Source organism: Geodermatophilus sp. CPCC 206100, assembly GCF_048569675.1.
Classification (GTDB): Bacteria; Actinomycetota; Actinomycetes; order Mycobacteriales; family Geodermatophilaceae; genus Geodermatophilus.
Genome location: NZ_JAQISV010000014.1, coordinates 1 through 57,671 on the forward strand (window position 1 = coordinate 1; position 57,671 = coordinate 57,671).

The window sequence follows — 57,671 nt, forward strand, 5'->3', positions numbered from 1 at the left end:
CGGGTGCGTCGCCGGCCCCCGGCGACCCGGCGGCTGCGGCGCGGCCCGCGGCGCCCGCGAGCACCCGAGGGGCGCCGGCGGCCTGGGGCTGCGGGGGCACCGGCGCCGCGGGGGCCGTCGTGGTGACGGTGACCGTCGCGCCCGCCCCGGTGACCTCCGCGACGGTGACCACGAGGTCCCCGCCGGCGAGGACCACCGGGACCCCGGCCGGCAGGGCGGCCTGCAGGTCGCGGTCCCACGCCCCGGCGGCCGCGGGGCTGCCGTCGAGCAGCACCGAGGTGTCGGGCATCGCGCCGGTGCGGTGCAGCAGGACGCCGGTCTGCAGCCGGAAGCGGTTGTCCGCGGTGCCGAGCCAGGAGTCCCGGCCCGCGGCGGCCCGGAGCTCGAGCCAGTAGGTGCCACCGGTGGTGTCGGCCAGCCGGACGGCGCGGGTGCCGGTGCGGCCGGACAGCGGAGCCAGGGCGAGGGTGGTGGTCGCGCCGTCGGCGGGCAGCGCCACCTGGGCCGACGGGGGCAGCACGCCCAGCGCGGCCGCCTGCGGGGCGTTGAGCGCGCCGACCTGCCGCCAGGAGGCACCCATGACGTCGTAGTAGTCCCGGTAGGGGGCGGTGCGGCAGTTGCCGCCCTCGACCGCGCCGTCGCACTGGGAGCCCGAGGAGTGCCCCAGACCGAAGTTGTGGCCGAGCTCGTGGGCGATCACCGAGGGCAGGGCGTCGCGGACGTACACCCGGCCACCGGCGCCGGGACCGGCGCCCACCTCGCCCATCGCGTACGCGCAGTCGGTCCCCGGCGCGCCGACGACGTACAGCAGCAGGTGGCGACCCGGCCCGTCCTCGAAGTGGACGGCGGCACCGACCTGGTTCCACAGCAGCGTCGGGTCGGAGCAGTCGACGGTCGCCTGCACCCAGTCGGTGGCGGTGGCGGTGACGCCGAGCCGGATGGCTCCGTCGGTCTCGCCGGCCCAGAACGGGGCGACCTCGGTGTCGACGGCCTCGACCAGCGCCGCCACGGAGGTGCCGTCGTCGGTGGCGCCGGGGAGCAGCACGCGGGCCACGGTGACCTGGTTGGTGAGCGGCGCGCCGCCGCTCGGGGCGGTGCGGAGGACGTCGGCGTCGGGCAGCTCCGGCGCGGGCGGCTGGTCGGCAGCCCCGGCGGTCTCCTCGCCGACGGGGACCTCGACGGTCGCGCCGAGGGGCAGGTCCGCGGCGGCCGCGCCGGGGACCGGCACCGACGCGCCCGCCGCGTTCTCGACCAGGGTCACGGGCGCACCGGCGGCTGCCTCGGCCGCGGCGTCCCCGTGCGGGCCGGCGTCGGTCCAGACGCGCACGACCTCGCCCACGTGGGTCTGCCCGGGGGCCTCCTCGGCCTGCGCGGCGACCGCGGGCAGGCCGACGGCGAGGGCGGCGGCCGTCGCCGCCACGGCCAGCGCCCGGAGCGGGCGGCGGCGGGTGGCGGGGGACGTCCGGGAGGGGTGCATCCCCCCTGGCATCGGCGGGCCCCGCCCCCGTCGGCACCGGATCCGGGGAGTCCAGCCGAACCCGCTGTCACACCCGGCTCAGTCGCCCCGGCGCTCGCACGGGCCCCGGCCGCCCCGGCTACGCGAGCTCGTCGGTGCCCATCAGCCGGCGACCGGCCTCGGTGATCGAGCCCGACAGCGACGGGTAGATCGCGAAGGTCTGGGCCATGTCGCTCACCGTCAGTCCCTTGGTCACCGCCAGGGCGATCGGCAGGATGAGCTCGGAGGCACCGGGGGCGACGACGACCCCGCCGACGACGACGCCGGTGGCCCGGCGGGCGAACAGCTTCACGAAGCCGTCCCGGAGGTCGGCCATCTTGGCCCGCGCGTTGGTGGCCAGCGACAGCCGGACGACGTCGACGTCGGCGTCCTCGGCGAGGGTCTTCTCCTGCACCCCGACCGTGGCGATCTCCGGGTGGGTGAAGACGTTGGCCGAGACGGTCTTCAGCCGGATCGGGTTGACCGCCTCACCGAGCGCGTGCCACATGGCGATCCGGCCCTGCATGGCCGCGACCGAGGCCAGCTGGAAGACGCCGGTGACGTCGCCGGCGGCGTAGACCCCCGGGACGTTGGTGCGGGACACCCGGTCTACGACCACGTGGCCCGACTCCGCCAGCTCCACCCCGCACCGCTCCAGGTTGAGCCCGTCGGTGTTGGGGACCGTCCCGACCGTCATGAGCGCGTGGGAGCCCTCGACGGTGCGGCCGTCGGTCAGCTCGACCGAGACCCCCTTCTCGGTGCGTCGCACGCCGGCCGCGCGGCCGCGCTCGAGCCGTCCGCCGCGGGACTGGAAGACCTCCTCGAGCACCTCGGCGGCGTCGGAGTCCTCGCCGGGGAGCACGCGGTCGCGGGAGGAGACGAGGGTGACCGGGACGCCGCCCTCCAGGTAGCCGGAGGCGAACTCCGCACCGGTGACGCCGGAGCCGACGACGACCAGGTGCTCGGGCATCTCGTGCAGGTCGTAGACGTCGCGCCAGTCGAGGATCCGCTCGTGGTCGGGCTCGGCGCCGGGCAGCACCCGCGGGTCGGCGCCGGTGGCGATGAGCACGACGTCGCACTCGAGCGTCTCGCCCACCGCGCCGTCGGCGTCGAGCACCTGGACCCGGTGCTCGGCCAGCCGGCGGTCCTCGTCGGCCATGCGGCCCTGCCCGGCCAGCACGCGCACGCCCTCGCCGACCAGGCGGGCCTTGATGTCGGAGGACTGGGCGACCGCGAGGCCCTTCACCCGCTGGTTGACCGCGGCCAGGTCGATGCCGACAGCGGCCAGCTCGGCCCCCTGCACGCCGAGGGAGACCGAGTCGCGGACGTTGGTCATCGCGCCGGCCGAGGCGATGAAGGTCTTGGACGGGACGCAGTCGGTGAGGACGCTCGCCCCACCGATGCCGTCCCGCTCGACGACGGTGACCTCCGCACCGAGGGAGGAGGCGACCAGCGCGGCCTCGTAGCCGGCGGGTCCGCCGCCGATGATCACGATGCGGGTCATGGGGGTCCTTTGTCGGTGCGCGGTGGACACGGTGCTGCGGCCATTCTCCCCGGCGGCCGCGGCCCCCGTCGTCCCTCCCCCGGGAGCGATCGCGCCACACGCCCGTAGGCTCGGCGGCGATGGGCCTCTACGCCGCGTACGGGTCGAACATGGACCCCGCACAGATGCTGCGGCGCTGCCCCGCCTCCCCGCACACCGGCACCGGCTGGATCCGGGGCTGGCGGCTGACCTTCGGCGCGGAGGAACTCGGCTGGGAGGGGGCCCTGGCCACGCTCGTGCCCGACGACACCACGCCGGGCGAGTCCCTCTCCCCCGGCGTCTTCGTCGCCCTCTACGACCTCACCGACGCCGACGAGCGGGCGCTCGACGCGTGGGAGGGCGCCGACCTCGGCCTCTACCGGAAGCTGCACCTGCGGGTGAACACGCTGGCCGACGACCAGGTGGCCTACGTCTACGTGCTCGACGCGTTCGAGGGCGGGCTGCCCTCGGCCCGCTACCTCGGCGCGCTGGCCGACGCCGCCCAGGCCGCCGGGGCGCCCGACGACTACGTGGCCGAGCTCCGCGCGCGGGAGTGCCGCTCGACCGGCGTGTGAGCCGCGCTCACGCGCAGGTGTCGAACCACCAGTCGGTGAGCTCGTCCTGCGCGGCGGTGATGTCGTCGCCCGGGTCGAACAGGACGGGGTCGGTCACCGAGCCGCCGGCCGGCAGTGCCTCGGCCGCCGCGCAGGTCTCGTCCGAGCCGCACCCGGCGAGCAGCAGCGCTCAGCGCGGTACCGACGGCGACCAGCGGACGTGACAGGGAGTGAGGGGTGCGCACGCTGCGAGGTTGGTCAGCGCCCGGCGTCGTCCCCGAGGAAGGTCTCCAGCAGCTGCCGGGCGGCCAGGGCGGGGGTGAGCTCCCCGGCGAGCACCGCCTTCTCCAGCTCCGGCGCGGCCGCCCGGACGCCGGGGTGCGCGCGCAGCCGGTGCTCGAGCTCGCCGCGCACCAGCTGCCAGGTCCAGCGCACCTGCTGGTCGCGCCGCCGGTCCTCCAGGGCGCCCGAGGCTCGCCGGCGCTCCTGGTGCTCGACCAGCGCCGCCCACACCGCGTCCAACCCCTGACCGGTCAGCCCGGCGCAGGTGAGCACCGGGACCTCCCAGTCCTCCCCGTGCCCCCGCAGCATCCGGATCGCCCCGGCCAGCTCCCGCGCCGCCTTCCGCGCGTCGGCCGCCCCCGGCCCGTCGGCCTTGTTCACGGCGATGACGTCGGCGATCTCCAGGATGCCGCGCTTGATGCCCTGCAGCTGGTCGCCGGTGCGGGCCAGCGTCAGGAACAGGAAGGAGTCGACCATCTCCGCGACGGCGATCTCCGACTGCCCGACCCCGACGGTCTCGACGAGGACGACGTCGTGGCCGGCCGCCTCGACGACGACGATCGACTCGCGGGTCGCCTGGGCCACCCCACCGAGGGTCCCGGACGTCGGCGAGGGCCGGATGAACGCCGCCGGGTCCACCGACAGCCGGGCCATCCGCGTCTTGTCCCCGAGGATCGAGCCGCCGGACCGGGCGGACGACGGGTCGACGGCGAGCACCGCCACCTTCGACCCCGCGGCGGTGAGCGTGACCCCGAGCTCGTCGATGAACGTGGACTTCCCGACGCCGGGCACGCCGCTGATCCCCACCCGCCGGGCTCCGCCGGCGTGCGGCTGCAGCCCGACCAGCAGCTCCTGGGCACGCTCGCGGTGGTCGGCGCGCTGCGACTCGACGAGGGTGATCGCCCGCGCCACCGAGCGGCGGTCCCCGGCCAGCACCCCCTCGACCAGTGCCGGCACGTCGACCGTCCGGCTCACCCCGCCCTCCCGACGGCCGTCGGGCTCATGCGTGGCCGAGGCGGCCCGAGAGCGTGCGCAGCAGGTCCTGCGCGGCCTCGGCGATCACCGTGCCGGGGAGGAAGACCGCGGCGGCGCCCATCTCCTGCAGCGTCGGCACGTCGTCGGGCGGGATGACACCGCCGACCACGACGACCACGTCGTCGGCCCCGAGCGCCGCCAGCGCGTCCCGCAGCGCCGGCACCAGCGTGAGGTGCCCGGCCGCCAGCGAGGAGACGCCCACGACGTGGACGTCGGCCTCGACCGCCTGCCGCGCGACCTCCTCCGGGGTCTGGAACAGCGGGCCGACGTCGACGTCGAAGCCCAGGTCGGCGAAGGCGGTGGCGATGACCTTCTGGCCGCGGTCGTGCCCGTCCTGGCCCATCTTGGCGACCAGGATGCGCGGCCGCCGTCCCTCGGCCTCCTCGAACGCCTCGGCCAGCCGGCGGGTCTCCTCCACCGGCCCGGATGTCCCTGCCTCGTCGCGGTACACACCCGAGATGGTGCGCACCTGCCCCGAGTGCCGCCCCCAGACCTCCTCGAGCGCGTCGGAGATCTCCCCGACGGTCGCCTGGGCCCGGGCCGCGGCGACGGCGAGCTCGAGCAGGTTGGGCCGGTCCCGGCGGCCCTCGGCCGCGGCGCGGGCCGCGTCGGTGAGCCGGCGCAGCGTCTCCTCCACCGCCGAGCCGTCCCGGGACGCGCGCAGCTCCGCGAGCTTCGCCTTCTGCTGGGCCAGCACGTCGGCGTTGTCGACCCGCAGCACCTCGATCTGCTCGTCGGCCTCGACCCGGTACTTGTTGATGCCGATCACCGGCTGCCGGCCCGAGTCGATGCGGGCCTGGGTGCGCGCGGCGGCCTCCTCGATGCGCAGCTTCGGGATGCCGTCGTCGATCGCCTGCGCCATGCCGCCGTGCTCGGCGACCTCCTCGATGTGCGCCCAGGCGCGGCGGGCCAGGTCGTAGGTCAGCTTCTCCACGTACGCCGAGCCGCCCCACGGGTCGATCACCCGCGTGGTGCCCGACTCCTGCTGCAGCAGCAGCTGGGTGTTGCGGGCGATCCGGGCGGAGAAGTCGGTGGGCAGCGCGAGCGCCTCGTCGAGGGCGTTGGTGTGCAGCGACTGGGTGTGCCCCTGCGTGGCGGCCATCGCCTCCAGGCAGGTCCGGACGACGTTGTTGTAGACGTCCTGCGCGGTCAGCGACCAGCCCGAGGTCTGCGAGTGCGTGCGCAGCGACATCGACTTCGGGTTCTGCGCCCCGGCGTCGCGCACCAGCCGCGCCCACAGCAGCCGCGCGGCCCGCAGCTTGGCGACCTCCATGAAGAAGTTCATGCCGATGGCCCAGAAGAAGGACAGCCGCGGCGCGAACGCGTCGACGTCCAGCCCGGCGTCCCGGCCCGCCGCCAGGTACTCCACGCCGTCGGCCAGCGTGTAGGCCAGCTCCAGGTCGGCCGTCGCCCCGGCCTCCTGGATGTGGTAGCCGGAGATCGAGATCGAGTTGAACCGGGGCATCTCCTGCGAGGTGAACGCGAAGATGTCGCTGATGATCCGCATCGACGGCTTCGGCGGGTAGATGTAGGTGTTGCGGACCATGAACTCCTTGAGGATGTCGTTCTGGATGGTCCCGGTCAGCTGCGCGTGCGCCACCCCCTGCTCCTCGGCGGCGACGATGTAGAGCGCCAGCACCGGCAGCACCGCGCCGTTCATGGTCATCGAGACGCTCATCCGGTCCAGCGGGATGCCGTCGAACAGCTGCCGCATGTCCAGGATCGAGTCGATCGCCACGCCGGCCATCCCGACGTCGCCGACGACCCGCGGGTGGTCGGAGTCGTAGCCGCGGTGGGTGGGCAGGTCGAACGCGACCGACAGGCCCTTCTGCCCGGCGGCCAGGTTGCGCCGGTAGAACGCGTTGGACGCCGCGGCGGTGGAGAAGCCGGCGTACTGGCGGACGGTCCAGGGCTGGGTGGTGTACATCGTCGGGTAGGGCCCGCGGAGGTACGGCGGGGCGCCCGGGTAGGTGGCCAGGAAGTCCAGCCCGGTGAGGTCGGCGGGGGTGTACAGCGGGGGGACGGCGATGCCCTCGGGCGTCTCCCACGCGGCCTCGGCGACGCTGCGCCCGGTGGTCTCCTCGAACCGCTTGGCCCAGTCGTCGATCGAGACGCCACCGGCCGCCGCCGGGCGGCCCAGCTCGACGCCGCTGAAGTCGGGGATCAGGCTCATGCCGGCACTCCCAGCTGCTCGTGGACTCGCTGCAACACGTCGAGCGCGTCGCACCCGGCGTACACGTACCCGTCGACGCCGTCCACGGCGAGCGACGGCTTGCCGGCCAGCCACACCGAGGTGGCTCCGGCGGCGCGCAGCTCTGCGGCGAGCGCCGCCGCGGACTCCGCGTAGTCCTTGTCGGTGCCGCAGATGCAGGCCACCGTCGTGCCCGCGCCGGGGAGGCCGCCGGCGCCGTCGCCGGCCGGCGTGTCGAGCCCGCCGGCCTGGAAGAGGTTGGCCGCGAAGGTGGCCCGGGCGGTGTGCCGGGCGATCGGGCCGATGGTGGCCAGGTAGACCCGCGCCTGGCCGGGTGCGGCCTCGGCGCGGTCCCGCAGCGCCTCGTACTCCTGCGCCGCGCGCACCCGCGGCAGCCCCCCGCGCGGCAGCACCTCGGCGGCCGGCTGCCGCTCCGGCAGCCGCTCGGTCAGGTTGGGGAACTCGCTGACCCCGGTGATCGCCTCCGTGCGGGAGGCCAGCCGCAGGGACCGGGTCGACCACGCGGTGCCGATGCGGTCGGCGACCAGGCCCGAGTCGAGGGCGGCGGCCAGCCCGCCGGCGGCCTCGATCTCGGTGAACCACGCCCAGGCGGCGCGCGCCAGCGACTCGGTCAGCGACTCCACGTACCAGGAGCCGCCGGCCGGGTCGAGGACCCGCGCCAGGTGCCCCTCCTCGACCAGCAGGCTCTGGGTGTTGCGCGCGATCCGGCGGGAGAACGCGTCGGGCAGGCCGAGCGCGGCGTCGAAGGGCTGCACCGTCACGGCGTCGGCCCCGCCCACGCCGGCCGCGAAGCAGGCGACCGTGGTGCGCAGCATGTTCACCCACGGGTCGCGGCGGGTGGTCATGACCGAGGAGGTGACGGCGTGCTGCCGCTGCCCCCGCACGTCGGCCGACGCCCCGCTGACCTCGCCGACGCGGTCCCACAGCCGCCGGGCGGCACGCAGGCCGGCGATGGTCGTGAACTGGTCGGCGCTGGCGGCGAACCGGAACTCCAGCTGGCCGAACGCCTCGTCGACGGAGAGGCCCTGACCCCCGTCCGCGGAGTCGGTCAACGCGCGCAGGTAGGCCACCCCGGCGGCCAGCGCGCAGCCGAGCTCCTCGACCGCGGACGCCCCGGCGTCGGCGTACACCGTGGCGTCGACGACGACGGTGCGCAGACCCGGATGGGCCGCGGCGCGGCGGGCGAACCCGGCCAGGCCGGAGAGGTCCTGCCCCTGGCCGGAGGCGGCGTGCAGGCCGAGCGGGTCCAGGCCCAGCGAGCCGCCGGGTGCGAGGTCGCCGCGCCCCTCGACGAGGCCCAGGAACGCCTCCGCTGCCGGCTCGCCGCCCTGCACGGTCACCGGCGCGAGGTCCAGGAGGACGTCGGTGAGCACCTCGCCCAGCGAGCCGACGGGGATCGCGCCTTCGCCGAGGACCAGCCACAGCGAGGTGACGCCGTTCTCGAGGTCGGCGGCGATCGCCTCCCGGGTGACCGCGACGTCGGGGTGGGCGTGCCGCTGCCGGATGTCCCAGCTCCCGGGCGCGTTCCCGTCCGCGGCACCCGCTCGGGCCCCGCGGACGAACGGCGGGAGACCGGGGACGCCGACCGTGGCGGGCAGCTCCCCGGCGTCCTCGGCGGTGTACAGCGGGCCGACGCTCACCCCGGTCGCGACGGGCCGGCGCAGCGCGTCCTCGACCGGGTCGGGCAGCTGCTCGCGGCCGGCCTTGCGCAGCACGCCGGCGACCAGGTCGCGCCACTGCTCGCGGGAGACCGCGGGGAACTCCCCCGCGAGCCGGAGGTCCTCGGGGACCTCGTGCTCGGCCGGCACCTCGGCGTCGCCGGGATGGGCCGGCTGCTGATCGGCGGAACGCATCGTCGGGCTCCCCTCGTGGGTCTGCGGAGTGTCTACCGCCGTTCGCCGGGACGTGCCCGGCCAGGGTGCGGCGAGTGGCCGGACGGCGCCGCCCCGGCGTCGGCCGCCAGCGCGTGCAGGGCGGTGCGGGCCAGCAGCCGCACCCCGACCCCGATGGCGCGCTCGTCGACGTCGAAGGTGCCCCGGTGCAGGTCCAGGGGCGCGCCTCCGGGGTGGGTGCCCAGCCGGGCCAGGGCGATGGGCAGCACCTCGGCGAACCAGCCGAAGTCCTCCCCGCCCATGCTCTGCGGCGAGAGCCGCAGGCCGTCGTTGCCCACGGTCTCCAGCGCCGCCGAGCGCAGCAGCGCCACCGCGCGCGGGTCGTTGACCACCGGCGGCACGCCGCGCACGTAGTCGACCTCCACCCCGGCGCCGGTCGTGGCCGCCACCCGCTCGACCAGCGAGCGCAGGACCGTCTCGGCCTCCTGCCACATGTCCCGGTCCAGCACGCGGACGGTGCCGCGCAGGGAGCCGCGCTGCGGGATGGCGTTGGCCGCCACCCCGGCGTTGACCGCGCCCCACACCAGCGACATGCCCGCCCGCGGGTCCACCTGCCGCGAGAGCAGCGAGGGCAGGTCGGTGATCAGCCGGCCGAGGGCGTCGACCAGGTCGACGGTGAGCTGGGGGCGGGCGGTGTGCCCGCCGGGGCCGGTGAGGGTGACGTCCATCCGGTCGCAGGCGGCGGTGATGGCGCCGGTGCGCAGGCCCACCGTCCCGGCCGGCAGCGAGGGGTCGCAGTGCAGGGCGAACGCCCGCGAGGCGCCGTCCAGGACCCCGGCCGCGACCACCTCGGTGGCCCCGCCGGGCACCGACTCCTCGGCGGGCTGGAAGACGCAGCGCACGGTGCCGGGCACGTCGTCGAGGGTGGCCAGCGCCATGGCCACCCCCAGGACGACGGTGGTGTGCACGTCGTGCCCGCAGGCGTGGCACAGGCCCTCGCGGGTCGAGGCGTACGGGACGTCCTTGAGGTCGGCCAGCGGCAGCGCGTCGATGTCGGCCCGCAGCACCACGGTGGGATGCCCCGAGCCCACCTCGACGACCAGGCCGGTGCCGGTCGGCAGCCGCCGCGGGTCCAGACCGGTGTTGCGCAGCCGCTGCTCGAGGAAGGACGTCGTCTCGAACTCCGCGAAGGCCAGCTCCGGGTGCGCGTGCAGGTGGCGGCGGACGGCCACCAGCTGCGGCTGCCGCTCGGCGGCCCACTCGTCCACCGCGGTTCCCAGCTTCTCCGGGAACTCGGTCATGCGCCGCGAGCCCCCGCGGGGTCGGGGGCCGGCAGCCCGTTCCGCAGCTCGGCGAGGAGGCTGTCGACCACGGCACACAGGTCGCCGTCGTGGGCGGCCGCGACCGCCCGCTGCCGCTGGTAGGACGCGCCCACGGCGAGGACCCGCTCGACGTCGGCCAGCTCGGCCTCGCAGCCCAGCCGGCGGGCGGTGGGCTCGAGGTCCTCGACCAGGTCGGTGATCGCCTGGCGCACCGGCCGGACGGTGCCCTTCTCGTCGACCACGATGTCGGCGTCCATGCCGTAGCGGGCCGCCCGCCACTTGTTCTCGCGCAGGATCCAGCCGGCCGGGACCGGCAGGGTGTAGCCGCGGTCGAGCTCGCGGTCGAACTGCTCGACCAGGCACTGGGACAGCGCGGCGACCGCGCCGATCTCGTCGAGCGTGGGCAGCCCGTCGCAGATGCGCAGCTCGACGGTGCCGAAGTCGGGGTGCGGGCGAATGTCCCACCACACCTCGCGCACGCTCTCGATGGCGTGGGTGGAGATCAGCGTCTCCATGTAGTCCTCGAACCGGTCCCAGCCCGACAGCTGGTAGGGCAGCCCCGCGGTCGGCATGCCCTCGAAGACCTTCGACCGGGCGCTGGCCAGGCCGGTGTCGGCGCCGACCCAGTACGGGGAGGACGCCGACAGCGCGAGGAAGTGCGGCACGTACTGGGTGAGCGCGTTGACGATCGGGATCGCCTTCTCCGGCGCCCGGACGCCGACGTGCACGTGGACGCCGAAGATCTGCAGCCGGCGGGCCAGCCACTGCATCTTCTCGACCAGCTGGAGGTAACGCTCCTTCGGCGAGATCTGCTGGGTCTGCCAGTCGGTGAACGGGTGGGTGCCGGCGCACATCAGGCCCAGCCCGCGGCGCTCCGCGGCGGCCTGCACCTCGGCGAGCGTGCCGGCGAGGTCCGCCTTCGCCTCGCCGACGGTCGTGCAGATGCCGGTGATGATCTCGATCGTCGACTGCAGCAGCTCGTGCTTGGCCTTGGGGTGCTCGTCGGCGCCCTCGGGTCTGATCTCGTCGAGGATCTCGATGGCGCCGGCGGTCAGCTGCCGCGTCCCGAGGTCGACGAGCTGCAGCTCCCACTCGACTCCCAGGCTGGCTCGCTCGGAGGAGCGGAACGGGATCTGCACGCCCGGAGTCTAGGGACGATCACCGCTCCCGGCTGCCGGAACGGCCCCCGCGACCGGTCAGGACGCGCGGACGAGGGCCTCCTGCCGCCGCGCCGGCCGGGCCACCCAGCGGTCGGCGGGCACCCGCGCGCGCACGGCGGCCACCGCGCGCCGGCCGAAGACGTCCTCGTGCACGGGGACGGTGCAGAGGTTGCGGCCCACGACGAGCAGGCCGCGGCCGTCCTCGGTGGGGACGGCGCACTCCAGCAGCTCCCACGGGATGCGGTGGACGTCGCCGTCGGCGGCCCGGTGCGCCAGCGCGGTGGTGCCGACGACGAGGGTGCGCCCCTGCGCCCGGCCGAGGACGCGGGCGGCCAGGGGCGGGCGGAACGTCTCGCCGTCCGGCAGCACCGGCTCGACCCAGCACAGCGTGCGCCGTTCCACCGGGGCGCCCGGTCCCGCGTAGGACACCCCCTCGGGCACCGCGAGCACCACCGTCCCCCGCGCCGCCCGCAGCGCGGCGGCGACGTCCTCGGCGGTGGTGGTCCGCCAGGCCCGCACCACGTCCTGGACCGGCCGGAACGGCAGGCCGCTGACCGCGCAGTAGGCGGCGTCGACCAGCTCGGCCTCGACGACGGCCTGCTCGTCGGCGTCGAGCTCCTCCTCGAAACCGGCGACCGCGTGCGCCAGCTCCGCCGCCGTCGGGCCGGCCTCGCCCAGGGCGACGAACTGCTCCCACACCAGGTCGGCGACCGCGGACTCCTGGCCCTGCCGGGCGTCCACGACCACGGCGACCTCCCGGTGGCCGGCGTGCAGGTCCAGGCCCACCGAGTCGACCGAGTAGCTGATGCCGCGCCGGTGCCGGGCGGTGTCGCGCAGCCGGTCGAGGAGCACCTCGACGCCCAGGCGCAGCGCCGGGTCCCACGGGCCGGTGGCGCCCAGCAGCAGGCCGACCCCGCTGCCGGGGACGACGGTCCAGACCGGCCCGGTCTGCGGGCGCGACTCCGGGGTGGTGCGCTCCGGGCGCGGGCCGTCGGGCAGGGGCAGCCGCAGGCCCTCCGGCAGCGGGCCGCGGCACCACAGCGCGGCGTTGGCCCGCACGAACCAGCGGCGGGCGTGCGCGCGCACGACGTCCTCGGTCAGGAACTCCCGGCCGGGGCCGTCGGCGACCACCAGCCCCGGACCGGCCAGGCCGAACCGGGCGGCCCACAGCGCGCCGAGGGTCGAGTCGGCGGTGGAGCAGTTCTCCGCGTCCAGCACCCCGATCTCGACGTCGATGCGGTCGGTCGGCAGGTCGGCCAGGGCGCGGCAGACCCCCTCGAGGAACGCGCCGACCGCCGCCGGGCGGCCGGTCGCGACGAAGGTGGTGGTGTCCACGTCGGTGACCGCGTTGCAGCGCAGGTGCGACTTGGGCAGCGCGCTCATCGCCAGGTGCTCGACGAGGTGGGTCACCTCGATGCCGGCGAAGGTCTCGTCCCGGAGGCCCACCCCGAACACGAGTGCGGCGGTGGTCCGGTCCGGGCCGGGGGCGGTGAGGACCGGGACGCCGTCGATGTCGATGCGCTGCACCCGCCCATGCTCCGGGTCCGGGCCCCCGGCGCCGGTGGACACGCCCGGTGCGGGATGGGTGGGGCAGATGTGTCGTCCCGGACCGCCGCGGTGCTGGGTTAGCGTCGCCCGGTGAGCCAACCCCCCGCCGGGACCGACCCCGCGACCCTCGCCCGCTCCGCGGCCGACGACCTCACCACCGCCCTCGGCGCCGGCCACGACGTCGCCGTCGTCATGGGGTCGGGCTGGGCGCCGGCCGCGGACGCCTTCGGCGCCGCCGAGGCCTCCGTGCCCATCGGCGAGCTGCCGGGGTTCGCCGCGCCGACCGCGGTCGGCCACGGCGGCGAGGTGCGCTCGGTCCGGGTGGGCCAGCGCCGCGTGCTCCTGTTCCTGGGCCGCACGCACCTGTACGAGGGCCGCGGCGTGGAGCCGGTGGTGCACGGCGTCCGGGCGGCGGCCGCCGCGGGCGTGCGCACCGTCGTCCTCACCAACGCGGCCGGCGGGCTGGCGCCGGAGCACCGGGTCGGGCAGGCGGTGCTGATCAGCGACCACCTCAACCTGACCGCGCGCTCACCGCTGGTCGGCGCCACGTTCGTCGACCTCACCGACCTCTACTCGGCGCGGCTGCGGGCGCTGGCCCGCGAGCTGGACCCCGCCCTGACCGAGGGCGTGTACGCCGCGCTGCCCGGCCCGCACTACGAGACGCCGGCCGAGATCCGCATGCTGCGCACGCTCGGCGCCGACCTGGTGGGCATGTCCACGGCGCTGGAGGCGATCGCCGCCCGCGCCGCCGGCCTGGAGGTCATGGGCCTGTCGATGGTCACCAACGCGGCGGCCGGCATCACCGGCGAGAAGCTGGACCACGAGGAGGTGCTCGCCGCGGGGCGCGCCGCCGCCGGGCGCCTCGGCGAGTTCCTGGTGCAGCTGATCGGGCGGCTGCCGTGAGTGGCCCGGTGCTGGTCACCGGCGCGGCCGGTCGGATCGGGACGGCGCTGCGCGGCGGGCTGCCCGAGCGCGGCTGGGCGGTCCGCTGCCTCGACGTCGTCCCGATCGTCGACACCCGCCCCGGCGAGGAGCAGGTGGTCGCCGACGCCACCGACCTCGCCGCGATGGAGGACGCCGTCGCGGGCGCCTCCGCCGTCGTCCACCTGGCCGGGATCTCCGGGGAGTCGACCTGGCCGGCGATCTCGCACGCCAACATCGAGGGCACCTACTGCGCGCTGGAGGCCGCACGCCGGGCCGGGGTCTCCCGCGTCGTGCTGGCCAGCAGCAACCACGCCACCGGCTACACCCCGCGGCCGGACGGCGGCCTGCTGCGGGAGGTCGACGCCCCGCCGCGGCCGGACACGTACTACGGCGTCGCCAAGGTGGCGATGGAGGCGCTGGGCTCCCTCTACGTGGACCGGTACGGCCTCGACGTCGTCTGCCTGCGGATCGGCAGCGCCTTCCCCGAGCCGACGACGGTGCGGCAGCTGTCGACGTGGCTGTCCCCGCGCGACCAGGTGGCCCTCGTCGACGCCGCGCTGCGGGCGCCGGCCCCCGGCTTCGCCGTCGTCTGGGGCGTCTCGGCCAACACCCGCAACTGGTGGGACCTCACTGCCGCACGGGCGCTGGGCTACGAGCCGTCCGACGACGCCGAGGTCTTCGCGTCGGCGCTGGTCGAGGTGCACGGCGAGCCGGACCTGACCGACCCGGTGCACGCGCGGGTGGGCGGCGAGTACACGACCGCGGAGTTCGACGCCGAGCGCTTCGAGCCGCCGCTCCCCCGCGGCGACATCGCGCCGGGCAGCGGAGCCGATCGATGAGCGTCCTCGACGCGGCCCGCGACTGGGCCGACGCCGATCCGCACGCCGGCGACCGCGCGGAGATCGAGGCGCTGGTCGAGGCGGCCGACCTCGCCGAGCTGGAGCGCCGCTTCGCCGGCCCGCTGGCGTTCGGCACCGCCGGGCTGCGCGGCCCGCTGCGGGCCGGGCCGGCCGGGATGAACGCGGCCGTCGTGACCCGCGCCGCGGCCGGGCTGGGCCGGTACCTGTCCGACGCGGGGCACGCCGGCGCCGGGGTGGTCATCGGCTTCGACGCCCGCCGCCGCTCCGACGAGTTCGCCCGGGTCTCCGCGGCGGTGCTGGCCGGGGCGGGGTTCGCCGTCTCGGCGCTGCCGCGGCCGCTGCCCACGCCGGTGCTCGCCTTCGCCGTCCGGCACCTGGGCTGCGCCGCCGGGGTGATGGTGACCGCCAGCCACAACCCGCCCGACGACAACGGCTACAAGGTCTACCTGGACGACGGCGCCCAGCTCGTGCCCCCTGCCGACCGGTTGATCGAGGCGGCGATCGCCGCGGTGGGCCCGGCGCGGGAGGTGCCGCGCTCCGACGACTGGGGCACGCTCGGGGACGACGTCGCCTCGGACTACGTCGCCGCGGTCGTCGCCGCGCTCGACCCCGGCCGCGTGCCGGCGGCCGACCGGGCGGCGCTCACGGTGGCGTACACCGCGATGCACGGCGTCGGGGCCGAGACCACCCGCGCGGTGTTCGCCGCCGCCGGGTTCGCGCCGCCGGTGAGCGTCGACGCGCAGGACTCCCCCGACCCGGCGTTCCCGACCGTCACCTTCCCGAACCCGGAGGAGCCGGGCGCGGTCGACCTGCTGCAGGCACTCGCCGCCCGCGTCGACGCGGACGTCGCCATCGCCGAGGACCCCGACGCCGACCGCTGCTCGGTCGTGTGCGGCGGCCGCCAGCTGACCGGCGACGAGGTCGGCGCGCTGCTGGCCGACTGGCTGCTGCGCCGCGGGGTGCGGGGCACGTACGCGGCGTCGCTGGTGAGCGGCTCGCTGCTGGCCGCGCTGGCCGCGGCCTCCGGGGTGCGGTTCGCCGAGACGCCGACCGGGTTCAAGTGGATCGTCCGCGCCGGCACGCCGGAGGTGCCACTGGTCTTCGGTTACGAGGAGGCGCTGGGGTACGCCGTCGCGCCGGAGGTGGTGCGCGACAAGGACGGCATCTCCGCCGCCCTGGCCGTCGCGCTGCTGGCCGCGGAGCTCAAGGCGTCTGGGCGCACCCTCCTGGACCGGCTGGACGAGCTGGCCGGCGAGCACGGGCTGTTCGTGACCGGGCAGCTGTCGGCGCGCGTCGAGGACCTCGGGCGGATCGCGGACACGATGGCCCGGCTGCGCGCCGCGCCGCCGTCCCGGCTGCTCGGGCGGGAGGTGACGTGCACCGACCTGGCGCACGAGGAGCCGCCGGTGGACGCCGTCCGCCTGCTCGGGGACGGCGTCCGGGTGGTCGTCCGGCCCAGCGGCACCGAGCCCAAGCTCAAGGCGTACCTGGAGACGGTGGTCCCGGTGCACGACGACGCCGGGCTGATCGCCGCGCGGGGCCGCGGCGCCGACGAGCTGGACGAGCTGCGCGCGGAGATGTCCGCCGCGCTGGGGCTGTAGCCGCGTGGAGGTGCGGGCGCTGGTCTTCGACGTGTTCGGCACGGTCGTCGACTGGCGCGGCGGGGTCGCGCGCGAGGTGCGCCGGCTGCTGGGCCCGTCGGTCGACGCCGCGGCCCTGGCCGACGACTGGCGGGGCCGGTACGCGCCGTCGATGGAGCGGGTGCGCTCGGGCGACCTGCCGTGGACGCCGCTGGACGCGCTGCACCGCGCCTCGCTGGACGACGTCCTCGCCGACGCGGGGCTGGCCTCGGTGCCGCCCGGGGTTCGGGACGAGTTGACGCTCGCCTGGCACCGGCTGGACCCGTGGCCCGACGTCCTCCCCGGGCTCACCCGGCTGGCGCGCTCGCACGTGCTGGCGCCGCTGTCCAACGGCAACGTGGCGCTGATCGTGGAGATGGCCAGGCGGGCGGGCCTGCCCTGGGACTGCGTGCTCGGTGCGGAGATCGTGCAGCACTACAAGCCCGACCCCGAGGTGTACGACGCCGCACCGCGGCTGCTGGCCCTGCCGGCGTCGGAGGTGCTGATGGTCGCCGCGCACGTCGAGGACCTGGTGGCGGCGCGCGCCCGCGGGCTGCGGACGGCCTACGTCCACCGGCCCGACGAGCACGGCGGCCGGCGGGTGCCGCCGCGGACCGATCCGGACGCCGACCTGTCGGTGCGCTCGTTCGAGGAGCTGGCCGACCGCCTCGGGGCCTAGCGTGGAGCGGTGATCACCGGCTTCCACACGATCGTCTACTCCGAGGACCCGCCGGCCACCCGGCGCTTCCTCGCGGAGGTGTTGCGCTGGCCGTCACTGGACGCCGGCGGCGGTTGGCTCATCTTCAAGACGCCGCCGAGCGAGCTGGGCGTGCACCCGACCTCGGGGGACGGCGCCGAGGCGTGGTCGGCCGTGCCGTACCACCAGGCCTCGCTCATGTGCGACGACATCGAGGCCACGATGGCCGACCTCCGAGAGCGCGGCGTGGAGGTCCGGCCCGACGTCGAGGACCAGGGCTACGGGCTCGTGACGTCGCTGCGCGTGCCCGGGGCCGGCTGGATGCTGCTCTACCAGCCGCGGCACCGCCTCGCGCACGCGCTCTGACTCACCGCACCTGCTCCAGCAGCGCGTCGAGGTCGACCTCGCCGTCCAGCAGGCCCTCGGTCTCGGCCAGGTCGGTGAAGACCTCGAAGGTCTCCTCACTGACCTCGGTGTTCCACTCCGGGAGGCGGACCTGCTCGGCCAGCGCCGGGTCGATGTCCAGGTACGTCGGCAGGATGGCCCGGGCCTCCTCGGGGTTCTCCTGCGCGTAGGTGAGCGACTGGTCCAGAGCCGTGGTGAAGCGCTCCACCAGGTCGGCGTTCTCGCTGGCGAACTGGGTGCTCGTGAAGTAGGTCGAGACCTCGATCTGGACGTCGGTGAAGTCGTTCAGCGGCGTGGTGAGGACGCGGATCCCCTGCTGCTCGGCCAGGGTGACGAACGGCTCCACCAGCCACGCGGCGTCGACGTCGCCCGCCGCCAGCGCCGCGGCCATGTTCGGGAACGGCAGCTCGACGAAGGTGATCGTCTCCGGGTCGCCGCCGTCGGAGCGGACGGAGGCGCCGACGACGCTGTCCCCGATGGAGTTGATGGTGTTGGTCGCGACCCGCTTGCCCGCCAGGTCGGCGGGCCGGGTGATCGCCGGGTCGTCGGTGACGATGGTGAACTGGTCCCGCTCGGCGTCCTGGGTGCTGTCGACGCCGCTGGCGATGACCTTCAGGGGCAGGCCGCTGGAGGCAGCGACGACCAGCGAGAAGTTGTTGCCGAACCCGATGTCGATGCTGCCGCTGGCGACACCGGGGACGATCGCGGCACCGCCCTGCCCGGCGCTCAGGTCCAGCTCGATGCCCTGCTCCTCGAAGAAGCCCTGCTCCTGACCGAGGTAGATCGGCGCGACGTCGATGATCGGGATGATCCCCAGCGCGATCGTCTCGGTGCCCTGCGCCTCGCCGCCGGAGCCCTCCCCCGACGCGTCGTCGCTGGAGCAGCCCAGGAGCAGGGCCGGCAGCGCGAGCATCGCGGCGCCCGCCACGCGTGCGGTCCGTCGGGTCACGGGACGGTTCGAGGCGGTCGTCACCCGTTGATCGTGGCATGCGGCGGCGGCGACGCAATGCGATCGGGTGGTTGTCCACAGGCTCGCGTGCCCGGGTCCGCGCCGCTCCGTAGTGTCCGCGTCCGGAGATCGACACGGGAGGACGAGTGGCACGGCGCGCGGCGCTGCGGATGGTGGCGGGTCTGACGGCGGGGGTGGCCCTGCTGGGCGGGTGCGCGCAGGAGCAGCCGGCCAGCGACACCCTGCCGAGTGCGAGCGCCGCGAGCCCGTCGACGGACGCCGGGCTGCCACCGCTCGGCCCGGCCGACCTGCCGATGCCCGACGAGGCACGCACGCAGGATGCGGCGGGCGCCGAGGCATTCGTGCGGTACTACATCGACCTGATCAACCGGACATCGACCGTCATGGACGCCGCCCCCCTCCGCGAGTTCAGCGACGGCTGCCGTGATTGCGACCGCATCGCAATTGCTGTCGAGCAGGACGCCGCCGCGGGGTATCAATACGCCGGAGGTTCGCTGAACATCACCGCGGTCGGCAGCCCTCTCATGAAGGAAGGGGCGGCAGAGCTGGCTCTACGCGCCGACCAAGCTCCATTGGTCGTCAAGGATGCTTCGGGTGCACCTATCGAGGACCTGGAAACTCCCGAATACTTGGAACTGAGCGGTGGCGTGGCGCTGGCTTGGGACAGCAACCGCGAATCTTGGACAATGACCACGTTGACGCTGGAATGACGAAAAACCGGACCCAGTTAGTCATCTTGCTTACAGCGTGCATCCTCGCGCTGCTTGTTTCTACGACCGCTCAGGCAGCGCCGGGAGATTGCGATAGAAGATTCTGTCCCGATGTTCGTCCCATCCCAGGTGCCCTAACGGCGGCGCACGTTGCTCAGAGCCCTGGCGGGGGGTGGACCGCCAGCAACGAAGCGGTCCCAACTCCGCCGTACCGCTACCGCCTCAGCGCACCGTGCGATGTCGACACGGCTCTCGGGGCGACCTGTCGAGCGGAGGACGACGCCTTCTGCCCCGCGCCTCCGGATCGCGTCGTGCAGATGCTCGTCATCGAGCAGCAACGCCTCGTCCTCGCCGACGGGACGACCGCCGACGGATTCGACGCGCTTGGTGGAGCGCCCGGAACTCCGGTAGGCGCCTGGATCGCCCTCGCGCAGTCGTGCGTGGACATCACCGCGCTCAACCCGCCGCCGTCGCCCGGCGAGGTGTTCCGCTACTTCCAGACCCTGCCGCTCCCCCAGCTGCCCGCCCACCAGCAGCCCCCCGGCAACGCCCTCGCCGGCCTGCCCGTCGTCTTCTACACCGACGGTCCGACCACCCAGACCTTCACCGTCGACATCCGCGGCTTCACCGTCGACATCGTCGCCACCGCCACCGGGTTCACCTGGCACACCGGCGACGGCACCACCCTGACCAGCACCGACCCCGGCGCCCCGTTCCCCGACCACACGGTCAGCCACGACTACCGCAGCGGCACCTACACCGCCTCGCTGACCACCACCTGGAGCGGCACCTACAGCGTCGACGGCGGGGCCGATGCCGACGTCCCCGGCACCACGACCACCGACGGCGCGTCGGTGACCTTCAGCGTCCTCGAGGCGCGCCCGGTGCTCACCAACCCCTACGACTGACCACTGCAGGAGCGCGGGAACAGCCCGGGGAGCACCGCCGTCACGACTCCTGCGGTGTCCTGCTCACTCCTGCGGTCGTGCCCCGCTGCAGGAGCGTGCACGAGACCGCAAGAGCACCACCCGCAAGCCGCGCCCAGGACCTCAGGACCCGACCGGCTCCCGGCAGCCCGACGCGAGCGCCCGCTGCGCCGTCGCCAGCACGGCCACCACCTCGCGGCCGAACCCGACGTCGCACGGGTGCGTCCCCCCGGCGACCGCCGCGGCGGCCAGCTCCTCCACCGCCACCGTCAGCGCCTCGACGGGGTGCTCGGTGTCGGGCAGCAGCACGACCCGGCCGGCGTCCCCGTGCACGTAGAACTCGATCCCGGTCGACATCGGCGCCACCGAGTGCGACAGCGTCACGGTCGAGGTGACCCCCGCCTCGTGGTGCAGCACCAGGTGGACGGTGTCCCCGGACCCGCCCCCGGCCTGCACCGTCGTGACCGGCCCGAGCGTCGGCAGCAGCAGCGACAGCGCGTGCGGGCCGATGTCCCACAGCGCTCCGTGCTTGCGCCGCCAGGCCGAGTCGAACGGGCTGCCGGCCAGCGCGCTCAGCCAGGTCCCGGAGCCGCCGGCGAGCAGCGTCCGCCCGGCCTGGGCCAGCCACGACGACGTGCCGGTCTGGAAGCGGAACGTGAAGAAGACGACCGAGGCGACGCCCGCCGTCCGCACCGCGGTGACCACCCGGTCGGCGTCGGCCAGCGACAGCCCGATCGGCTTCTCCAGCAGCACGTGCTTCCCGGCGGCGGCGGCCTGCTCGACCAGCGGCACCTGCACGTCCGGCGGAACGGCGATCGACACGGCGTCCACCTGCTCCAGCAGCGCGCCGAGGTCGGCGTACCCAGGGACGTCGAACTCCGCCCCGAGCGACTTGGCCTTCTCGAGGTCGCGCCCCCACACCCCCGCGAGGGACGCCGAGGGGTGCCCGGCCAGCGCGGTCGCGTGGACGACGCGGGCCCAGTGGCCGGTGCCGAGCACCCCGAAGCGCACGGTCACACCGCCCCGAACTGGCGGTCGCCGGCGTCACCCAGCCCCGGGACGATGTAGGCCTTGTCGTTGAGCCCCTCGTCGACCGAGGCGGTGAACACCCGCAGCGGCAGTCCGCTCTCCTCCAGCCGGCGCAGGCCCTCCGGCGCGGCGAGCGCGCACAGCACGGTGATCGCGGTGGCTCCGCGCTGGGTGAGCAGCCCGCAGCAGTGCACCAGCGAGCCACCGGTGGCCAGCATCGGGTCGAGGACGAAGACCTGCCGGTCGACCAGCGACTCCGGCAGCGAGGCCATGTAGGCCTCCGGCTGGAAGGTCTCCTCGTTGCGGGCCAGGCCGACGAAGCCCATCTGGGACTCCGGCAGCATCCCGTGCGCGGTGTCGGCCATCCCGAGACCCGCCCGCAGCACCGGCACGATCAGCGGGGGCGCCGCCAGCCGGTAGCCGGTGGTCGTGGTGACCGGCGTGGTGATCGGGTCCTCGGCCACCGCCAGGTCGCGGGTCGCCTCGTAGACCAGCATCTGGGTCAGCTCGCGCAAGGCCGCGCGGAAGGCCGCGTTGTCGGTCCGCTCGTCCCGCATGCGGGTGAGACGGGCACGGGCCAGCGGGTGGTCGACGACGGTCAGCTGCACGCGCGACACCGTAGCGGCCGCCCTGTCGGCGGCTCAGGGGAGAATGGCCGCATGACCCACGTGCTCGACCCCGACGCCCTGACGGCGGAAACCCCGCCGCGGCGCGAGCCCCTGGCACCGTTCGTCGACGTGACCCGCTCGGACGCCGCGTTCCGGGCCTTCCTGCACGGCCTGCCGGGGGTCGACCAGGTCGGCGCGGAGGCCCGCGTCGGCGTGCTCGGCACCCGGTCGATCAAGACCACCGCCAAGGCCTGGGCGATCGACGCCGCGATCTCGATGGTCGACCTGACCACCCTCGAGGGCTCCGACACCCCGGGCAAGGTGCGCTCGCTGGCGGCCCGGGCGAGGCAGCCCGACCCCACCGACCCGACCTGCCCGCAGGTGGCCGCCCTGTGCGTCTACGGCGACCTCGCCGGCGTGGCCAGCGAGGCGCTCGCCGGCACCGGCATCCACACCGCCGCCGTCGCCACCGCCTTCCCCAGCGGCCGGGCCAGCCGGTCGGTCAAGCTCGCCGACGTCCGGGACGCCGTCGCCAACGGCGCCGACGAGATCGACATGGTCATCGACCGCGGCGCCTTCCTCGCCGGCCGCCACCTCGACGTCTTCGACGAGATCGTCGCGGTCAAGGAGGCCTGCGGGGACGCGCACCTGAAGGTCATCCTCGAGACCGGCGAGCTGGTCACCCTCGACAACGTCCGCCGGGCCTCGTGGCTGGCGATGCTCGCGGGCGGCGACTTCATCAAGACCTCCACCGGCAAGATCTCCCCCGCCGCGACCCTGCCCGTCTGCCTGGTGATGATGGAGGCGGTCCGCGACTTCCGTGCCGCGACCGGCCGCCAGGTCGGGGTCAAGCCGGCCGGCGGGATCCGGACGACGAAGGACGCCGTCAAGCACCTGGTCCTCGTCAACGAGGTCGCCGGGCCCGACTGGCTCTCCCCCGACTGGTTCCGCTTCGGCGCCTCCAGCCTGCTCAACGACCTGCTCCTGCAGCGGCAGAAGCTGCGCACCGGCCACTACTCCGGCCCCGACCACGTGACGGTGGACTGAGATGAGCAACGCCTTCGAGTACGCCCCCGCGCCCGAGTCGCGGTCCATCGTCGACATCGCGCCGTCCTACGGGCTGTTCGTCGACGGCGAGTTCGTCGACGGCAGCGGCGAGTCGTTCAAGACGGTCAACCCGGCCACCGAGGAGGTGCTGTCCGAGGTCGCCGCCGGCACCGCGGCCGACGTCGACCGGGCCGTCCGCGCCGCCCGGCGGGCGTTCACCCGCGTGTGGGGGCCGATGCGCCCGGCCGACCGCGGCAAGTACCTGTTCCGCATCGCGCGGCTGCTGCAGGAGCGGGCACGGGAGTTCGCCGTCCTGGAGTCGCTGGACAACGGCAAGCCGATCCGGGAGTCCCGCGACGTCGACGTCCCCCTAGCCGCGGCGCACTTCTTCTACCACGCGGGCTGGGCCGACAAGCTCGACTGGGCCGGCCTCGGCCCCGGCCCGCGACCCCTCGGCGTCGCCGGGCAGGTCATCCCGTGGAACTTCCCGCTGCTCATGCTGGCGTGGAAGATCGCCCCGGCCCTGGCCACCGGCAACACCGTCGTCCTCAAGCCGGCCGAGACCACGCCGCTGACCGCGCTGCTGTTCGCCGAGGTCTGCCGGCAGGCCGACCTGCCGCCGGGCGTGGTCAACGTCGTGACCGGTGCCGGGGAGACCGGCCGGGCCGTCGTCGAGCACGAGGACGTCGACAAGGTCGCCTTCACCGGGTCCACCGAGGTCGGCCGCTCCATCGCCCGCGCGGTCGCGGGCACCCGCAAGCGGCTCACCCTGGAGCTCGGCGGCAAGGCGGCCAACATCGTCTTCGACGACGCCCCGATCGACCAGGCCGTCGAGGGCATCGTGCAGGGCATCTTCTTCAACCAGGGGCACGTGTGCTGCGCGGGCAGCCGGCTGCTGGTGCAGGAGTCCGTCCACGACGAGGTCATCGCCAGCCTGCAGCGGCGGATCGGCACGCTGCGCGTCGGCGACCCGCTGGACAAGAACACCGACATCGGCGCGATCAACTCCGCCGAGCAGCTGGCGCGCATCCGCGAGCTGTCCGACATCGGCGAGGCCGAGGGGGCCTCCCGCTGGCAGCCGGCCTGCGAGCTGCCCGACCGCGGCTTCTGGTTCCCGCCGACGGTGTTCACCGACGTCTCCCCCGCCCACCGGATCGCCCGCGACGAGATCTTCGGGCCCGTGCTGAGCGTGCTCACCTTCCGCACCCCCGACGAGGCCGTCGCCAAGGCCAACAACACCACCTACGGGCTGTCGGCCGGCATCTGGACGGAGAAGGGCTCGCGGATCCTCGCGATCGCCGACCGGCTGCGCGCCGGGGTGGTGTGGGCCAACACCTTCAACAAGTTCGACCCGACGTCGCCCTTCGGCGGCTACAAGCAGTCCGGCTACGGCCGCGAGGGCGGCCGGCACGGGCTGACCGCGTACCTGAAGGGGAGTGTGGTGGGCCAGTGATCGGCAACGAGCGACTCGCCGTCCGCAAGACCTACAAGCTCTACGTCAACGGCGCGTTCCCGCGCTCGGAGTCCGGCCGCACCTACGAGGTCACCGACGCCCGAGGCAACTTCGTGGCCAACGCCGCGCACGCGTCCCGCAAGGACGCCCGGGACGCCGTGGTCGCCGCCCGCGCCGCCTTCGCGAAGTGGTCGCGCGCGACGGCCTACAACCGCGGCCAGGTCCTCTACCGGGTGGCCGAGGTGATGGAGGGCCGGCACGTCCAGTTCTGCGAGGAGGTCGCCGCGCAGGAGGGGCTGTCGACGTCGAAGGCCCGCGCCGCCGTGGACGCCGCCATCGACCGCTGGGTCTGGTACGCCGGGTGGACCGACAAGCTCGGCGCCGTCCTCGGCGGGGCCAACCCGGTGGCCGGTCCCTACTTCGACTTCTCGCTGCCCGAGCCGACCGGCGTGGTCGCCGTCCTCGCCCCGCAGCGCTCGTCGCTGCTGGGCCTGGTCAGCGTGCTGGCGCCGGTCCTCACCGGCGGCAACACCGCCGTCGTCGTGACGTCGAGGGAGCGGCCGCTGCCGGCGGTCACGCTGGCCGAGGTGCTGGCCACCAGCGACGTCCCGGCCGGGGTGGTCAACCTGCTCACCGGCGACGCCGGCGAGCTCGGGCCCTGGCTGGCCGAGCACGACGACGTCGACGCCGTCGACCTCACCGGGGCGCCCCCCGGCCGCGCCATGGAGCTCGAGCGGCTGGCGGCCAGCAGCATCAAGCGGGTCGTCCGCCCGCCCGCCGAGGAGCCGGACTGGTCCGCCGACCCGGGGCTGTCGCGGCTCACGCCGTTCCTCGAGACGAAGACGGTCTGGCACCCGATGGGGCTCTGAGCAACCCGGAGGTGCGGTCCCCGGGGGACCGGGCAGGATGACCCCGTGGCCAGGCCCAGCATCGTCCCCATCGCCCTCACCGTCGACGACCGCACCGGCTACACGCTGTGGGCTCCGCCGTGGGAGGAGGACGGCGAGGAGTGGCAGGCCTTCCTCGGCACCTCCGAGGACGACCGGGCCAGCGTCCACCTCTTCCCGACCCCGGCGGCGCTGGCCGCGTTCTGCCGCACCCGCACCGACCACGACCTCGCCGACCACCCGGTCTGGCCGGTCGTGGTCGGCCTGGGCGCCGCCGACCTCACGCCGGACGACGACCACCGCTACGACCTCGACGGCGTCTACGACATCGCCGCCGAGAACCCCGACCGCTGGGCGGTCGAGGAGCTGGCCGCGACCGTCGACATCGTCAGCCGGCTGGCCGAGTGCCTGGACACCGGCGACGAGGACGACCTGACCGACGACGAGGAGCTGACCGACACCGACGACGACCGGGACGTGGACGCCGACGTCGAGCTCGACCGCCGTCCGGACGCCGAGGTGGAGCGCGGCGGGGAGTTCGGGTCGCTGGCCGAGCTGGTGGCCCGGCCGGAGATCGGATCGCTGGGCCTCGGCGTCGACGCCTTCGTCGGTCGGGCCGGTGAGGACGCCTGGCTCGGCGTCGGCGCCGCCCTGGACGACCTGTGGGAGGACGTGCTCGAGGAGCTCGGCGCCCACCTGGACTGGACCGGCGGCGGCACCGTCGCCCTCGCCGACTACCCGTCGGCGGAGGAGGCGGCCGAGGCCGAGGACGACCTGGCCGACGAGGACGTCGACGTCGCACCCACCGGCGCGACCGCGGCCGGCGCGACGCCGGTCAGCGCCATCGCCCGTCCGGGCCGGATCCGCGCGAACCCGTCGCAGGTCGCCGAGGCCGCGAAGTTCTGGGAGGCGGTCGGGATCCTGCCCGTCGAGGTCGTCGTCCCGGAGGGTGCCGGGGTGACCCTGCGCTGCTACGTGGAGGACGAGGCGCGCTTCCTCGGCCGGAACGGCGAGGTCTTCGTCTTCCCCTCCCCCGAGCAGCTCACCCGCTTCTGCGCCGGGGACGAGGAGCACGACCTCACCGAGATCGCGTCCTGGCCCGAGGTCGCCGACACCGACACCCCGCCGCTGCCGGCCGAGCAGGACCGCTACGACCTCACCGAGCTGACCGACGTGATGGCCGAGGTCGCCGACGGCGCCGCCGGGCTGGTCCCCCACCGCGCCATCGCCCAGCCGGTCGAGGGCGTCCGGGACATCGCCGAGTACGCCGGGCTCGACCGCGTCGAGCAGCTGCTGCGCCCGACCGAGCCGCTGGGCCGGGCGGTCGCCCGCGCCGAGGTGGAGCCCGACGCCCCGCTGCGCGCGGAGGACGCCGCCGCGGTGCGGGCGGCCTGGGACGAGGTCGTGACCCAGGTCAGCGGCGCTCTGGTCTTCCGCGACTAGCGAGGTGGAGGAAGCAATGCCCACGTCCGGGAACCCGGATCGTAGGCAGAGCCTCCAACACCTCGCGGCGGACAGCACAGACGGCAGCGGCCGGCCCCGGGAACCGGGACCGCCCCCTGCCGTGCTGGCCCTCCTGCAGGGTCCCGCCACGAGCCTGCGAGTGGCGGGGGCAGGAGGGCCCTTCTTCAGTCGGAGAACTGCCCCGAGCGGCCGGGGCGCTGCCCCTGCCCGCGGTGGGCGCTGGGACGACGGTCGCCGCCTCCGCGCCGCTCGCCACCCGAGCGCTCGCCGTACGGGCGCTCGCCGCGGGTGCGGTCACCCGCCGGACGGTCGCCGTAGGGACGACGCGGCCGGTCGCCCTCGCGGCGCGGGCGCCGAGAGCCGGAGCCGGAGCCCGCGGGACGGCGGGAGTCGCGCACGGCGCGCTCGATCGGCTCGACGTGCACGCCCTTGGCGACGAGGTCGGCGATCGGGGCGTCGCCCGGACGGATCCGGTCGACCATCGGGTCCACCTTCGCCGTGCGGAACCGGCGCTTGGCCTGGCCGACCTGGTCGGGCAGCAGCAGCGAGACCACGACACCGGCGGCACCCGCGCGGGCGGTGCGGCCCGACCGGTGCAGGTAGGTCTTGGCGTCCGTCGGCGGGTCGTAGTGCAGGACCAGCGAGACGTCGTCGACGTGGATGCCACGGGCGGCGACGTCGGTCGCCACCAGCACCGGGGACCGGGCGTCGGTGAACGCCTCGAGCGCCCGCTTGCGGGCCGACTGCGGCAGCCCGCCGTGGATGGCCTCGGCCTTGATGCCCGCGGCCTGCAGGTTCTCCGTCAGCCGGTCGACGCCGAGCTGCGTGCGCGCGAAGACGATCGTGCGACCCGGGCGGCCGGCCAGCTCGGTGGCCACCTGCAGCTTGTCGCGGAACGCCAGGCTGAACGCCAGGTGCTCGGCCGGCGGCGCGTCGTCCCCGGCGCGCTTGACCTCGTGCCGGGCCGGGTCCTTCAGGTAGCGGCGGACCAGGGCGTCGACCTCGCCGTCCAGCGTGGCCGAGAACAGCAGCCGCTGGGCGTCCGGGACGGTCTGGTCGAGCAGCTCCTTGACGACCGGGAGGAAGCCCAGGTCGGCCATGAAGTCGGCCTCGTCCAACACGGTGACGACGACCTCGGCGAGGGTGGCCTCGCCCTGGCTGATCAGGTCCTGCAGCCGGCCGGGGGTGGCGATGACGACGTCGACGCCGCGGCGCAGCTGCTGGATCTGGCGGTACATGGGCGCGCCGCCGTAGACGGTGGCGAGCTGGACACCGATGGCCTGGCCGAGGGGCGCCAGGTTGTCGTGCACCTGCTGGGCGAGCTCACGGGTCGGCACGAGGACCAGGCCGCGCGGCGCACGCCGGCCGTTCTTGACCTCGGCGCCGATGCGGGCGAGCAGGGGCAGGCCGAAGGCCAGCGTCTTGCCCGAGCCCGTGGCGGCCTTGCCGAGGACGTCGCGACCGGCCAGGGCGTCGGGCAGGGCCGACGTCTGGATCGCGAAGGGGTGGCGGATGCCGCGCCGCTCGAGGGCGGTCACGAGCTGCTGGGGCAGGCCCAGCTCGCCGAACGTCGGGCCGGTCGGCTCGGCCGCGACCTCGACGGTGTGCTCCGTCGCGACGGCCGCGACGGTCTGCTCGGTGGTGTTCTGGATGTCGTCCGACTCGAACGAGACGGGGTGGACCACAGTCATGCGGGGTGGGGCTCCGATACAGCTCGGAGCGCGTCCCGTGGGAGAGGAGTGCGCCGCAGGTACCGGCGTCCTCACTGGCGATCAGCTGCGCCCAGAGGTGGAACGCGGGATCTGCACGGATGCGCTCATGCCCGGACGAACCGTCCGGGAGGATGACCGGCCTGAGTGCCGGTACGTAGAGGTTAGCAGCGGAGATCGTCCGGCTGTTCCCGAGAGCGGGGTGGCCGCGGTCACCCTCCGTCAGGACTGCAGCGCGGCGTACCGGGGGCGAACGACCTGGTCGAGCAGGCGGGCGCGCTCCGTGTCGTCGGTGAACGCCGCGGCGAGCGCGCGCTCGGTCACCGTCTGCACGTCCGCCCAGCCCCAGCCGCAGGCGGCGGCGACGTCGGCGAGCTCACTGGTCACCGACACCCCGCTCATGAGCCGGTTGTCGGTGTTGAGCGTGACCGCGAAGCCCAGCTGGTGCAGCCGGCCCACCGGGTGCTCGGCGAGCGAGGGGTAGGCCCCGGTCTGCACGTTGGACGACGGCGCCACCTCGAGGGGCACCTGCTCGTCGAGGGCCCGCCGCGCCACCGGCCCGAGCGACCCGTCGGCGGCGACCTCGTCGGCGATCCGCACCCCGTGCCCCAGCCGCTCGGCGCGGGCACCGTCGAGGGCGGCGACGATGCTGTCGATCCCGGCCGCCTCGCCGGCGTGGATGGTGCGGTGCGCGCCGGCCCGGTCCAGGAGCGCGATCGCGGACGGGTGCCGGTCGGGCGGGAAGCCGATCTCCGGGCCGGCCAGGTCGAAGCCGACGACCCCGGCGTCCCGGTAGCGGACCACCAGGCCCGCCACCTCGTCCCACCGGTTCGCCTGCCGCATGGCGCACAGCAGCGTGCCGACCGTGATCGGGGTGCCGGCCGCGGCGGCCTCCCGTGCGCCCTGCGCGTAGCCGTCGAGCATCGCCTCCACGACCGCCTCGATCGGCGTCCCCGCGGCGGTGGCCAGCTCCGGCGCCATGCGGACCTCGGCGTAGACGACGCCGTCTGCGGCCAGGTCGAGGGCGCACTCGCGGGCCACCCGGGCGATCGCCTCGGGCCGCTGCAGCACCGCGACGGTGTGCGCGAACGTCTCCAGGTACCGCACCAGCGACCCCGAGTCGGCGGCACCCCGGAACCAGCGCTCCAGCTCGCCGGGGTCGGTGGCCGGCAGCCCGCGGTAGCCGCACTCGTCGGCCAGCTCGAGCACCGTCTTCGGCCGCAGCCCGCCGTCCAGGTGGTCGTGCAGCAGGACCTTCGGAGCACGGCGGAGGGCGTCGGCGTCGAGCGGTGCGGGCACGGCGCAACGCTACCCAGCGCTCACCCTGGGTCCCCGACCGGACGTTCGGCGCCGAGAGTCCCGTTGCCGTCCGTCGGTTTCCGTGACAACCGGCGGTCAGTCGGTGCCGCGGTCCTGCCAGCGGAAGGTGAGCACGCACAGCACCAGCCCGGCGGCGCACCACAGCCCGAGCACCAGCGCCACGCGCCCGAGCTCCCACGAACCGGCCGGCTCCTGCGCGGCCAGGACGTCGGGCAGGAACACCGAGCGCAGCCCCTGCGCCATCCACTTGAGCGGGAAGAGCGCCGCGATCGTCTGCATCCACGTCGGCACCTGGCTGAACTGGAAGAAGACGCCGGAGATGAACTGCAGCACCAGCGCGATCGGCGTGATCATCGCCGAGGCCGACCGGCCGTTCTTGGCCAGGCTGGAGAGCGCGATGCCGAGCAGCGTGCACGCCGAGGAGCCCAGCGCGGCCACCCACAGGAAGGTGAACCAGTCGCTGCCCGACGGCAGCGGGACGCCGTAGGCCAGCCGCCCGACCGCCAGCAGGATCAGCACGATCAGCACCGTGACGGCGAGGACCTGGACGACCTTGCCGACGAAGTAGGCGCTCTTGGGCATCGGGGTGCCCGACAGGTGCTTGAGCGTCCCGTCGGAGCGCTCGGTGGCGATGCTGATCGCCATGTTCTGCAGGCTGGCGCCGAGGATGCCCGCGGCCACGATCCCGGCCATGAAGTACTGGGTGAAGCTGACCCCGGCGCCGATGTCGTAGTCGAGGACGGCGCCGAAGACCACGAGCAGGATCACCGGGAAGGCGAGCGTGAAGACGACCGACTCGCGCTGCCGGAAGAACTCCTTGAGCTCGACCACCGACCGGGAGCGGTAGACAGCGGCGACCGGCGGCAGGACGACGGCGTCCCGGTCCTGGACGGCGGTCACGAGCGCTCTCCGATCATCTGCAGGTACACGTCCTCGAGGGTGGGCCGGGTGACCGCGAGGTCGGGGACCTCGCCGGGGAACCGGGTGGACAGCTGCTGGACGAAGGCGGTCGGCGTGGGCGTGGCCTCGCTGCGCCGGGCGCCGTCCTCGGTCCAGGTGACCATCGCCGGTGCGGCGCCCCGGCCACCCAGCGCTGAGGGGACGGCGACCTCGACCAGCCGGCCGCGGGCGATGACGCCGACCCGGTCGGCCAGGGCCTCGGCCTCGTCGAGGTAGTGGGTGGTCAGCAGCATCGTGGTACCGAGGTCGCGCAGCGAGCGGATCAGCGACCAGAACTGCCGCCGCGCTTCGGGGTCGAAGCCGGTGGTCGGCTCGTCGAGGAACAACAGGGTCGGCCGCCCGACGATCCCGAGCGCGACGTCCAGCCGGCGCCGCTGCCCGCCCGACAGCGACCGGCCGCGGGCACCGGCCTTCTCGGTGAGCCCGACGAGCTCGAGCACCTCGTCGGGGTCGCGCGGGTCCGGGTAGTAGGACGCCTGGGCGCGCACCAGCTCGCGGCAGGTGAGCTGGCTGTCCCCGGCGCCGGACTGCAGGACGATCCCCAGCTGCGCCTTCCACCGGCGGGACGCCTGGGCGGGGTCGGCGCCGAGGACGCGGACCTCACCGCCGTCCCGGCCGCGGAAGCCCTCGCAGATCTCGACGGTCGTCGTCTTCCCCGCGCCGTTGGGGCCGAGCAGGGCGAAGATCTCGCCGCGGCGGATGTCGAGGTCGAGCCCGTCGACCGCGGCCGCCGTCCCGTAGCGCTTCACCAGCCCCCGGACGGAGATCGCCGCGTCCGGGTCCAGCGGCTCGCTCCCTCGTGTCGCCGTGCGTGGGCCGGGGAGGAGGGTGTCCTTCTGCACGAGGAGACAGTCTCCCCCGTGACCCTGGGAACCCGCGCCCTCCCCCTCGCGGGGTCAGGAGGCCGTGATCCGGTCCAGCACCAGCGGCAGGGGTGCGTCGCCGGTGTCGACGCCGATCGCGCCGTCCAGCGCCGCCAGCGCGCGCTCGATGCGTGCGGGGTCGTCGGTGTGCAGCTCGAGCAGCGGCTGACCCTCGCTGACCCGCTCCCCCACCCCGGCGGTCCAGGTGACCCCCGCGGCGGCCGAGACCGGGTCCTCCTTGCGGGCCCGGCCGGCACCCAGCCGCCAGGCCGCCACGCCGAGGGCGTAGGCGTCCAGCCGGGTCAGCGTGCCGGTGGCCGGTGCGGTCACCACGTGCCGCTCGGCCGGCCGGGGCAGTGGCGCGTCGGGGTCCCCGCCCTGCGCGGCGATCATCCGCCGCCAGACGTCCATCGCCCGGCCGTCGGCCAGCGCGTCCGCCGGGTCGACGTCGTCCCGCCCGGCCCCGGCCAGCATCTCCCGGGCCAGCGCCAGGGTCAGCTCGACGACGTCGGCCGGGCCACCGCCGGCCAGCACCTCGACCGACTCGGCCACCTCGACGGCGTTGCCCGCGGCCCGGCCCAGCGGCCGGTCCATCGCGGTGACCAGGGCGACGGTGCGCACGCCGGCGGCCTCGCCGAGCCCGACCATCGTGCGGGCCAGCTCGCGGGAGGCGTCGGGATCCTTCATGAAGGCACCCGACCCGGTCTTCACGTCGAGCACCAGCGCGTCGGCGCCCTCGGCGATCTTCTTGCTCATGATCGAGCTGGCGATCAGCGGGATGGACTCCACCGTCCCGGTCACGTCGCGCAGCGCGTACAGCTTCTTGTCCGCCGGGGCGAGGTCGTGGCCGGCCGCGCAGATGACCGCGCCCACGTCGCGCAGCTGGGCCAGGTACGCCTCCTCGTGGACGTCGGCCCGCCAGCCCGGGATCGCCTCCAGCTTGTCCAGCGTGCCCCCGGTGTGCCCCAGGCCCCGCCCGGACAGCTGCGGCACGGCCACCCCGCAGGCGGCGACCAGCGGCGCGAGCGGCAGGGTGGTCTTGTCGCCGACCCCGCCGGTGGAGTGCTTGTCGGCGGTCGGCCGGCCCAGCGAGGAGAGGTCCTTGCGCTCGCCGGAGTCGATCATCGCCTGCGTCCACGCGGCCAGCTCGTCGGGGGACATCCCGCGGAAGAACACCGCCATGAGCAGCGCGCTCATCTGCTCGTCGGGCACGGCGCCGGCGGTGTAGGCGTCGATCACCCAGCGGATCTGCTCGGCCCCGAGCCCGACGCCGTCCCGCTTGGCGCGGATGACGTCGATGGCGTCGAACGCCGCCATCAGCCCTGCCCCCGGTCCGCCGCGGCGCGCCCCCCGGCAGACCGCGTGGCGGCAGCCGCCGAATCCCCGGCAGACCGCGTGGCGGCAGCCGTCAGGTCCTCGGGTCCGAAGGCGTCGGGCAGCACCTCGCGCATCGGCACGATGCCCAGCGAGACGGTCTCGAGGAGCATGTCCGCGCCCCCGTGCTCCCAGAGCAGCTGCCGGCAGCGGCCGCACGGCATCAGCGGCTGCCCGTCCCCGCCCACGCAGGCGACGGCGACCAGCCGGCCGCCGCCGGTGCGGACCAGCTCGCTGACCAGGCCGCACTCGGCGCACAGGCCCAGCCCGTAGGAGGCGTTCTCCACGTTGCAGCCGGTGACCACGCGGCCGTCGTCCACCAGCCCGGCCACCCCCACCGGGAAGCGCGAGTAGGGGGCGTAGGCGTGCGTCATCGCCTCCCGGGCCGCGGCGCGCAGCGCCGCCCAGTCGACATCGGTCACTAGTGCTCTCCTCGTCGGTACACGAGCCCGTCGGCCTTCGGCATCCGCAGGCGTTGGGACGCCAGCGACAGCACGAGCAGCGTGGTCAGGTGGGGGGTGAAGGACACCAGGCCCGGCGCGAGCTGGTCGATGGTCAGGAACCCGACCAGGGCCCCGCCGGCGACGACGGCGGCGAGCACGGCCTGCACCAGCTTGCGGTGCACCGCCTGCCAGACGGCCACTCCGGCGAGCAGCACCGCGACCAGCAGGAACAGTGCCACGACCGCGGAGCGGCTGCGCAGTTGCAGCGCGTCGGCGAAGCCGAACAGGCCCGCGCCCGCGGCCAGGCCACCGGGCCGCCAGTTGCCGAAGATGAGCGCGGCCAGCCCGATGAACCCGCGCCCGTTGGTCTGTCCCTCGCGGTAGATGCCGGCGATGAAGACCAGGAACACGCCGCCCATGCCGGCCAGCGCGCCGGAGATCACCACCGCGATGTACTTCAGCCGGTAGACCGGCACACCGAGGGAGTCCGCGGCGGCCGGGTTCTCCCCGCAGGCGCGCAGCCGCAGGCCGAACGCGGTGCGCCACAGCAGCAGGTAGGACGCCGGCACGAGCAGCACCGCGAGCAGGGTCAGCAGGCCCACCCCGCTGGTCAGGCCGCGCAGGATGCCGGCGACGTCGCTGACCAGGAACCAGTGGGTGCCCTCGAGGTCGCCGAGCAGGTCGGGCCCGGAGGACAGCACCGGCAGCGAGATCTCCGGCGGGTTGCTCGACAGCGACGGGGACTGGGTGACACCCCCGCCGGCCGGGTTGTCGGTGTAGTAGAGCTCGCTGAGGAACCGGACGACGCCCGCGGCGAGGATGTTGATCGCCACTCCGGAGACGACGTGGTCGACGCCGAAGGTCACCGTGGTGAGCGCGTGCAGCAGGCCGCCGAGCGCGCCGAAGAGCATGCCGCCGACCAGGGCGGCCGCCCAGCCCCACTGGTAGCCGGCGAACCCGGCGCCCCAGGTGCCGAGGGTCATCATCCCGTCGAGGCCGATGTTGACCACGCCGGCCCGCTCGGAGAACAGCCCGCCCAGCGCGGCCAGACCGATGGGCACGGCCAGCAGCAGGGCCGCGGCGATGGTGGACGACGACGTGAGCGCCTGCTCGCCGCTGATGACGCGGACGGCGGAGAGGAGCACGACCGCCGCGACCATCAGCCAGGTGATCCGCCGGGCCCTGCCACCGCCGAGGAACAGTTCGCCGAGCGGGCCGCGGCCGGTCCTCGTGTCCTGCGAGTACGCGACGCTGCTCATCGCCCGGTCCCCTGCCGCTCGTCGGTCTGCTGCCCGGCGCCGGTGGTCCGGCTGACACCGGCACCGGTGCCCGCCCCCGCGCCGTCGGCGCTCTGGCCGGAACTGGTGCCGCCGTCCCCGGTCGGTGGTGCGGCCGTGGCCCCGCGCTCGGCGGTGCGCAGCGCGATCCGCCGGGCCACCTGGTTGGACACCACGACGGCGAGCACGATCGTGCCCTGGATGATCGTGACCACCGACGACGGGAAGTCGGCGATCTGCAGCGGCACCAGCGCCCGGTCGAGGAAGGCGAACAGCAGCGCGGCCAGGGCGATCCCGACCGGGCTGTTGCGCCCGAGCAGCGCCACCGCGATGCCGAGGAAGCCCAGGCCGGCGGTGAAGTCGGTCGTGTAGCTGTGCGTCGTCCCGAGCAGGTCGGGCAGGCCGATGAGCCCGGCCACCGCGCCCGACAGCAGCATCGTCTTGACGACCATCCCGCGGGCGTCGACGCCGCTGGCCCGCGCCGCCGAGGGCGACAGGCCGGTGGCCCGCAGGTCGAAGCCGAACCGGGTGCGGTTGAGCAGCACGGCGATGGCGATGCCCACGACGATCGCGACCACCAGGAAGCCGTAGAGCTGCCGCGGCGGGTTGGCCAGGCCGATCAGGCCGAACAGCCCGTTGAGGCCGGGCATCCAGCCGGACTCCGGGATCTCCGCCGTGCTGATGATCGACGCGCCCTCGGGGCTGCCCCGGAAGGGCCCGGTCAGCAGGAACGACGCGATGCCCAGCGCGATGACGTTGAGCATGATCGAGCTGATGACCTCGCTGACCCCGCGGGTAACCTTGAGCACGGCGACGATCCCGGCCCAGAACGCCGCGACCGCCATCGCCACGACGACGATCAGCAGCACGTGCAGCGGGCCGGGCAGCGTCACGGCGGCGCCGACGGCCGCGGCCATGATCGTGGCGAGCCGGTACTGGCCCTCCACGCCGATGTTGAACAGGCCCATCCGGAAGGCGATCGCGACCGCGAGGCCGGCCAGGAACAGCGGGACGGCGCGGTTGAGGACCACCACGATGGCGGTGACCTGCTGGCTCGGGGTGTCGCCGAAGTCGATCATCACCTCGAACACCCGCAGCGGGTTCACCTGCAGGGCCGCCATGACCAGGCTCGAGATGACGAGGGCGACCACGACGGCGAGGACCGGTGCCAGGAAGGTCGGGCCCAGGCGGCGCAGCGCGCTCACGCCGCACCCGCCGTCGTCCGGCCGCCGGTCATGTGGCCGCCCAGCTCCTCGGGCGTGACCGTCGCGGGGTCGAGCGTGGCCACCAGCCGGCCCCGCAGCATGACGTGCAGGGTGTCGGACAGGCCGATCAGCTCGTCGAGGTCGGCCGAGATCAGCAGGATGCCCAGCCCGGCGGCGCGGGCGTCCTTGAGCAGCTCCCAGATGACGGCCTGGGCGCCGACGTCGACCCCGCGGGTCGGGTGGGCGGCCAGGAGCAGCCGCGGCCGGGCGCTCATCTCGCGGCCGACGATGAGCTTCTGCTGGTTGCCGCCGGAGAGGGCCACGGCGAGCGTGTCCGGTCCGGGCGCCCGCACGTCGTACTCGCGCATGATCCGCTCGGTGTCGGCCCGCGCGCCCGTGCGGTCGATGAACGGCCCCTTGACCGCCGGCGGGCGGGTCTGGTGGCCGAGGATGCGGTTCTCCCAGAGGGAGGCGTCCAGCAGCATCCCCTGCCGGTGCCGGTCCTCGGGGATGAAGCCGAGGCCGGCCTCGCGGCGGGCCCGGGTGCTCCAGGTGCTGATGTCCTCGCCGCCGAGGAACACGCCGCCGGCCGCGACGTCGCGCAGGCCCATGACCGCCTCGACGAGCTCGGCCTGCCCGTTGCCCTCGACGCCGGCGATGCCCACGACCTCGCCCTCGCGGACGGTGAGGTCGACGGCGTCCACCAGCGGGCGCCCGCCCGCGCCCGCGACGGTCACCCCGCGCAGCTCCACGACGGGTGTGGGCCGCACCGTGGAGGTGCGGGTCTCCGGCGAGGGCAGCTCGGAGCCGACCATCAGCTCGGCCAGCTGCCGGGTGGTCGTGGTCCGCGGGTCGGCGGTGCCGACGGTGGTGCCGCGCCGGATGACGGTGATCGAGTCGGCCACCTTGCGGACCTCGTCCAGCTTGTGCGAGATGAAGATGACCGTCAGGCCCTCCCGCTTGAGCTCGGCGAGGTTGCCGAACAGCTCGTCGACCTCCTGCGGCACGAGGACGGCGGTGGGCTCGTCGAGGATCAGCGTGCGGGCGTCGCGGTAGAGCACCTTCGCGATCTCGACCCGCTGCCGGTCGCCGACGCCGAGGTCCTCGACCAGGACGTCGGGGCGCAGCCCGAGGTTGTAGCGGTCGGAGAGCTCCTGGATGCGGCGCCGGGCCTCCGCCGTGTCGAGCCGACCGCCGCGGGTCGGCTCGCTGCCCAGGACGATGTTCTCCAGGACGGTGAAGTAGTCGGCCAGCATGACGTGCTGGTGGACCATGCCGATGCCGGCGGCGATTGCGTCCGACGGGCTGCGGAACTGCACCTCGCGACCGTCCACGGAGATCGTGCCCTCGTCCGGGCGGTGCTCGCCGTAGAGGGTCTTCATCAGCGTCGACTTGCCGGCGCCGTTCTCCCCCACGATCGCGTGCACCTCACCGCGGCGGACCCGCAGCTCGATGTCCCGGTTCGCGACGACCCCCGGGAAGCGCTTGGTGATGCCGTGCAGCTCGACCGCGAGCGGCGCCGGCGCGCCGTCCGGTGGTCCACCCGCCGGCACGCCTGTCGTGGCCCCGTGGTCTGTGGGCATGGTGGCCCTCCCTCGACTGCGCCCGCGGATGTGGGGCGTGTCCACTCTGCTGCATCGATGGCGCAGGATCGACCGTCGCCACCGCCCCCCTGGCCCTGGTTCCACCGGCCCGCCGCATGATGGCGCAGGGCGCCCCGCGGCCAGGACGGCAGGGGTCCCCGCCGAACCCCGCAGGGTCCTGCGGTCACGGCAGCGGGCCCGGGGGCAGGTGTGCTCCCGGGCCCGCTGTCTCGTTCAGCCGGTCGGCGTCACGGGGTCGTGGGGACCTCGATCTCGCCGCCGATGATCTGCTGCCGGTAGTCGTCGATCTCGCCCTGGATGTCGTCGATGAAGCCACCGGTGGTGGCCAGCCCGACACCCTCGGACTCCAGGTCGAAGCGCTCGTCCTCGCCGCCGGCGACGCTGCCGTCGACGAACTCGCCGATGAACGCCTCCACCGCGTTGTCCACGCGCTTGAGCATCGAGGTCATGATCACGGCCTGCAGCGCCGGGTCGTCGACCGTCTGGTACTGGTCGGAGTCGACGCCGATGGCCCGGCCACCGGAGGCGGCAGCGGCCTGGAAGACGCCGATGCCCGACCCGCCGGCGGCGTGGTAGACGATGTCGGCACCGGCGTCGTACATGCCCTGGGCGACGATCTGGCCGCGCGCCGGGTCGTTGAACCCGGAGAAGTCACCGGCCGGGGAGATGTACTGGCGGTCGATGGTGATGCCGGAGTTGACCGCCTGGGCACCGGCGACGTAGCCCGCCTCGAACTTCTGGATCAGCGGGGTCTCGACGCCGCCGACGAAGCCGATGTGGCCGGTCTCGCTCTTCAGCGCGGCCGCGACGCCGGCGAGGAAGGAGCCCTGCTCCTCGGCGAACAGCAGGCCGGTGAGGTTGCCGGGGCTGCCGGCGTCCGCGACGGCGCCGTCCACCTGGGCGAACGTGACGTCCGGGTACTGCTCGGCGACCTCGCCGATGACGTCGCTGTAGGCGAAGCCGACCGCGATGATCGGGTTGAAGCCCTGGTCGGCCAGCTGGGTCAGCAGGTCGGCTCGGTTGGAGGCGTCGGCGTTGGGCGACAGCTCGGTGACCTCGCCACCGTGCTCCTGGATCGCCGCCTCGACGCCGGCCACGGCCGAGTCGTTGAACGAGCGGTCGCCGCGGCCGCCGGTGTCGAAGGCCAGGCCGATCTGCAGGTCGCCGCCCTCGCCGCCGCCCCCGCCACCGCTGCCGCTCTCGGGCTCGTCGCTGGCGCACGCGGCCAGGGCCATGCTGCCGGCCAGCAGCATCGCCGCGGCCTTCATCCTCCGCGCTCGGCGCAAGACGATCTCCTCTCTGGGGGGACGGACCCTCGTGGAACCGGGCCCCTCCCGATGGGCTCAGGCGCCGCGCGCCGCCGGTGGGACCGGGCACAGCCGGGGCCGGAACGCACGACCTGCGCACGCTAACCGCGGGCGCTCCCCGCGCGACCACCCCGGGAGGAGACCGAGATGGGATCGTTGCGAAGGCCTCCGCGTGCCGTGGCGCAGGCCACCGGCCCGTCCCGCGCCACCCGTGGCGGCGGCGGGTCTAGCGTCCCTGGCGTGCGACGACGGACGGCGGCCGCGCGGCTGGTGATCACGCTCCTGACGGCCGTGCTGCTGGCGCTCGCCGGCGCCGGGCCGGCCCTCGCCGAGGACGCCCGCCCCACCGCCGACCCCGCGGCCCCGACGCCGACCGCGCCCGACCCCGGCGGCCCTCCGCAGGGCAGCGGACCGGGCGGCGTGACGGTGGGCGGCGAGGCGCTCGACACCCGGGGCACGGTGGTGACCGACGGCACCCCACCCCTGCCCGACGGCATCGCCGCCGCCGGCTGGCTGGTGGCCGACGCGACCAGCGGCGCGGTGCTGGCCGCCCGCGACCCGCACGGCCGCTACTACCCGGCCAGCACGCTCAAGACGCTGACCCTGCTCACCCTCGTCCCGCTGCTGGATCCCGCGCAGGTCGTCGAGGGCACCGAGGACGACGAGCAGATGGAGGGCAGCCGGGTCGGCATGGTCGCCGGCGGCCGCTACCCGGTCTCCCTGCTCTTCGAGGCGCTGGTGCTGCAGTCCGGCAACGACGCGGCCAACGCCCTGGCCCGCGCCGCCGGCGGGGTCGGGCCGACGGTCCGGGCGATGAACGAGACCGCGGCGGCGATCGGCGCGTTCGACACCGTCGCGGGGTCGCCGTCCGGGCTGGACGTCGCGGGGCAGTCGTCCTCGCCCTACGACCTGGCGCTGGTCCTCCGGCGCCTGGTCGACGACCCGCGCACCGCCGCGATCCTGCGGACGCCGATGGCGCAGATGCCCCCGGTCGAGGGCCGCTCCGAGGGCTACCAGATCCAGAACGAGAACCCGCTGATCACCGCCTATCCGGGCTTCCTCGGCGGGAAGACGGGCTTCACCGACGCCGCCCGGCACACCTTCGTCGCCGGGGCCGAGCGGGACGGCCGCCGGCTGGTGGTCAGCGTGATGGGCACCGAGAACCAGCCGCTGCGGGCCGCCGACCAGGCCGCCCGGCTGCTGGACTGGGGGTTCGCCGTCCCGGCCGGGTCGGCGGGCGTCGGGCGGCTGGTCGACTCCGCCGAGGACGTCGTCCCCCCGCCGCTGGCCGAGGCGAGCCCGCGCGTGCCGGCGCCGGTGGCCGCGCCCCGCCCCGCGGCGGCCGCGTCGGAGCCGGCGGGGTCCTCGCCGCTGGTCCCGGTCGCGCTGGCGGTCACCGCGGTGGGGATCGTGGCCGCGACCGTGGTGGGGTGCCGGCGGGCGGTGCGGGTCGTCCCCAGCCGCCGCCCCGGCGACGGCGGGCTCAGGCCACCGGGGGGACCACCGGGTCCGCGCGGTCCCGCACCACGTGCGCGGCCCCCTGGACCCGGGGCAAGGTCGCGGTCCAGGCCGCGGTGAAGAAGGCGAACCGGCAGACGACGTTGAGCCAGACGAGGATGCCGACCGCGCCACCGAACGCCGAGGACGTCACGCTGCCGGAGATCAGCGACAGGTAGAGGCTGCCGAGCAGCTTCATGACCTCGAAGCCCACCGCCCCGAAGACCGCACCGGGCAGCAACCGCCGCACGGGGTGCGGGTTGGCCGGCACGACCTCGAGCAGCCACAGGAAGACCACGGCGTCGGTGGCCAGGGCCAGGGTCAGCCCGAGCACGGCCGTGAGCACCGGCAGCCCGGGGGCGTCCTCGAGGCCGAGGAGGCCCAGCAGCCACCCGGACGCCTGGGTCACCACCCCGGTCAGGCCCAGGCTGAGCAGCCCGGCGGCGCCGAGGGCGAGCAGGGCCAGCAGGTCCTGGATGTTGTCCCGCAGGAACTCCGGCTCGTCGGCGCGGCCCCGCCAGATCCGCTCCATCCCGATCCGCAGCTTGTCCATCGCCCGGAGCCCCGCGTACAGGAAGCCGGCCAGCCCGACGACGCCCGCGACGCCGGCCGCGTCCACGGCGCCGCGCAGCTCGCCGACGATCTGCCGGCCCGTGGAGCCGGGGAACGCCTCCCGGATCGCCGCGTAGAGCTCCCCCTGCAGCAGCTCGTTGCCCGCGAGCACCAGGCCGATGACCGAGGCCACCAGCAGCAGCACCGGGACCAGCCCGAGGAAGACGAAGTAGGTGACACCGGCGGCCATGAGGTCGCCCTGGGTGCGCCGGTAGCGGCCGCCGGCCCGGGCCAGGTGGTCGAACCACGGCAGCCGGCGGCGGAGCGTGGCGACCAGGCCCGTGTAGCCGGCCGACAGGCGGGTCGCCCAGGACAGCCGGCCGGGAGCCGGATCGTCCTCCGCGGGGGCGGACCGCTCGGCCCGGGTCGCGCTCACCGGCCCCAGTCTGCGGGCCGGCACCCCGGACCGCTCCCCGCCGTCCTACGCGGCGTGCGGAGAGCGGCGCGGCTCCCCGCTCAGCGCGGTGCGCCGGTGAGGGGGTACTCGCGGGCGACCGCCCAGGCGCCGCCGGGCGTCTGCTCGAACTCGGTGAAGGAGCTGACCCGGAACTCCGCCGACAGGTCGGCCAGGCCGCAGTAGGCCAGGTCGAGCATGTCGGGCGGGACGTCGTGGGCGACGGTGACGTGCGGGTGGTACGGGTAGGACAGCGAGCGGGCCAGCGGTCCGCAGCGGACGTCGTTGGCGATCAGCTCGCAGTTGCCGATGCCCCGGGCGACGGCGACGAAGACCACCTCGGACACCGGCGAGAACGTGCCGGTGCCCGACAGGTGCATGTCGAACGGCGGGTGCTGGCGGGCGACCTCGGCCAGGTGGGCGGTGATCGCCGAGCGGTCGGCCCCGGCGACCTCGGTCGGCGGCAGCAGCGTCACGTGCGGCGGGACGAGGGTCGCCTGCGGGTCCCCCACCTTCGTGCGCCAGTCCACGAACAGCTGCGCCCACGGCTCGGGGATCGGCACGACGACCCCGAGCACCGTGGTGTCGGGAACCGCGGTGGGGCTCCGCATGACGAAGGTGTCGTCGTTCACGCTCGCGCCCCCGCCGGCGGGAGGAAACCCACCCGGTCGTAGACGGCCGCGACCGTTCCGGCGGCCACCTCCCGGGCGCGGGCGGCGCCGGCGGCCAGCACCCGCTCCAGCTCCGCCTGGTCGTCGAGCAGCTCCTGGGTGCGCTCGCGGACCGGCGTCACGAAGTCGACGACGACCTCGGCGAGCTCCTTCTTCAGGTCGCCGTAGCCGTGCCCGGCGAACCGCTCCTCCAGCTGGGCGATCGACTCCCCCGACAGCGCGCTGTGGATGGTCAGCAGGTTGGTGATGCCCGGCTTGGCGACCGGGTCGGCCACGATCTCGCGGCCGGTGTCGGTGACCGCCGAGCGGATCTTCTTCGCCGTCACCTTGGGGTCGTCGAGCAGGAAGACGCACCCCGCGGGCGGGAGGCTCTTGCTCATCTTCTTGTCCGGGGACTGCAGGTCCATCACCCGCGCCGCACCCTCGGGGATGAAGCCCTCCGGCACCGGGAACGTGTCGCCGAAGCGGCCGTTGAACCGGATCGCGAGGTCGCGGGTCAGCTCCAGGTGCTGGCGCTGGTCGTCGCCGACCGGGACCTGCTGCGCCTGGTAGACGAGGATGTCGGCGGCCATGAGCACCGGGTAGGTGAACAGCCCGACGGACGTGCCCGCCGTCCCCTCGCGCTGGCTCTTGTCCTTGAACTGGGTCATCCGGCTGGCCTCGCCGAACCCGGTGAGGCACTCGAGCACCCAGCTCAGCTGCAGGTGCTCGGGCACGTGGCTCTGCACGAACAGCGCGCTGCGGCTGGGGTCGACGCCCAGCGCGAGCAGCTGCGCGGCCGAGACGAGGGTGTTGCGCCGCAGCTCCGCCGGGTCCTGCGCGACCGTGATCGCGTGCAGGTCGACCACGCAGTAGAACGCCTCCGCGGTCTCCTGCACCTGGACCCACTGCCGCAGCGCACCCAGGTGGTTCCCGAGGTGGAAGGAACCCGCCGTCGGCTGGATGCCGGAGAGCACACGGGGAAGAGGCACGTCGGCCATCAAACCAGCCGCCGGGGCACCGCCGCGCCGCACGTCCCGAACGTCCTCGTCACCGTCGGCGGGTCACGCGACCGGAGTGGCGGAGCGCACCTGGTCCAGGGCGGCCAGGAAGACGTCGTCCTCCTCGGGGGTGCCCACGGTGACCCGGATGCCCTCGCCGGCGAACGGGCGGGTGATGACCGCCCGCGCCTCGAGGGCGGCGGCCAGGCCGGCGGTCTCCTCCCCGACGGGCAGCCAGACGAAGTTCGCCTGGCTGTCGGCGACGTCCAGGCCGCGCTCGCGCAGTGCCGCCGTCAGCCGCTCCCGCTCGGCGGTGACCGCCGCGCAGCGCCGGGCGACCTCCTCCTCGCTGGCCAGCGCGGCGACCGCGGCGGCCTGCGCGAGCGAGGAGACGCTGAAGGGCACGTGGGTCTTGCGCACCGCCTCGGCCACCGCCGGGTCCTCCGCGACCAGGTAGCCGACCCGCAGCCCCGCCAGCCCCCACGCCTTGGAGAAGGTGCGCAGCACGACCACGTTGGGCCGCCCGCGCATCAGCTCCAGCCCGTCGGGGACGTCGGGGTCGGTGACGAACTCGCGGTAGGCCTCGTCGAGGACGACGAGCGTCCCGGCCGGCACGGCGTCGAGGAAGCGCTCGAGCTCCGCCCGCCGCACCGCCGTCCCGGTGGGGTTGTTCGGGTTGCAGACGAACACCATCCGGGTGGTGTCGTCGACCGCGGCCGCCAGCGCCTCGAGGTCGTGGGTGTCGGCCGGACCGCCGGGGCGGCCGGGCACCAGCGGCACCCGGATCGACCGCGCGCCGGCCACCTGGGCCAGCAGCGGGTACATCTCGAAGGACCGCCAGGCGAAGGCGATGCTGGTCCCCGGGTCGTTGAACGACTGGGCCAGCTGCTGGCAGAGCATCACCGCGCCGCAGCCGGTCACGACCTGGGCCGGGTCCACCCCGTAGCGCTGCGCCAGGGCGGCGGTGAGGACGACGGCGCCGTTGTCCGGATAGCGGTTGGTCTCCCCCGCCGCCTCGGCCAGCGCCTGGACGACGGCCGGCAGCGGCGGGAACGCGACCTCGTTGCTGGCCAGCTTGACCGCCTGCGGCACCCCGATCTCGCGGGCGAGGTCGGCGGGGTTGCGCCCCGGCTTGTAGGCGGGCAGCTGCTGCACCGCCGGTCGTGCGCTGACCACTGGCTCGTCCTCCTCGACCGCGCCGCGGGGTGGCCCACCGCGCGGGCTTCTAGGGTGGGCGCATGCGCGTACTCGTCGCCGGTGGGGCCGGCTACATCGGCAGCGTAGTCACGGCCGCCCTCCTCGAGGGTGGCCACGAGGTGACCGTGCTCGACGACCTCTCGACCGGGCACGCCGACGCGGTGCCGCCCGGCGCCCGCTTCGTGCAGGCGACGCTGCACGAGTCGGCCCCGGTGCTGGCCGACGTCCGGCCGGAGGCGGTGCTGCACTTCGCGGCGAAGAGCCTGGTCGGCGAGTCGCAGGTCAAGCCGGAGATCTACTGGGACACCAACGTGGCGGGGTCCCTGGCGCTGCTGGAGGCCATGCGCGCGGCCGACTGCCGCCGGATCGTGTTCTCCTCCACCGCGGCCACCTACGGGGAGCCCGAGCAGGTGCCGATCCGGGAGGACGCCCCGACCCGGCCGACCAACACCTACGGCGCCAGCAAGCTGGCCGTCGACGCGATGCTGACCTCCTACGCGACCGCCTACGACTTCGCCGCGGTCAGCCTGCGCTACTTCAACGTGGCCGGCGCCGCCTTCGGCCTGGGCGAGCGGCACACCACGGAGACCCACCTCATCCCGATCGCGCTGCAGGTCGCGGCCGGCACCCGCGCGTCCATGACGATCTACGGCGAGGACTACGCCACCCCCGACGGCACCTGCATCCGCGACTACATCCACGTCGCCGACCTCGCCGACGCCCACCTGCTGGCGCTGACCGCGCCGGCCCCGGGCGAGCACCGCATCTACAACCTGGGCAACGGGACCGGCTTCTCGGTGCAGCAGGTGGTGGACGCCGTCCGCGAGGTGACCGGGCACGAGGTGCCGGTCGAGGTCGGCGAGCGGCGGGCCGGCGACCCGGCGCAGCTGGTGGCCTCCAGCGACCGGATCCGCGCGGACCTCGGCTGGACGCCGCGGCACACCGACCTGGCCGGGATCGTCCGCGACGCCTGGGACACCGCCCGGAAGTAGCAGGGCCGGTCAGCCGGGCTCGCCTGTCGCCGGCTCGGGGTCCGGTGCGCCGCTGACCGACAGGCGGGCGATCCGCCGTCCGTCGAGCTCCTGCACGGTGAGCGTGCGACCCGCGACGGTCACCGCGTCCCCGGGCTCGGGCAGCCGGCCGAGCTCGGCCAGCACGAACCCGGCCACGGTCTCGTACGGCCCCTCGGGCAACTGCAGCCCGGTGACCTCGCGGAAGTCGTCGAGGTTGAGCAGCCCGTCCACCTCGTGGGGGCCGCCGGGGACCTCCGCCCCGCCCTCGGCGACGCCCTCGTCGTACTCGTCGTAGATCTCCCCGATGACCTCCTCGATGAGGTCCTCCAGGGTGACGATGCCGTCGGTGCCGCCGTACTCGTCGACGACGATGGCCAGGTGGTGGTTCTCCCGCCGCATCTCCGACAGGGCGGTGAGGACGCCGGCCGTCCCCGGCAGCCGCTTCACGTCGCGGACGAGGTCGCCCACGGTCGCCGCCCGCCCCGCGGGGTGGTTGGGCAGGAACAGGTCGCGCACGTGCACGAAGCCGAGGACGTCGTCCTCGTCGCGGCCCGCCACCGGGTACCGGGAGTGGCTGGAGTCGTGCACCTGGCGGGCCGCCCGGCTGGTGGTCATCGAGGCCTCCAGGAAGTCGACCTCCGTGCGCGGGGTCATGACCTCGCGCACCTCGCGGTCGCCGGCGCGGAACACCTCGCCGATGAGCCGGCGCTCGTCGGTGCTCAGCGACTCGTGGGCGGCTACCAGGTCGCGCAGCTCCTCCTGGCTGATCGCCTCGCCGCTGGCCCGGGGGTCCCCGCCCAGCAGCCGCACCAGTGCGTTGGTCGAGACCGACAGCAGCCAGATGACCGGCCGGAACAGGGTGGCGATGCCGTTGAGCGGGGCGGCGACCAGCAGCGAGAACCCCTCGGCGCGCTGGAGGGCCAGCCGCTTGGGGGTCAGCTCGCCGACGACCAGGGACAGGTAGCTGATGGCGATCGTCACGAGGACCAGCGAGAGCGGGCCGGCCAGCCCCTCCCGCATCCCCCAGCCCGCCAGCCGGTCGGCCAGCGGCTCGGCCAGGGTGCTCGCGCCGAAGGCAGCGGAGAAGAAGCCCGCGAGGGTGACGCCCACCTGGACGGCGGCGAGGAATCGGTTGGGGTCGCTCAGCAGCCGGGCCACCGTGCGACCGCGGCGTCCCCGCTCGGACATCGCGCGGACCTGCGACTCCCGGAGGCTGACCAGCGCGATCTCCGCGCCGGCGAAGGCGCCGCCGACCAGGACGAAGACCACGACCATGACGATGTTGAGCCAGACGTCGCTCACCGGCGGCGTGCTCCTCGATGTCGGCAGTCGGACGAGGACCATGCTGCCCGGCCGCGGGCCCGCGGACACCGACCGGGGTGGGTGGAGTCGAACCCCGAGTGATTAGCGTCACAGTGACCTGCCGATCACGGGCCGCGTCCGGCTACTCTCCACGAGATAACAGAACGTGATCTAGCAACTCGTGAGGGTTACCTGGTGCACCACATGCCCGCGCGTCATGCGCGCTCTTCCCGACCCTCCGCACTCGGACGCATGCTCGCCGTGCTGCGGCGCGTGGCCGGCCTCCGTCGGGCACTGCCGGTGCTGATCGTCGCCGGCGCGGTGGCCACCATCGCGCTGGCCGCTCCGGCGATCACCCGCGTGGTGACCGGCACCCCCGAGTCGGCATCGGTCGCGCTGGACTCCTCCTCCGCCACCACGGACCCCTCGTCGGCCCCGCCCACGGCGGCGCGGTCGGCATCGGGCGGATCCGGCGCCGCCTCCGGCGGAGCGAGCGGCGGACCGGTGCAGATGGGGGTCGACGGCCCCCCGGCGTCCGAGACCCCCGCGGCCACGCCGCCCGCGGACGCCGCCGTCCCGGCGCCGGCCGAGACCGCCACCCCGGACACGCCGTCCGCCGAGGCGGCCGAGTCCTCCGGGGACGACGCGGAGTCCGCGCCCGCCTCGACGCCCGCGTCGAAGCCCTCGTCGAGCGCGCCGGCGCGCGTGCCCGCACCGGCGCCGGCTCCGGCGGCCGCGCCCCGCGCTGCCGCCGCGGCTCCGGCCGACCCCTCGGCCGAGGGGCAGGTGCTGGCCCTGGTGAACCAGGAGCGGGCCGCCGCCGGGTGCGCGCCGCTGGTCGCCGACGGGGCCCTGGCCGCCGTGGCCCGGGCGCACAGCGCCGACATGCGTGACCGCGACTTCTTCTCGCACACCAACCCCGAGGGGCTCTCGCCGTTCGACCGCGCGGAGGAGGCCGGCCTCTCGTACTCGCGGGCGGAGAACATCGCCTACGGCCAGCGGGACGCCGCGGCGGTGATGAGCTCGTGGATGGAGAGCTCCGGGCACCGCGCCAACATCCTCGACTGCAGCCTCGGGAAGCTGGGCGTGGGAGTGGCCGAGGGCCCCGGCGGCCCGTGGTGGACCCAGCTCTTCGGTTCCTGACGCCGCACCACCCGAACACGCGCTGAGCGCCCCCTCGCTGCCGGTGAGGGGGCGCTCAGCGCGTGTTCGCCGTCCCGAGGCGCGCGGCGATCAACGCGCGGAGCCGCGCCACCAGGCGCTCGGGTCGGTTGAGGTCCTCCACCGTCACGTGGAGCACGACCCAGCCGGCAGCCGTGAGCCGGTTGTGCTGCCGCCGGTCGGAGAGGAACGCCGTCCGGTCGGCGTGCCAGAGTCCGTCGTACTCGATGGCGAGCCTGAGGTCCGGGTAGGCGAAGTCCACCCGGGCCACGAACCCGGCGTCGTCGAACACCCGGAACTGCGCCACGGGCGGGAGCAGGCCCGCGCGACGCAGCAGCAGCCGGACCCGGGTCTCCTGCGGCGACTCGGCCAGGCCGTCGGCGGCGGAGGCCACCCACCGCGCCTGCGCGCTCCCGCGGCAGGGCGGCAGCGCCGCGACCGCCGCCCGCACGTGCGCCAGCGACGTGAGCCCCTCCCGCACCAGCCGGTCCAGGAGGCCGACGGCCTCGTCGCGGTCGCCGAAGCGGACCAGGTCGGCGGCGGTCCCGGCCGGCGACAGACAGCGCCACCGACCCCGGGGGACGAGGCGCTGCCCCGGCAGCAGTTCCCGGACGCGGACCCCGGGACCGGCGTTCCACCGTCGTCCGGCGGGCAGGACCACCTCGACCGGGTCGCCGGGCCCGGCCAGGTCGGGAACACCCCACAGCACGGCCGCACTCCGCCCCGCGAACCCGGCGCCCTCAGGGAGGACGAGGCCCACGGCACTGACGAGGAGCCGGTGGGTCACGGGGAGGGACGCGTCGGCGTAGACGTCCTGGCGCAACCGGACCCAGGCCGAGCTCCGCAACTGCTTCGGGGTGAGCAGGCCCTGCCGGACGACGGTCGACCCCCGGAACACCCGTCCGCGGAGGGGGACCGGGCGAGTCGGGGGGACGGGCACGGACGGACCCTGCCGGGCCGGACGCCGGCCGGGCTGCCCGTCCACAGGCCGAGAACACGCCAGTGGCCCCCTCGGACGAACCGAGGGGGCCACGGACGCGGGATCACCCCACGGTGATCACGGCCTTCGTCAGGCCATGGCCTTCTGCAGGTTGGTGTCGATGGCGGCCAGGAAGTCCTGGGTGGTCAGCCACGGCTGGTCCTTGCTGATCAGCAGCGCGAGGTCCTTGGTCATCTGACCGCCCTCGACGGTGTCGATGCAGACCCGCTCCAGCGTCTCGGCGAAGCGCGTCACCTCGGGGGTGCCGTCCAGCTTGCCGCGGTGGGCGAGGCCCCGGGTCCAGGCGAAGATCGACGCGATCGGGTTGGTCGAGGTCTCCTTGCCCTGCTGGTGCTGCCGGAAGTGCCGGGTGACCGTGCCGTGCGCGGCCTCGGCCTCCACGGTGCGGCCGTCGGGGCTCATGAGCACCGACGTCATCAGGCCCAGCGAGCCGAAGCCCTGCGCCACGGTGTCGGACTGGACGTCGCCGTCGTAGTTCTTGCACGCCCAGACGTAGCCGCCCTCCCACTTGAGGGACGCGGCGACCATGTCGTCGATCAGCCGGTGCTCGTAGGTCAGGCCGGCCGCCTCGAACTGGTCCTTGAACTCGGACTCGAACACCTCGGCGAACAGGTCCTTGAACCGGCCGTCGTAGGCCTTGAGGATCGTGTTCTTGGTGGACAGGTAGAGCGGGAAGCCGCGCTGCAGCGAGTAGTTCATCGACGCGCGGGCGAAGTCGCGGATCGAGGCGTCCAGGTTGTACATCGCCATCGTCACGCCGGCGCCGGGGGCCTGGAACACCTCGTGCTCGATCGGCTCCCCGCCGTCCTTGGGCGTGAAGGTGATCGTCACGGTCCCCTCGCCGGGGAACGTGAAGTCGGTGGCGCGGTACTGGTCACCGAAGGCGTGACGGCCGACGACGATCGGCTTGGTCCAGCCCGGCACCAGCCGCGGCACGTTCGACATGATGATCGGCTCGCGGAAGATGACGCCGCCGAGGATGTTGCGGATCGTCCCGTTCGGTGAGCGGTACATCCGCTTGAGGCCGAACTCCTCGACGCGCGCCTCGTCCGGGGTGATGGTCGCGCACTTGACGCCGACGCCGTGCCGCTGGATGGCGTTCGCCGCGTCGACCGTGATCTGGTCGTCGGTCTCGTCGCGCTTCTCGATCCCGAGGTCGTAGTACTCGAGGTCGACGTCGAGGTACGGGAGGATCAGCTGGTCCTTGATGAACTGCCAGATGATCCGGGTCATCTCGTCGCCGTCGAGCTCGACGATCGTCCCCTCGACCTTGATCTTGCTCACGTTGGGGTATCCCTCTCTACGGCTCTGACCGGACGGTCAGAGGTCGGCCACGTCGGCCTGCTTGGCGCGCACGGCCTCGGCTGCCTCACGCAGCCCGGCCCGCTCGCTCTCGGTCAGGTCACCCTCGACGACCCGCCGGACGCCCTGGCGCCCGATCTCGGCCTCGACCCCGAGGTACACCCCGGAGATGCCGTACTCGCCGTCGACCCAGGCGCACACCGGCATGACCGCGCCCGAGTCCTCCATGACCGCCCGCGCCATGCGCGCGGCCGCGGCCGACGGCGCGTAGTACGCCGAGCCGGTCTTGAGCAGGGCCACGACCTCGGCTCCGCCGTTGCGGGTGCGGTCGACCAGGTGCTCGATGCGGTCGGCGGGCAGCACGTCGGCCAGCGGCTTGCCGTCCACGGTGCACCGCGAGGGCACGGGCACCATCGTGTCGCCGTGCGAGCCGAGGGTGAGCGTCTGCACCGAGCTCACCGGGACGCCGAGCTCCTCGGCGACGTTGTTGGAGAACCGGGCGGTGTCGAGCATGCCGGCCTGGCCCATGACCCGGTTCTTGGGGAACCCGGTGGCCAGCTGGGCCAGCGCGGTCATCTCGTCCAGCGGGTTGGAGACGACGATGACCACCGCGTCGGGCGAGGTCCGGGCGACGTTCTCGGCGACCTGGCGGACGATCTTCGCGTTCGTCTCGATGAGGTCCATCCGGCTCATGCCGGGCTTGCGCGGCAGCCCCGCGGTGATGACCACGACGTCGGAGCCCTCGGTGCCCTCGTAGGACCCGCCGCCGACACCGACGACCCTGGTCTCGAAGCCCTCGATCGGCCGGGACTGGTTCATGTCGAGGGCCAGACCCTCGGGTTTGCCCTCGACGATGTCGGTGAGGACGACGGTCTCGAAGACGTCGTACTCCGCGAGTCGCAGGGCGGTGGTCGAGCCGTAGAACCCGGCACCGACGACGGTCACCTTGCCGTTCCTGGGCTGCTCTGCCATGGCGGCCAACCTATCGTTGCCCGCGGGCAGCCGCCTGCGGGGGGCCTCGCTCAGCCCCCTGCCAGTGCCAGGCTGAGGCCGATGAGGGTGACCCCCGTCCCGAGCAGCAGGACGACGTCGACCGGGCGGCTGCGCACGGCCAGGAAGCCCACCCGGCGCACCGGCAGGAGCAGCCGCACCAGGCCGCCGACCACCAGGCCCAGCCCCACGGTGACCAGCCCCTGCCGCCAGTGCTCGAGGGCCACCATGACCAGGCCCGCCGCGACCACCAGCAGCACCACGAGCAGGGGCACCTGCCGGAGCAGCCCGGCGAGGAAGGGCCGCCGGGTGTAGAGCGGCGGCCGGGTCACCCCGCGGCCTGCTCCGCCGCGAGGACGACGTTCTGCAGCAGCATGGCGCGGGTCATCGGCCCGACCCCGCCCGGGTTGGGCGCGACGAACCCGGCCACGTCGAGGACGTCGGCGGCGACGTCGCCGGCGATCTTGCCGTCGACCCGGCTCACGCCGACGTCCAGGACCGCGGCGCCGGGCTGCACGACGTCCGCGGTGACCAGGCCGGGGACACCCGCCGCGGCGACGACGATGTCGGCGGTGCGCAGGTGCGCGGCGAGGTCGCGCGTGCCGGTGTGACAGAGGGTGACCGTGGCGTTCTCGCTGCGGCGGGTGAGCAGCAGGCCCAGCGGCCGGCCGACGGTGATGCCGCGGCCGACGACGACCACCTCGGCACCGGCGATCGGCACGTCGTAGCGGCGCAGCAGCTCCACGATCCCGACCGGCGTGCACGGCAGCGGGCCCGCGACGTTGAGCACGAGCCGGCCCAGGTTGACCGGGTGCAGGCCGTCGGCGTCCTTGGCCGGGTCCATCCGCTCGAGGACGGCGCTCTCCTCGATGCCCTTCGGCAGCGGCAGCTGGACGATGTAACCGGTGCAGGCGGGGTCGGCGTTGAGCTCGTCGACCACGGCCAGGACGTCGGCCAGCGTGGCCGACGCGGGCAGCTCGCGCTGGATGCTGGCGATGCCCACCTGGGCGCAGTCGGAGTGCTTGGCGTTCACGTACCACCGGCTGCCGGGGTCGTCGCCGACCAGCAGCGTGCCGAGGCCGGGCCGGTGGCCGGCGGCGGTCAGGGCGGCGACCCGTTCGGTCAGCTCCGCCCGGATGGCTGCTGCGGTGGCCTTGCCGTCGAGGATCGTCGCGGGCACGGCCGACAGTGTGCCCGAGAGCCGACCACCGCACGCTCCGGGTGCCTAGGCTCGCGGGCAGCGGGCGCGTCCCGCCTGCCGACCGGCGAGGAGAGCAGATGAGCGAGCGCGAGCAGTCCCCGGCCGGTGCCGCCGGCGGCACCGGGGACTGGCGGGAGCAGACGACACCGGGCATCGAGCCGGTGCGGGGAGGCCCGGCCGACCCCGGGTACGGGCCCGGCCCCAGCACCCCGGCCGGCTACGGGAGCGCCGCCGCGGGCTCGGGTGCGGCCGGGTTCGGCGGAGCCGGGGCGACCACCACCGCCCCCGCGTACTCGACCCGGCCGGTCCCCGTACGCCGGCCCGACACCTTCGCCAGCCTGCTGCTCATCCTCGCCGGCATCGCCGCCGCGGTGAGCCTGCTGCTGCAGTGGCTGCCCGGCAGCGACCGCAACGGCCTGGACCTGGTCCGGCGGGGGTTCGACGAGCTGGAGAACGGGTTCGGCGAGCTGCTCGGCAGCGGTTTCTGGCAGCCGATGGCCGTCATCCTGGGCGGTGGGGTGCTGTTCGTCCTGGGGTTGCTCCTCGTGCTGCCGGCCCGGACGCACCGCTTCCTCGGCGTCCTCGCCCTGCTGGTCAGCCTGGTCGCGGCGGCCGGGGTGCTCGTGCCGCTGGCCGGCACCGGCTGGGACCTCGACGCCATCGACACCGGCTTCTGGTTCGCCGCCGCCGTCCCGGCCCTCGGCCTGCTGGGCGCGCTCAAGGCGTTGCTCACCGGGCCGCGGTCGGGCCGCTGACGCGCCCGCCTCAGTCGGCGACGAGGGCGCCCTGGGCGCGGGCCACCTGCACGGCCTGCACCAGGTCGAGCCGGACGCCGGTCAGCCCGAACGCCCGCCAGTCGACCGCGTCGGTCGAGGCGCCACGCAGGTCGGCCCCGCGCAGCTGCGCCCCCTGCAGCCGGGCGTGGTCGAGGTCGGCTCCGGTGAGGTCGCACTCGCGCAGGTCGGCGCCGGTGAGGTCGGCCTCGCGGAACCGCTGACCGGACAGGTCCAGGCCGGAGAGGTCGGCGCCGCGCAGCGCGGTCCACGACCAGTCGCTCTCCACCGAGGTCATCGGCCGCAGCTCCGCGCCGGGGAACTGCGACCCGGTCAGCTTGCAGCCGTCCCACCGCGCGTCGAACAGCCGCGCCCGGTCGAACCGGCAGGAGAGGAACGCTGACCCCGAGTGCCGCGACCCGGCCATCCGGACGCCGGTCAGCACGCACTGGTCGAACACGCACCGCCGGGTGACCAGCTCCTCCAGCCCCGCGTCGTCGAACCGGCACCGGGTGAAGGTGACGCCCTCGAGCTCGGCGCCCCACCAGTCGACGCGGGCGTAGTCGGCCCCCTCGACCTCGGCGCCGGCCTCGGGCGGTCCGACGTGCGGGCGTGGCCCCCTGCCGGGAGGCACGCGGCCCCCTCGCAGGGGCCCGCCGCGAGCCTGCGAGTGGTGGGGGGCGAGGGGGTCCTCCATCAGTGGGCGAAGTGGCGGGTTCCGGTCAGGTAGAGCGGCACGCCGGCCGCCGCCGCGGCCGCGACGACCTCCTCGTCGCGGACGGAGCCGCCCGGCTGCACCACCGCCCGGACGCCGGCCTCCAGGAGGACCTGCAGCCCGTCGGCGAAGGGGAAGAACGCGTCGGAGGCGGCCACCGACCCGGCGGCCCGCTCCCCCGCCCGCGTGACGGCCAGCCGGGCGGCGTCCACCCGGTTGACCTGCCCCATGCCGACGCCGACCGTGGCCTTGTCGTGGGCCAGCAGGATCGCGTTGCTGCGCACCGCGCGCACGCTGCGCCAGGCGAAGACGAGGTCGTCGAGGCCGGCGGCGTCCAGCGGCTCGCCGGTGGCGAGGGTCCAGGTGGTGGGGTCGTCGCCGGCCGCGTCGATGCGGTCGAGGGTCTGCAGCAGCAGCCCGCCGCCGACCGGCCGCCACTCGGTCGCCCCGGGGCCTCCCTCGGGCAGCCGGAGCAGCCGGATGTTCTTCGTGGCGGTGAGCACCTGCAGCGCGTCGTCGGTGAAGGACGGCGCGGCGACGACCTCGGTGAACACGCCGGCGACCTGCTCGGCCATGGCCAGGTCGACCTCGCGGTTGGCCGCGATGACGCCACCGAAGGCGGAGACGGGGTCGCAGGCGTGCGCCTTGCGGTGGGCGGCGGCGATGTCGGTGCCGACGGCGATGCCGCAGGGGTTGGCGTGCTTGATGATCGCCACGCACGGGTCGGTGTGGTCGTGCGCGGCGCGCACCGCCGCGTCGGTGTCGACGTAGTTGTTGTAGGACATCTGCTTGCCGTGCAGCTGCTCGGCCTGCGCGAGCCCCGGCCGTCCGCCGCCGCGGTAGAGGGCGGCCTGCTGGTGCGGGTTCTCGCCGTACCGCAGGACGTCGGCGCGCTCCCAGCTCGCCCCCACCCAGGCGGGGAAGACGGTCTCCTCGTCCGGCGCGAGCACACTGCCCATCCAGGAGGCGACGGCGATGTCGTAGGTGGCGGTGTGCCGGAAGGCCGCGGCGGCCAGCCCCTGCCGCTGGGCCAGGGTGAAGCCCCCGGCCGTGACCGCCGCGAGGACGTCGCCGTAGCGGGCCGGGTCGACGACGACCGCGACCGACGGGTGGTTCTTGGCGGCCGCCCGCACCATCGCCGGGCCGCCGATGTCGATCTGCTCGACGCACTCGTCGGGGCTGGCCCCGGAGGCGACGGTCTCGGTGAACGGGTAGAGGTTCACCACCACGAGGTCGAACGGGGCGATGCCGAGGTCCTCGAGCTGCTGCACGTGGTCGGACTTGCGGCGGTCGGCCAGGATGCCGGCGTGCACGGCGGGGTGCAGGGTCTTCACCCGCCCGTCCAGGCACTCGGGGAAGCCGGTCACCTGCTCCACCGGGGTGACCGGGACGCCGGCCTCGGCGATCCGCCGCGCGGTCGCGCCGGTGCTCACCAGCTCCACGCCGGCGTCGGCCAGGCCGCGGGCCAGCTCCTCGATCCCGGACTTGTCGTAGACGCCCAGCAGCGCGCGGCGGATGGGGGTGCGGTCGCTCATCGGGGGTCCTCCGTGTCCTCGGTGGGGAGGTCGGTGGCCAGTCGCGCCACCGTCTCCACCAGGAGCTCGCGCTCCACGGCCTTGATCCGTTCGTGCAGCCGCTCTTCGTCGTCACCGGGCAGGACCGGCACCTGCCGCTGGGCCAGAACCGGGCCGGTGTCGACGCCGGCGTCGACCAGGTGCACGGTGCTCCCGGTGACCGGCACGCCCGCGGCCAGGGCGTCCCGGACCGCGTGCGCGCCGGGGAAGGCGGGCAGCAGCGCGGGGTGGGTGTTGACCAGCCGCCCCTCGAAGGCGTCGAGGACGGCGGGGCCGACGATCCTCATGAAGCCCGCGGACACCACCAGGTCGGGCCGGTGCTCGGCGACCGCGGCGGCCAGGGACCGGTCCCACGCGGCGCGGTCGGCGGCGTCGCCCAGCCGGCAGGTGAAGGTCGGGATCCCGCGGCGGCGGGCGTGCTCGAGCCCCGGAGCCGCGCGGTCGCTGCCCACGGCGACCACGGTCGCGGGGTAGCCCGGGTCGTCGGTGGCCTCGAGCAGCGCGGCGCACAGCGAGCCGGTGCCCGACAGCAGGACGACGACCCGCGCCCGCGACGACGACTGAGGTGCGGGCACACCTGCGACCCTAACGGGGCGCGGGCCGCCCTCCCCCGGCTGGTCCGGAGCGGGCTGAGCGCCACCGGGTGACCGCGGCACCGACCGCGGCGGCGATGCCGGCCTGCGCGGCGACGGCCAGGCCGGTCGTCACCGGTGGGGCACCGACGCCGGCCAGGCCGCCGTCCCCCAGCGAGCCGCCGGCGGCCCAGGCGAGCAGCCCACAGGCGACCCCGAGCAGCACGCCGGCGAGCACACCCCAGAGGCCGGCGGCCACGGGACCGCCGTCGTCCTCCCGCAGCCGGCGGCCCAGGGCCGCGCCCGCCACCAGCCCGGCCAGCGCCGGCACGACCTGCGAGGCGAAGGCCAGCAGCGGCACCGCCTGCGTGTCCGGCAGCGCGGCCAGCAGCGGCAGGGCGGGCACCGCGCCCAGGGTGACGCCGTGGACGGACACCAGCGTGCCGCTCCCGACGGCGAAGCCCGGGCCGGCGGCCAGGCCGATGGCCGCCGCGGCCGCGTTGGGCAGCAGCAGAGCGCCGAGTGCGAGCAGCCCGACCGCTCCGGCGCCCGCACCCCCGAGCGCGCCGACGAGGGCGGCGTGCCCCGCGGTGTCGGAGGCCAGCGCGACGGCCACCATGAGGAACGCCAGCGCCAGCGCGGCGAGCAGCCCGGCGAGGACGGCGCGCAGCAGCGGGCGGACGGGCGGGGGCAGCCGGTCCAGCGCGGTGTCGAGCAGCCCGGACTCCCGCGCCGTCCCCCACCCGGCGGCGAGGACGGCGAGCAGGGCGCCGCCGACCGCGCAGCGCAGCAGGTCGACGTCCGCCCCCCGGGTGTCGACGGCCAGTGCGACCAGGACGGTCAGCACGGTGTGGGTCACGGCCACGGCGGCCAGGACGGCGCCTCCGTCCCGCCCGTCGCCGAGGTCGCCGGCCCGGACGACCCCGCGTGCGGCGCTGGACAGGCCTCCCGCCACGACGAGGGTCAGCAACAGGGGGGCGAGCACCAGCGGTCCGGAGTCCAGCTCGAGGCCGCCGCCCTGGGCCAGCAGCCACAGCTGGCCGGCGACCCGGGCCGACCCCTGCACCGGCAGCCCGCCGGCCGGGTCCAGCGTCTGGACGACGACCACGGCCAGGCCGAGCCCGAGCAGGCCGAGCACCGACACCGCGACCGCCGCCAGCCCGGCGAGCAGGGGCGCGCGACGGCGGACGGTCGCGGGGTCCCGCTGCCCGGGCAGGCTCAGGCGCGCCAGGAGGGAGACCACGACTCCACTCTCCCAAGCCCGCGGCCGGGTTCGCCGCTGCACGCGCCCGTCCCGGTCGACGAAACCGGCGCGGGCCACCGGACCCGAGCCGTCGTGACCCGCCGTCAGGTCGGGTCGGTGGACGGCCCCGGCTGCGCACCGGACGCCGTGGCGCCACCCGGCTGCCCGGAGCCCGGCCCGCCCGTGACCGGCGGCGGCGGGCGGCGGTGCTCCTGCCTCGGCCCGGTCGGCGGCTGCTGCCACGGCGCCGCCGCCTGCTGGCCGTGGGCCTGGGCCTGGCCGTACGGCTGGTCCTGGGCCTGACCGGGGGCCTGGGCCTGACCGTAGGCCTGGCCGTGGGGCTGGTAGCCGTACTGCTGCGGCGCACCCGCGGCGCCGTACTGCTGCGGCGCACCGCCGTACTGCGGCGCCTGCTGCTGCCCCCACTGCGGTGGCCCGGCCACGGTGCCCGCCGTCTCCGGGCGGCTCTTCAACTCGGGGAGCAGGCGCAGGACGGCGAAGGTCAGCGCCGCGGCGGACGCGAGGAACGTGAGGAGGGCGAAGACGCTGAACCCGGCCTCGAAGGTGCTGATCCACTCGACCAGCGTCAGGAGGAACGCCAGGCCGGTCAGTCCCACGGTGACGAACGACCGCGGGAACGGCACCGCCACGGGGTGGACGGCCGGCAGGAGGGCCCACACCGTCGCGAGGAGGAGCAGGGCGAAGGCGGCGGTCACCAGGCTGAAGTCGAAGCCGTTGATCGACTCCGAGATGCCGAAGCCGAAGTCGAAGGTGAACCACGGCAGGACGGCGAAGACGAGGAAGAGCACGGTGGCGCCGGCGACGACGTGGTCGCCGAGCCTCAGCCGCTT

General features: G+C 74.9%; 52 protein-coding genes (1 of these 52 running past the window's edge). 16 read left to right on the plus strand and 36 right to left on the minus strand.

Annotation, left to right across the window (positions count from 1 at the left end; genetic code table 11):
• On the minus strand, window positions 1-1,477 hold a 1,477-nt coding region (locus PGN05_RS07665), incomplete at its 3' end, for a reprolysin-like metallopeptidase (protein WP_419751947.1).
• A 118-nt stretch (window positions 1,478-1,595) separates the two neighbouring features.
• Complete coding sequence (locus tag PGN05_RS07670; protein ID WP_419751948.1) at window positions 1,596-2,999, minus strand: NAD(P)H-quinone dehydrogenase; 1,404 nt, start codon at window positions 2,997-2,999, stop codon at window positions 1,596-1,598.
• Between the two features lie 119 nt (window positions 3,000-3,118).
• On the opposite strand from PGN05_RS07670, the gene PGN05_RS07675 reads away from it, so the two are divergent.
• Window positions 3,119-3,592 (plus strand): gamma-glutamylcyclotransferase family protein, encoded by a 474-nt coding sequence (locus PGN05_RS07675; protein WP_419751949.1) that lies wholly within the window; start codon window positions 3,119-3,121, stop codon window positions 3,590-3,592.
• Window positions 3,593-3,829: 237 nt separating this feature from the next.
• On the opposite strand, the gene meaB is transcribed toward PGN05_RS07675, so the two are convergent.
• From meaB to PGN05_RS07705, 6 genes are read right to left on the minus strand one after another with little or no spacing between them, the layout of a single operon-like run.
• Window positions 3,830-4,828, minus strand: a complete 999-nt coding sequence (gene meaB, locus PGN05_RS07680; RefSeq protein WP_419751950.1) for a methylmalonyl Co-A mutase-associated GTPase MeaB — start codon at window positions 4,826-4,828, stop codon at window positions 3,830-3,832.
• 25 nt (window positions 4,829-4,853) lie between these two features.
• Window positions 4,854-7,061, minus strand: coding sequence for a methylmalonyl-CoA mutase (gene scpA, locus PGN05_RS07685; RefSeq protein ID WP_419751951.1), 2,208 nt, complete (start codon window positions 7,059-7,061; stop codon window positions 4,854-4,856).
• Window positions 7,058-8,953, minus strand: a complete 1,896-nt coding sequence (locus tag PGN05_RS07690; protein WP_419751952.1) for a methylmalonyl-CoA mutase subunit beta — start codon at window positions 8,951-8,953, stop codon at window positions 7,058-7,060. Before PGN05_RS07690 ends, scpA begins: the two co-directional genes overlap by 4 nt.
• A gap of 32 nt (window positions 8,954-8,985) precedes the next feature.
• Window positions 8,986-10,233, minus strand: a complete 1,248-nt coding sequence (locus tag PGN05_RS07695; RefSeq protein WP_419751953.1) for an amidohydrolase — start codon at window positions 10,231-10,233, stop codon at window positions 8,986-8,988.
• Complete coding sequence (locus tag PGN05_RS07700) at window positions 10,230-11,393, minus strand: glutamate--cysteine ligase (RefSeq protein WP_419751954.1); 1,164 nt, start codon at window positions 11,391-11,393, stop codon at window positions 10,230-10,232. The genes PGN05_RS07695 and PGN05_RS07700 overlap by 4 nt, the downstream gene beginning before the upstream one ends.
• Before the next feature lie 57 nt (window positions 11,394-11,450).
• Window positions 11,451-12,941 carry a hypothetical protein gene (locus tag PGN05_RS07705; RefSeq protein ID WP_419751955.1) on the minus strand — a complete coding sequence of 497 codons (1,491 nt, stop codon included), beginning with the start codon at window positions 12,939-12,941 and terminating at the stop codon, window positions 11,451-11,453.
• Between the two features lie 111 nt (window positions 12,942-13,052).
• Between PGN05_RS07705 and PGN05_RS07710 the strand changes: the two genes are divergently transcribed.
• The 5 genes from PGN05_RS07710 to PGN05_RS07730 are packed head-to-tail and all read left to right on the plus strand — an operon-like array spanning window position 13,053 to window position 17,428.
• Window positions 13,053-13,865, plus strand: coding sequence for a purine-nucleoside phosphorylase (locus tag PGN05_RS07710; RefSeq protein ID WP_419751956.1), 813 nt, complete (start codon window positions 13,053-13,055; stop codon window positions 13,863-13,865).
• Complete coding sequence (locus PGN05_RS07715; RefSeq protein WP_419751957.1) at window positions 13,862-14,725, plus strand: NAD-dependent epimerase/dehydratase family protein; 864 nt, start codon at window positions 13,862-13,864, stop codon at window positions 14,723-14,725. Before PGN05_RS07710 ends, PGN05_RS07715 begins: the two co-directional genes overlap by 4 nt.
• Window positions 14,722-16,347, plus strand: a complete 1,626-nt coding sequence (locus PGN05_RS07720) for a phospho-sugar mutase (RefSeq protein ID WP_419751958.1) — start codon at window positions 14,722-14,724, stop codon at window positions 16,345-16,347. Before PGN05_RS07715 ends, PGN05_RS07720 begins: the two co-directional genes overlap by 4 nt.
• Before the next feature lie 4 nt (window positions 16,348-16,351).
• On the plus strand, window positions 16,352-17,044 hold the full coding sequence (locus tag PGN05_RS07725) for a haloacid dehalogenase type II (protein ID WP_419751959.1): 693 nt from the start codon (window positions 16,352-16,354) through the stop codon (window positions 17,042-17,044).
• Window positions 17,045-17,053: 9 nt separating this feature from the next.
• A complete protein-coding gene (locus PGN05_RS07730) occupies window positions 17,054-17,428 on the plus strand; it encodes a VOC family protein (protein WP_419751960.1) in 375 nt (124 codons plus the stop codon).
• 1 nt (window position 17,429) lies between these two features.
• On the opposite strand, the gene PGN05_RS07735 is transcribed toward PGN05_RS07730, so the two are convergent.
• Complete coding sequence (locus PGN05_RS07735; RefSeq protein ID WP_419751961.1) at window positions 17,430-18,395, minus strand: ABC transporter substrate-binding protein; 966 nt, start codon at window positions 18,393-18,395, stop codon at window positions 17,430-17,432.
• 167 nt (window positions 18,396-18,562) lie between these two features.
• On the opposite strand from PGN05_RS07735, the gene PGN05_RS07740 reads away from it, so the two are divergent.
• Together PGN05_RS07740 and PGN05_RS07745 are read left to right on the plus strand one after the other, a co-directional pair.
• Complete coding sequence (locus PGN05_RS07740) at window positions 18,563-19,147, plus strand: DUF6318 family protein (protein ID WP_419751962.1); 585 nt, start codon at window positions 18,563-18,565, stop codon at window positions 19,145-19,147.
• 311 nt (window positions 19,148-19,458) lie between these two features.
• Window positions 19,459-20,055: a hypothetical protein gene (locus tag PGN05_RS07745; protein WP_419751963.1), complete on the plus strand. Its 597-nt coding sequence runs from the start codon at window positions 19,459-19,461 to the stop codon at window positions 20,053-20,055.
• Window positions 20,056-20,196: 141 nt separating this feature from the next.
• Here PGN05_RS07745 and PGN05_RS07750 read toward each other — a convergent pair whose 3' ends face one another.
• Window positions 20,197-21,084, minus strand: a complete 888-nt coding sequence (locus PGN05_RS07750) for a Gfo/Idh/MocA family protein (RefSeq protein WP_419751964.1) — start codon at window positions 21,082-21,084, stop codon at window positions 20,197-20,199.
• A 2-nt stretch (window positions 21,085-21,086) separates the two neighbouring features.
• Window positions 21,087-21,710 carry a uracil phosphoribosyltransferase gene (gene upp / locus PGN05_RS07755; RefSeq protein WP_419751965.1) on the minus strand — a complete coding sequence of 208 codons (624 nt, stop codon included), beginning with the start codon at window positions 21,708-21,710 and terminating at the stop codon, window positions 21,087-21,089.
• 51 nt (window positions 21,711-21,761) lie between these two features.
• On the opposite strand from upp, the gene deoC reads away from it, so the two are divergent.
• The 4 genes from deoC to PGN05_RS07775 are packed head-to-tail and all read left to right on the plus strand — an operon-like array spanning window position 21,762 to window position 26,540.
• A complete protein-coding gene (gene deoC / locus PGN05_RS07760; RefSeq protein WP_419751966.1) occupies window positions 21,762-22,757 on the plus strand; it encodes a deoxyribose-phosphate aldolase in 996 nt (331 codons plus the stop codon).
• Between the two features lies 1 nt (window position 22,758).
• Window positions 22,759-24,210: an aldehyde dehydrogenase family protein gene (locus PGN05_RS07765; protein ID WP_419751967.1), complete on the plus strand. Its 1,452-nt coding sequence runs from the start codon at window positions 22,759-22,761 to the stop codon at window positions 24,208-24,210.
• Window positions 24,207-25,079: an aldehyde dehydrogenase family protein gene (locus PGN05_RS07770; protein ID WP_419751968.1), complete on the plus strand. Its 873-nt coding sequence runs from the start codon at window positions 24,207-24,209 to the stop codon at window positions 25,077-25,079. The genes PGN05_RS07765 and PGN05_RS07770 overlap by 4 nt, the downstream gene beginning before the upstream one ends.
• A gap of 45 nt (window positions 25,080-25,124) precedes the next feature.
• Window positions 25,125-26,540 (plus strand): hypothetical protein, encoded by a 1,416-nt coding sequence (locus PGN05_RS07775; RefSeq protein ID WP_419751969.1) that lies wholly within the window; start codon window positions 25,125-25,127, stop codon window positions 26,538-26,540.
• A gap of 185 nt (window positions 26,541-26,725) precedes the next feature.
• Here PGN05_RS07775 and PGN05_RS07780 read toward each other — a convergent pair whose 3' ends face one another.
• The 10 genes from PGN05_RS07780 to PGN05_RS07825 form a co-directional block, all read right to left on the minus strand.
• Entirely contained in the window at window positions 26,726-28,252 is a 1,527-nt protein-coding gene (locus PGN05_RS07780) for a DEAD/DEAH box helicase (RefSeq protein WP_419751970.1), read from the minus strand.
• 240 nt (window positions 28,253-28,492) lie between these two features.
• Window positions 28,493-29,569: an adenosine deaminase gene (locus tag PGN05_RS07785; protein ID WP_419751971.1), complete on the minus strand. Its 1,077-nt coding sequence runs from the start codon at window positions 29,567-29,569 to the stop codon at window positions 28,493-28,495.
• A gap of 96 nt (window positions 29,570-29,665) precedes the next feature.
• The gene (locus PGN05_RS07790) at window positions 29,666-30,490 is read right to left on the minus strand and encodes an ABC transporter permease (RefSeq protein WP_419751972.1); all 825 of its coding nucleotides are present in this window, start codon (window positions 30,488-30,490) and stop codon (window positions 29,666-29,668) included.
• Window positions 30,487-31,392 carry an ABC transporter ATP-binding protein gene (locus tag PGN05_RS07795; RefSeq protein WP_419751973.1) on the minus strand — a complete coding sequence of 302 codons (906 nt, stop codon included), beginning with the start codon at window positions 31,390-31,392 and terminating at the stop codon, window positions 30,487-30,489. Before PGN05_RS07795 ends, PGN05_RS07790 begins: the two co-directional genes overlap by 4 nt.
• Before the next feature lie 54 nt (window positions 31,393-31,446).
• Entirely contained in the window at window positions 31,447-32,730 is a 1,284-nt protein-coding gene (locus PGN05_RS07800) for a thymidine phosphorylase (RefSeq protein WP_419751974.1), read from the minus strand.
• On the minus strand, window positions 32,730-33,209 hold the full coding sequence (locus PGN05_RS07805; protein ID WP_419751975.1) for a cytidine deaminase: 480 nt from the start codon (window positions 33,207-33,209) through the stop codon (window positions 32,730-32,732). The genes PGN05_RS07800 and PGN05_RS07805 overlap by 1 nt, the downstream gene beginning before the upstream one ends.
• The gene (locus tag PGN05_RS07810) at window positions 33,209-34,489 is read right to left on the minus strand and encodes an ABC transporter permease (RefSeq protein ID WP_419751976.1); all 1,281 of its coding nucleotides are present in this window, start codon (window positions 34,487-34,489) and stop codon (window positions 33,209-33,211) included. Before PGN05_RS07810 ends, PGN05_RS07805 begins: the two co-directional genes overlap by 1 nt.
• Window positions 34,486-35,712, minus strand: a complete 1,227-nt coding sequence (locus PGN05_RS07815; protein ID WP_419751977.1) for an ABC transporter permease — start codon at window positions 35,710-35,712, stop codon at window positions 34,486-34,488. The genes PGN05_RS07810 and PGN05_RS07815 overlap by 4 nt, the downstream gene beginning before the upstream one ends.
• Window positions 35,709-37,295 carry an ABC transporter ATP-binding protein gene (locus PGN05_RS07820; protein WP_419751978.1) on the minus strand — a complete coding sequence of 529 codons (1,587 nt, stop codon included), beginning with the start codon at window positions 37,293-37,295 and terminating at the stop codon, window positions 35,709-35,711. Before PGN05_RS07820 ends, PGN05_RS07815 begins: the two co-directional genes overlap by 4 nt.
• A 248-nt stretch (window positions 37,296-37,543) precedes the next feature.
• Window positions 37,544-38,602 (minus strand): BMP family lipoprotein, encoded by a 1,059-nt coding sequence (locus PGN05_RS07825; protein ID WP_419751979.1) that lies wholly within the window; start codon window positions 38,600-38,602, stop codon window positions 37,544-37,546.
• Window positions 38,603-38,863: 261 nt separating this feature from the next.
• Here PGN05_RS07825 and PGN05_RS07830 point away from each other — a divergent pair, with 261 nt between their 5' ends.
• Entirely contained in the window at window positions 38,864-40,201 is a 1,338-nt protein-coding gene (locus PGN05_RS07830; protein ID WP_419751980.1) for a D-alanyl-D-alanine carboxypeptidase family protein, read from the plus strand.
• Here the strand turns inward: PGN05_RS07830 and PGN05_RS07835 are convergent.
• The 4 genes from PGN05_RS07835 to hisC form a co-directional block, all read right to left on the minus strand.
• The gene (locus PGN05_RS07835; protein WP_419751981.1) at window positions 40,107-41,108 is read right to left on the minus strand and encodes a YihY/virulence factor BrkB family protein; all 1,002 of its coding nucleotides are present in this window, start codon (window positions 41,106-41,108) and stop codon (window positions 40,107-40,109) included. The genes PGN05_RS07830 and PGN05_RS07835 overlap by 95 nt on opposite strands.
• Window positions 41,109-41,188: 80 nt before the next feature.
• On the minus strand, window positions 41,189-41,758 hold the full coding sequence (locus tag PGN05_RS07840; RefSeq protein WP_419751982.1) for a 2'-5' RNA ligase family protein: 570 nt from the start codon (window positions 41,756-41,758) through the stop codon (window positions 41,189-41,191).
• Complete coding sequence (gene trpS, locus PGN05_RS07845) at window positions 41,755-42,777, minus strand: tryptophan--tRNA ligase (protein ID WP_419751983.1); 1,023 nt, start codon at window positions 42,775-42,777, stop codon at window positions 41,755-41,757. The genes PGN05_RS07840 and trpS overlap by 4 nt, the downstream gene beginning before the upstream one ends.
• Before the next feature lie 63 nt (window positions 42,778-42,840).
• A complete protein-coding gene (gene hisC / locus PGN05_RS07850; RefSeq protein WP_419751984.1) occupies window positions 42,841-43,953 on the minus strand; it encodes a histidinol-phosphate transaminase in 1,113 nt (370 codons plus the stop codon).
• A 62-nt stretch (window positions 43,954-44,015) separates the two neighbouring features.
• Between hisC and galE the strand changes: the two genes are divergently transcribed.
• Window positions 44,016-44,966, plus strand: coding sequence for a UDP-glucose 4-epimerase GalE (galE, locus tag PGN05_RS07855; protein ID WP_419751985.1), 951 nt, complete (start codon window positions 44,016-44,018; stop codon window positions 44,964-44,966).
• A 9-nt stretch (window positions 44,967-44,975) separates the two neighbouring features.
• Here galE and PGN05_RS07860 read toward each other — a convergent pair whose 3' ends face one another.
• On the minus strand, window positions 44,976-46,289 hold the full coding sequence (locus PGN05_RS07860; protein WP_419751986.1) for a hemolysin family protein: 1,314 nt from the start codon (window positions 46,287-46,289) through the stop codon (window positions 44,976-44,978).
• Between the two features lie 252 nt (window positions 46,290-46,541).
• Here PGN05_RS07860 and PGN05_RS07865 point away from each other — a divergent pair, with 252 nt between their 5' ends.
• Entirely contained in the window at window positions 46,542-47,432 is an 891-nt protein-coding gene (locus PGN05_RS07865; protein ID WP_419751987.1) for a CAP domain-containing protein, read from the plus strand.
• 55 nt (window positions 47,433-47,487) lie between these two features.
• On the opposite strand, the gene PGN05_RS07870 is transcribed toward PGN05_RS07865, so the two are convergent.
• The 5 genes from PGN05_RS07870 to PGN05_RS07890 form a co-directional block, all read right to left on the minus strand.
• Window positions 47,488-48,390, minus strand: coding sequence for an endonuclease domain-containing protein (locus PGN05_RS07870; protein ID WP_419751988.1), 903 nt, complete (start codon window positions 48,388-48,390; stop codon window positions 47,488-47,490).
• 129 nt (window positions 48,391-48,519) lie between these two features.
• Window positions 48,520-49,734 (minus strand): NADP-dependent isocitrate dehydrogenase, encoded by a 1,215-nt coding sequence (locus tag PGN05_RS07875; RefSeq protein ID WP_419751989.1) that lies wholly within the window; start codon window positions 49,732-49,734, stop codon window positions 48,520-48,522.
• 36 nt (window positions 49,735-49,770) lie between these two features.
• Entirely contained in the window at window positions 49,771-50,724 is a 954-nt protein-coding gene (gene mdh, locus PGN05_RS07880; protein ID WP_419751990.1) for a malate dehydrogenase, read from the minus strand.
• A 50-nt stretch (window positions 50,725-50,774) separates the two neighbouring features.
• On the minus strand, window positions 50,775-51,074 hold the full coding sequence (locus PGN05_RS07885; RefSeq protein ID WP_419751991.1) for a DUF3017 domain-containing protein: 300 nt from the start codon (window positions 51,072-51,074) through the stop codon (window positions 50,775-50,777).
• Entirely contained in the window at window positions 51,071-51,922 is an 852-nt protein-coding gene (locus tag PGN05_RS07890; RefSeq protein WP_419751992.1) for a bifunctional methylenetetrahydrofolate dehydrogenase/methenyltetrahydrofolate cyclohydrolase, read from the minus strand. Before PGN05_RS07890 ends, PGN05_RS07885 begins: the two co-directional genes overlap by 4 nt.
• Before the next feature lie 98 nt (window positions 51,923-52,020).
• Between PGN05_RS07890 and PGN05_RS07895 the strand changes: the two genes are divergently transcribed.
• Window positions 52,021-52,698, plus strand: coding sequence for a hypothetical protein (locus PGN05_RS07895; protein WP_419751993.1), 678 nt, complete (start codon window positions 52,021-52,023; stop codon window positions 52,696-52,698).
• A gap of 10 nt (window positions 52,699-52,708) precedes the next feature.
• On the opposite strand, the gene PGN05_RS07900 is transcribed toward PGN05_RS07895, so the two are convergent.
• The 5 genes from PGN05_RS07900 to PGN05_RS07920 all read right to left on the minus strand — a co-directional run.
• Complete coding sequence (locus PGN05_RS07900) at window positions 52,709-53,350, minus strand: pentapeptide repeat-containing protein (RefSeq protein ID WP_419751994.1); 642 nt, start codon at window positions 53,348-53,350, stop codon at window positions 52,709-52,711.
• 62 nt (window positions 53,351-53,412) lie between these two features.
• Complete coding sequence (gene purH, locus PGN05_RS07905) at window positions 53,413-54,966, minus strand: bifunctional phosphoribosylaminoimidazolecarboxamide formyltransferase/IMP cyclohydrolase (RefSeq protein WP_419751995.1); 1,554 nt, start codon at window positions 54,964-54,966, stop codon at window positions 53,413-53,415.
• A complete protein-coding gene (gene purN / locus PGN05_RS07910) occupies window positions 54,963-55,580 on the minus strand; it encodes a phosphoribosylglycinamide formyltransferase (RefSeq protein WP_419751996.1) in 618 nt (205 codons plus the stop codon). Before purN ends, purH begins: the two co-directional genes overlap by 4 nt.
• A gap of 10 nt (window positions 55,581-55,590) precedes the next feature.
• On the minus strand, window positions 55,591-56,820 hold the full coding sequence (locus PGN05_RS07915; protein ID WP_419751997.1) for a DUF6350 family protein: 1,230 nt from the start codon (window positions 56,818-56,820) through the stop codon (window positions 55,591-55,593).
• 104 nt (window positions 56,821-56,924) lie between these two features.
• Window positions 56,925-57,671, minus strand: the 3' portion of a protein-coding gene (locus PGN05_RS07920; RefSeq protein WP_419751998.1) for a hypothetical protein. It continues 468 nt past the right edge of the window; 747 of the gene's 1,215 nt are visible here — the last part of the coding sequence; the start codon falls outside the window, past its right edge — the gene reads right to left on this strand; it ends in the stop codon at window positions 56,925-56,927.

Bases quoted from the DNA above. Each gene is read 5' to 3' on its own strand.
- PGN05_RS07670 (WP_419751948.1), bottom strand. From the start codon at position 2,999: ATGACCCGCATCGTGATCATCGGCGGCGGACCCGCCGGCTACGAGGCC.
- PGN05_RS07675 (WP_419751949.1), top strand. From the start codon at position 3,119: ATGGGCCTCTACGCCGCGTACGGGTCGAACATGGACCCCGCACAGATG.
- scpA (WP_419751951.1), bottom strand. From the start codon at position 7,061: ATGAGCCTGATCCCCGACTTCAGCGGCGTCGAGCTGGGCCGCCCGGCG.
- PGN05_RS07690 (WP_419751952.1), bottom strand. From the start codon at position 8,953: ATGCGTTCCGCCGATCAGCAGCCGGCCCATCCCGGCGACGCCGAGGTG.
- PGN05_RS07695 (WP_419751953.1), bottom strand. From the start codon at position 10,233: ATGACCGAGTTCCCGGAGAAGCTGGGAACCGCGGTGGACGAGTGGGCC.
- PGN05_RS07720 (WP_419751958.1), top strand. From the start codon at position 14,722: ATGAGCGTCCTCGACGCGGCCCGCGACTGGGCCGACGCCGATCCGCAC.
- deoC (WP_419751966.1), top strand. From the start codon at position 21,762: ATGACCCACGTGCTCGACCCCGACGCCCTGACGGCGGAAACCCCGCCG.
- PGN05_RS07765 (WP_419751967.1), top strand. From the start codon at position 22,759: ATGAGCAACGCCTTCGAGTACGCCCCCGCGCCCGAGTCGCGGTCCATC.
- PGN05_RS07780 (WP_419751970.1), bottom strand. From the start codon at position 28,252: ATGACTGTGGTCCACCCCGTCTCGTTCGAGTCGGACGACATCCAGAAC.
- PGN05_RS07800 (WP_419751974.1), bottom strand. From the start codon at position 32,730: ATGGCGGCGTTCGACGCCATCGACGTCATCCGCGCCAAGCGGGACGGC.
- PGN05_RS07810 (WP_419751976.1), bottom strand. From the start codon at position 34,489: ATGAGCAGCGTCGCGTACTCGCAGGACACGAGGACCGGCCGCGGCCCG.
- PGN05_RS07820 (WP_419751978.1), bottom strand. From the start codon at position 37,295: ATGCCCACAGACCACGGGGCCACGACAGGCGTGCCGGCGGGTGGACCA.
- trpS (WP_419751983.1), bottom strand. From the start codon at position 42,777: ATGGCCGACGTGCCTCTTCCCCGTGTGCTCTCCGGCATCCAGCCGACG.
- galE (WP_419751985.1), top strand. From the start codon at position 44,016: ATGCGCGTACTCGTCGCCGGTGGGGCCGGCTACATCGGCAGCGTAGTC.
- PGN05_RS07865 (WP_419751987.1), top strand. From the start codon at position 46,542: ATGCTCGCCGTGCTGCGGCGCGTGGCCGGCCTCCGTCGGGCACTGCCG.
- mdh (WP_419751990.1), bottom strand. From the start codon at position 50,724: ATGGCAGAGCAGCCCAGGAACGGCAAGGTGACCGTCGTCGGTGCCGGG.
- PGN05_RS07895 (WP_419751993.1), top strand. From the start codon at position 52,021: ATGAGCGAGCGCGAGCAGTCCCCGGCCGGTGCCGCCGGCGGCACCGGG.
- purH (WP_419751995.1), bottom strand. From the start codon at position 54,966: ATGAGCGACCGCACCCCCATCCGCCGCGCGCTGCTGGGCGTCTACGAC.